This is a genomic window from Virgisporangium aurantiacum (genome assembly GCF_016863635.1).
In the GTDB taxonomy this organism is placed as follows: Bacteria; Actinomycetota; Actinomycetes; order Mycobacteriales; family Micromonosporaceae; genus Virgisporangium; species Virgisporangium aurantiacum.
Genome location: NZ_BOPG01000004.1, coordinates 1 through 57,671, shown reverse-complemented (window position 1 = coordinate 57,671; position 57,671 = coordinate 1). Strand labels below are relative to the sequence as shown.

Annotated in this window: 50 protein-coding genes (1 of these 50 running past the window's edge); 31 read left to right on the top strand and 19 right to left on the bottom strand. The window is 71.0% G+C overall.

Annotated features, from left to right (window positions below; translation table 11 throughout):
- On the bottom strand, nucleotides 1–1,568 hold the 5' portion of the coding sequence (locus Vau01_RS02740) for a hypothetical protein (protein WP_203986746.1). Its footprint begins 277 nt before the window's first position; only the first 1,568 of its 1,845 coding nucleotides appear in the window; the start codon lies at nucleotides 1,566–1,568; the stop codon falls past the left edge of the window.
- Between the two features lie 55 nt (nucleotides 1,569–1,623).
- On the opposite strand from Vau01_RS02740, the gene Vau01_RS02735 reads away from it, so the two are divergent.
- The gene (locus Vau01_RS02735) at nucleotides 1,624–3,567 is read left to right on the top strand and encodes an acetoacetate--CoA ligase (RefSeq protein WP_203986744.1); all 1,944 of its coding nucleotides are present in this window, start codon (nucleotides 1,624–1,626) and stop codon (nucleotides 3,565–3,567) included.
- Here the strand turns inward: Vau01_RS02735 and Vau01_RS02730 are convergent.
- Entirely contained in the window at nucleotides 3,554–4,255 is a 702-nt protein-coding gene (locus Vau01_RS02730; RefSeq protein ID WP_203986741.1) for a TIGR03089 family protein, read from the bottom strand. The two genes, Vau01_RS02735 and Vau01_RS02730, sit on opposite strands and share 14 nt — an antisense overlap.
- Before the next feature lie 80 nt (nucleotides 4,256–4,335).
- Here Vau01_RS02730 and Vau01_RS02725 point away from each other — a divergent pair, with 80 nt between their 5' ends.
- Both Vau01_RS02725 and Vau01_RS02720 read left to right on the top strand, forming a co-directional pair.
- Nucleotides 4,336–6,576 carry an N-acetylmuramoyl-L-alanine amidase gene (locus Vau01_RS02725; RefSeq protein WP_203986738.1) on the top strand — a complete coding sequence of 747 codons (2,241 nt, stop codon included), beginning with the start codon at nucleotides 4,336–4,338 and terminating at the stop codon, nucleotides 6,574–6,576.
- A gap of 161 nt (nucleotides 6,577–6,737) precedes the next feature.
- Entirely contained in the window at nucleotides 6,738–7,925 is a 1,188-nt protein-coding gene (locus Vau01_RS02720; protein WP_203986736.1) for a glycosyltransferase family 4 protein, read from the top strand.
- Nucleotides 7,926–8,125: 200 nt separating this feature from the next.
- Here the strand turns inward: Vau01_RS02720 and Vau01_RS02715 are convergent, their stop codons facing one another.
- Genes Vau01_RS02715 through cofD form a run of 4 tightly spaced genes read right to left on the bottom strand, consistent with a single transcriptional unit; the run spans nucleotide 8,126 to nucleotide 11,794 of the window.
- Complete coding sequence (locus Vau01_RS02715; RefSeq protein ID WP_203986734.1) at nucleotides 8,126–9,214, bottom strand: mannose-1-phosphate guanylyltransferase; 1,089 nt, start codon at nucleotides 9,212–9,214, stop codon at nucleotides 8,126–8,128.
- Between the two features lie 33 nt (nucleotides 9,215–9,247).
- Complete coding sequence (locus tag Vau01_RS02710) at nucleotides 9,248–9,775, bottom strand: NUDIX hydrolase (protein ID WP_203986732.1); 528 nt, start codon at nucleotides 9,773–9,775, stop codon at nucleotides 9,248–9,250.
- Entirely contained in the window at nucleotides 9,772–10,800 is a 1,029-nt protein-coding gene (locus Vau01_RS02705; RefSeq protein WP_203986730.1) for a coenzyme F420-0:L-glutamate ligase, read from the bottom strand. Before Vau01_RS02705 ends, Vau01_RS02710 begins: the two co-directional genes overlap by 4 nt.
- Nucleotides 10,793–11,794 (bottom strand): 2-phospho-L-lactate transferase, encoded by a 1,002-nt coding sequence (gene cofD / locus Vau01_RS02700; protein WP_203986728.1) that lies wholly within the window; start codon nucleotides 11,792–11,794, stop codon nucleotides 10,793–10,795. Before cofD ends, Vau01_RS02705 begins: the two co-directional genes overlap by 8 nt.
- A 120-nt stretch (nucleotides 11,795–11,914) precedes the next feature.
- Between cofD and Vau01_RS02695 the strand changes: the two genes are divergently transcribed.
- The 3 genes from Vau01_RS02695 (at nucleotide 11,915) to Vau01_RS02685 (ending at nucleotide 17,097) form a co-directional block, all read left to right on the top strand.
- On the top strand, nucleotides 11,915–13,912 hold the full coding sequence (locus Vau01_RS02695; RefSeq protein WP_203986726.1) for a hypothetical protein: 1,998 nt from the start codon (nucleotides 11,915–11,917) through the stop codon (nucleotides 13,910–13,912).
- 110 nt (nucleotides 13,913–14,022) lie between these two features.
- Nucleotides 14,023–16,536: a bifunctional FO biosynthesis protein CofGH gene (locus Vau01_RS02690; protein WP_239151253.1), complete on the top strand. Its 2,514-nt coding sequence runs from the start codon at nucleotides 14,023–14,025 to the stop codon at nucleotides 16,534–16,536.
- A 303-nt stretch (nucleotides 16,537–16,839) separates the two neighbouring features.
- A complete protein-coding gene (locus tag Vau01_RS02685) occupies nucleotides 16,840–17,097 on the top strand; it encodes a WhiB family transcriptional regulator (protein WP_203929289.1) in 258 nt (85 codons plus the stop codon).
- Nucleotides 17,098–17,130: 33 nt separating this feature from the next.
- On the opposite strand, the gene Vau01_RS02680 is transcribed toward Vau01_RS02685, so the two are convergent.
- Complete coding sequence (locus Vau01_RS02680) at nucleotides 17,131–17,580, bottom strand: metallopeptidase family protein (protein WP_203929290.1); 450 nt, start codon at nucleotides 17,578–17,580, stop codon at nucleotides 17,131–17,133.
- Between the two features lie 109 nt (nucleotides 17,581–17,689).
- Between Vau01_RS02680 and Vau01_RS02675 the strand changes: the two genes are divergently transcribed.
- Nucleotides 17,690–18,040 carry a DUF3499 domain-containing protein gene (locus tag Vau01_RS02675; protein WP_203986723.1) on the top strand — a complete coding sequence of 117 codons (351 nt, stop codon included), beginning with the start codon at nucleotides 17,690–17,692 and terminating at the stop codon, nucleotides 18,038–18,040.
- Here Vau01_RS02675 and Vau01_RS02670 read toward each other — a convergent pair whose 3' ends face one another.
- Genes Vau01_RS02670 through Vau01_RS02660 form a run of 3 tightly spaced genes read right to left on the bottom strand, consistent with a single transcriptional unit; the run spans nucleotide 18,041 to nucleotide 21,364 of the window.
- Nucleotides 18,041–19,387 carry an aspartate aminotransferase family protein gene (locus Vau01_RS02670; protein ID WP_203986721.1) on the bottom strand — a complete coding sequence of 449 codons (1,347 nt, stop codon included), beginning with the start codon at nucleotides 19,385–19,387 and terminating at the stop codon, nucleotides 18,041–18,043.
- On the bottom strand, nucleotides 19,384–19,842 hold the full coding sequence (locus Vau01_RS02665) for an Lrp/AsnC family transcriptional regulator (protein WP_203986719.1): 459 nt from the start codon (nucleotides 19,840–19,842) through the stop codon (nucleotides 19,384–19,386). Before Vau01_RS02665 ends, Vau01_RS02670 begins: the two co-directional genes overlap by 4 nt.
- Nucleotides 19,843–19,846: 4 nt before the next feature.
- Nucleotides 19,847–21,364, bottom strand: a complete 1,518-nt coding sequence (locus tag Vau01_RS02660; RefSeq protein WP_203986717.1) for an APC family permease — start codon at nucleotides 21,362–21,364, stop codon at nucleotides 19,847–19,849.
- 116 nt (nucleotides 21,365–21,480) lie between these two features.
- On the opposite strand from Vau01_RS02660, the gene Vau01_RS02655 reads away from it, so the two are divergent.
- From Vau01_RS02655 to Vau01_RS02645, 3 genes are all read left to right on the top strand, one after another.
- Nucleotides 21,481–22,680 (top strand): saccharopine dehydrogenase family protein, encoded by a 1,200-nt coding sequence (locus Vau01_RS02655; RefSeq protein ID WP_203986715.1) that lies wholly within the window; start codon nucleotides 21,481–21,483, stop codon nucleotides 22,678–22,680.
- Nucleotides 22,677–23,687, top strand: a complete 1,011-nt coding sequence (gene speB / locus Vau01_RS02650; RefSeq protein ID WP_203986713.1) for an agmatinase — start codon at nucleotides 22,677–22,679, stop codon at nucleotides 23,685–23,687. Before Vau01_RS02655 ends, speB begins: the two co-directional genes overlap by 4 nt.
- A 212-nt stretch (nucleotides 23,688–23,899) precedes the next feature.
- Entirely contained in the window at nucleotides 23,900–24,199 is a 300-nt protein-coding gene (locus Vau01_RS02645; RefSeq protein ID WP_203986711.1) for a hypothetical protein, read from the top strand.
- An 84-nt stretch (nucleotides 24,200–24,283) separates the two neighbouring features.
- Here the strand turns inward: Vau01_RS02645 and Vau01_RS02640 are convergent, their stop codons facing one another.
- Together Vau01_RS02640 and Vau01_RS02635 are read right to left on the bottom strand one after the other, a co-directional pair.
- Nucleotides 24,284–25,138, bottom strand: coding sequence for a type IV toxin-antitoxin system AbiEi family antitoxin (locus Vau01_RS02640; RefSeq protein WP_203986708.1), 855 nt, complete (start codon nucleotides 25,136–25,138; stop codon nucleotides 24,284–24,286).
- A gap of 196 nt (nucleotides 25,139–25,334) precedes the next feature.
- Nucleotides 25,335–26,765, bottom strand: coding sequence for a gamma-aminobutyraldehyde dehydrogenase (locus tag Vau01_RS02635; RefSeq protein WP_203986705.1), 1,431 nt, complete (start codon nucleotides 26,763–26,765; stop codon nucleotides 25,335–25,337).
- A 27-nt stretch (nucleotides 26,766–26,792) separates the two neighbouring features.
- On the opposite strand from Vau01_RS02635, the gene Vau01_RS02630 reads away from it, so the two are divergent.
- A complete protein-coding gene (locus tag Vau01_RS02630; protein ID WP_203986702.1) occupies nucleotides 26,793–28,202 on the top strand; it encodes an aldehyde dehydrogenase family protein in 1,410 nt (469 codons plus the stop codon).
- On the opposite strand, the gene Vau01_RS64500 is transcribed toward Vau01_RS02630, so the two are convergent.
- Nucleotides 28,203–28,337: a hypothetical protein gene (locus Vau01_RS64500; RefSeq protein WP_275423907.1), complete on the bottom strand. Its 135-nt coding sequence runs from the start codon at nucleotides 28,335–28,337 to the stop codon at nucleotides 28,203–28,205. It abuts the gene before it with no gap.
- Nucleotides 28,338–28,448: 111 nt separating this feature from the next.
- On the opposite strand from Vau01_RS64500, the gene Vau01_RS02625 reads away from it, so the two are divergent.
- From Vau01_RS02625 to Vau01_RS02560, 14 genes are all read left to right on the top strand, one after another.
- Nucleotides 28,449–29,816, top strand: coding sequence for a phosphomannomutase/phosphoglucomutase (locus Vau01_RS02625; protein WP_203986700.1), 1,368 nt, complete (start codon nucleotides 28,449–28,451; stop codon nucleotides 29,814–29,816).
- Nucleotides 29,817–29,837: 21 nt separating this feature from the next.
- Nucleotides 29,838–29,999, top strand: coding sequence for a Trm112 family protein (locus Vau01_RS02620; protein WP_203986698.1), 162 nt, complete (start codon nucleotides 29,838–29,840; stop codon nucleotides 29,997–29,999).
- A gap of 5 nt (nucleotides 30,000–30,004) precedes the next feature.
- Nucleotides 30,005–31,228: an SIS domain-containing protein gene (locus Vau01_RS02615; protein WP_239151263.1), complete on the top strand. Its 1,224-nt coding sequence runs from the start codon at nucleotides 30,005–30,007 to the stop codon at nucleotides 31,226–31,228.
- The gene (locus Vau01_RS02610; protein WP_203986696.1) at nucleotides 31,225–32,208 is read left to right on the top strand and encodes a cation diffusion facilitator family transporter; all 984 of its coding nucleotides are present in this window, start codon (nucleotides 31,225–31,227) and stop codon (nucleotides 32,206–32,208) included. Before Vau01_RS02615 ends, Vau01_RS02610 begins: the two co-directional genes overlap by 4 nt.
- A complete protein-coding gene (gene manA, locus Vau01_RS02605) occupies nucleotides 32,208–33,368 on the top strand; it encodes a mannose-6-phosphate isomerase, class I (protein WP_203986694.1) in 1,161 nt (386 codons plus the stop codon). Before Vau01_RS02610 ends, manA begins: the two co-directional genes overlap by 1 nt.
- Nucleotides 33,369–33,590: 222 nt before the next feature.
- Entirely contained in the window at nucleotides 33,591–35,069 is a 1,479-nt protein-coding gene (gene ahcY, locus Vau01_RS02600; protein WP_203986692.1) for an adenosylhomocysteinase, read from the top strand.
- 131 nt (nucleotides 35,070–35,200) lie between these two features.
- A complete protein-coding gene (efeU, locus tag Vau01_RS02595; protein ID WP_203986690.1) occupies nucleotides 35,201–36,079 on the top strand; it encodes an iron uptake transporter permease EfeU in 879 nt (292 codons plus the stop codon).
- Entirely contained in the window at nucleotides 36,079–37,209 is a 1,131-nt protein-coding gene (gene efeO, locus Vau01_RS02590; RefSeq protein WP_203986687.1) for an iron uptake system protein EfeO, read from the top strand. Before efeU ends, efeO begins: the two co-directional genes overlap by 1 nt.
- A 13-nt stretch (nucleotides 37,210–37,222) precedes the next feature.
- Complete coding sequence (efeB, locus tag Vau01_RS02585; RefSeq protein WP_203986684.1) at nucleotides 37,223–38,488, top strand: iron uptake transporter deferrochelatase/peroxidase subunit; 1,266 nt, start codon at nucleotides 37,223–37,225, stop codon at nucleotides 38,486–38,488.
- A 303-nt stretch (nucleotides 38,489–38,791) separates the two neighbouring features.
- A complete protein-coding gene (locus tag Vau01_RS02580; protein ID WP_203986680.1) occupies nucleotides 38,792–40,525 on the top strand; it encodes an ABC transporter family substrate-binding protein in 1,734 nt (577 codons plus the stop codon).
- 113 nt (nucleotides 40,526–40,638) lie between these two features.
- Nucleotides 40,639–41,625 carry an ABC transporter permease gene (locus tag Vau01_RS02575; RefSeq protein WP_203986678.1) on the top strand — a complete coding sequence of 329 codons (987 nt, stop codon included), beginning with the start codon at nucleotides 40,639–40,641 and terminating at the stop codon, nucleotides 41,623–41,625.
- A 60-nt stretch (nucleotides 41,626–41,685) separates the two neighbouring features.
- Nucleotides 41,686–42,621, top strand: coding sequence for an ABC transporter permease (locus tag Vau01_RS02570; protein WP_239151252.1), 936 nt, complete (start codon nucleotides 41,686–41,688; stop codon nucleotides 42,619–42,621).
- Nucleotides 42,618–43,790, top strand: coding sequence for an ABC transporter ATP-binding protein (locus Vau01_RS02565; protein WP_203986676.1), 1,173 nt, complete (start codon nucleotides 42,618–42,620; stop codon nucleotides 43,788–43,790). Before Vau01_RS02570 ends, Vau01_RS02565 begins: the two co-directional genes overlap by 4 nt.
- Complete coding sequence (locus Vau01_RS02560; RefSeq protein ID WP_203986674.1) at nucleotides 43,787–44,851, top strand: ABC transporter ATP-binding protein; 1,065 nt, start codon at nucleotides 43,787–43,789, stop codon at nucleotides 44,849–44,851. Before Vau01_RS02565 ends, Vau01_RS02560 begins: the two co-directional genes overlap by 4 nt.
- On the opposite strand, the gene Vau01_RS02555 is transcribed toward Vau01_RS02560, so the two are convergent.
- Nucleotides 44,844–45,767: an RDD family protein gene (locus tag Vau01_RS02555; protein WP_239151251.1), complete on the bottom strand. Its 924-nt coding sequence runs from the start codon at nucleotides 45,765–45,767 to the stop codon at nucleotides 44,844–44,846. The two genes, Vau01_RS02560 and Vau01_RS02555, sit on opposite strands and share 8 nt — an antisense overlap.
- Before the next feature lie 71 nt (nucleotides 45,768–45,838).
- Between Vau01_RS02555 and Vau01_RS02550 the strand changes: the two genes are divergently transcribed.
- The gene (locus Vau01_RS02550) at nucleotides 45,839–46,828 is read left to right on the top strand and encodes a stage II sporulation protein M (protein WP_203986672.1); all 990 of its coding nucleotides are present in this window, start codon (nucleotides 45,839–45,841) and stop codon (nucleotides 46,826–46,828) included.
- Here the strand turns inward: Vau01_RS02550 and Vau01_RS02545 are convergent.
- Genes Vau01_RS02545 through Vau01_RS02525 form a run of 5 tightly spaced genes read right to left on the bottom strand, consistent with a single transcriptional unit; the run spans nucleotide 46,825 to nucleotide 51,925 of the window.
- Nucleotides 46,825–48,162: a DUF58 domain-containing protein gene (locus tag Vau01_RS02545; protein ID WP_203986670.1), complete on the bottom strand. Its 1,338-nt coding sequence runs from the start codon at nucleotides 48,160–48,162 to the stop codon at nucleotides 46,825–46,827. The two genes, Vau01_RS02550 and Vau01_RS02545, sit on opposite strands and share 4 nt — an antisense overlap.
- A complete protein-coding gene (locus Vau01_RS02540; protein WP_203986668.1) occupies nucleotides 48,159–49,133 on the bottom strand; it encodes an AAA family ATPase in 975 nt (324 codons plus the stop codon). Before Vau01_RS02540 ends, Vau01_RS02545 begins: the two co-directional genes overlap by 4 nt.
- 11 nt (nucleotides 49,134–49,144) lie before the next feature.
- Complete coding sequence (locus Vau01_RS02535) at nucleotides 49,145–50,482, bottom strand: DUF4350 domain-containing protein (RefSeq protein WP_203986666.1); 1,338 nt, start codon at nucleotides 50,480–50,482, stop codon at nucleotides 49,145–49,147.
- Nucleotides 50,479–51,093, bottom strand: coding sequence for a DUF4129 domain-containing protein (locus tag Vau01_RS02530; RefSeq protein ID WP_239151250.1), 615 nt, complete (start codon nucleotides 51,091–51,093; stop codon nucleotides 50,479–50,481). The genes Vau01_RS02535 and Vau01_RS02530 overlap by 4 nt, the downstream gene beginning before the upstream one ends.
- Before the next feature lie 7 nt (nucleotides 51,094–51,100).
- On the bottom strand, nucleotides 51,101–51,925 hold the full coding sequence (locus Vau01_RS02525; RefSeq protein ID WP_239151248.1) for a hypothetical protein: 825 nt from the start codon (nucleotides 51,923–51,925) through the stop codon (nucleotides 51,101–51,103).
- A gap of 146 nt (nucleotides 51,926–52,071) precedes the next feature.
- Here Vau01_RS02525 and mtrA point away from each other — a divergent pair, with 146 nt between their 5' ends.
- The 5 genes from mtrA to hpf all read left to right on the top strand — a co-directional run.
- Nucleotides 52,072–52,761, top strand: a complete 690-nt coding sequence (gene mtrA, locus Vau01_RS02520; RefSeq protein ID WP_203986661.1) for an MtrAB system response regulator MtrA — start codon at nucleotides 52,072–52,074, stop codon at nucleotides 52,759–52,761.
- A 110-nt stretch (nucleotides 52,762–52,871) separates the two neighbouring features.
- Nucleotides 52,872–54,578 carry an MtrAB system histidine kinase MtrB gene (gene mtrB, locus Vau01_RS02515; protein WP_239151262.1) on the top strand — a complete coding sequence of 569 codons (1,707 nt, stop codon included), beginning with the start codon at nucleotides 52,872–52,874 and terminating at the stop codon, nucleotides 54,576–54,578.
- A complete protein-coding gene (locus Vau01_RS02510) occupies nucleotides 54,568–56,445 on the top strand; it encodes an LpqB family beta-propeller domain-containing protein (RefSeq protein ID WP_203986659.1) in 1,878 nt (625 codons plus the stop codon). Before mtrB ends, Vau01_RS02510 begins: the two co-directional genes overlap by 11 nt.
- Nucleotides 56,446–56,451: 6 nt before the next feature.
- Complete coding sequence (locus Vau01_RS02505) at nucleotides 56,452–57,156, top strand: ComF family protein (protein ID WP_203986657.1); 705 nt, start codon at nucleotides 56,452–56,454, stop codon at nucleotides 57,154–57,156.
- A 323-nt stretch (nucleotides 57,157–57,479) separates the two neighbouring features.
- The coding region (gene hpf / locus Vau01_RS02500) for a ribosome hibernation-promoting factor, HPF/YfiA family (RefSeq protein WP_203986655.1) at nucleotides 57,480–57,671 on the top strand (192 nt) is incomplete at its 3' end.

The window sequence follows — 57,671 nt, the reverse complement described above, 5'->3', positions numbered from 1 at the left end:
ACCGGACGCTGTGCCAACGGGTTGACCGGCCGTAGCGACGGCCCCGCCGGATCGGGGTTGCCGGCCGGGTCGGCCTGGTCCGGCTGGTTGGGCGAGCCCGACAGCCACGGTAGGTCGGCCGGCGAGGCCTGGCCTGGAACCGGGGCGGTGGGTTGGGCCGGTGCGCCCGCTCGGTGATCGACAGGTGGCACCGGGGGTGCTTGGTTCGACGGCGGGTTTTCCGGCGCCGACCGCGTGGAGGCCGGTGGCGCCGGGGGTTCGGGCCGGGCGGCGGCGGGCTGGGCAGGAGGCTGCTGGGCAGAAGGCTGCGGGGCCGGCGGCTGCGGAGCTAGCGGCTGCGGGGCCAGTGATTGCTGAGCTGGAGGCTGCTGGGCAGAAGGCTGCGGAGCTAGCGGCCGCGGGGCCAGTGGTTGCTGGGCCGGTGGCTGCTGGGCCGGCGGTTGCGGGGCCGGTGATTGCTGGGACGGCGATTGCGGGCTGGTCGGTCCCGCCGTGGGTTGGCCGGGTGGGGGTACCGGTTGGGTCAGGTCCGACGGTGGCACCGGCTGCGTGAGATCCGTTGCCGGCGGGATCTGATAGGTCGGCTCGATCGTGGGCTGATTGGTCGGGCGATCCGGAGAAGCCGTCGGCGGGCGATCCGGAGAAGCCGTGGGCGGGCGCTCGGGAGAGGCCGTCGGCGGGTGGTCGGGAGACGCGGCCGGCGGGCTGGTCGACCAGGTGTCCAGGGGCCAGCCTTCGGTGGGGGCGGCGTGCCTCGGGCTGGGAATCAGCGGCGTCGCCGGTGGGGTGCGTCCCGCGGCCGGGCCGGCGTCGGATCGGGGAGGTTCCGGTGGGGGCTGCTCGTTCGGCGTGGGGCGCTTCGGCGGGGTGCGTCTCGGCAGGTCCTCGGGGGTTCCCGGGGTCAGGCCGGCGTACATCGACTCGCGGGTCAACGACGAGTCAAATTCGGCGTACGGGGTTGACGGCCACAACGGGTCGTCGCCCACGGCCGGGGGTGGGCCGGGCGCCACCTCGTTCGGCGTGAAGGCGGCCACACCGGCCAGAGCGCCGGCCGGAGCGCCGGCCAGGGCGCCGGCGGGAGCGGGAGACTCCGGCACGGGCGTCGGCTCCTCGGTCCCAACGGCGGCGGAGGGAGCAACGGCGGCGGCGGGCCATTTCTGCCACCTGCGCCGGCTCAGCGCCGCCGTCACCAGGATTGCCCCGGCCAGGGCGATCGTCCCGTTGGTGAACGGCGGCACCGTGTCGATGCGGTAGCCGTTGATCGAGAACTGTGGCAGCTTGTCGACCACCCAGACCGGTTCCCGGATCGCATAGCCGTAGACGCCCAGGTAGAAGACGCCGGCCACGACCGGACCCACGGGCGACACGCGGAGAGCGGCGATCAGCCCCAGCAGCAGGCCGGCACCGACGACCAGGCCGAGCGGCCCCAGCACGTCGCCGGTGTAGATGGAGTCGGTGGTGGCCCACCGCGCGAACGTCTGCTCAGTGCGGGGCTGGCCGGCCGCGATCAGCACCCACGCGAGGGGCGCGACCACGAGACCGGCCAACAAGCTGCCGATATGGCGCATGTCAGCAAAGTACCGTCCCCGGTCACCCGCGGGCCGCCCGGGCAGAATGACAACCATGACCGCTGGTGACGTGCTTTGGACCCCACCCGCCGACGTCCGCTCGACCAGCCGGATCGGCCACTACCTCGACTGGCTCCGGTCTGAGCTCGGTCGCGACTTCACCCAGGCCGCCTACCAGGAACTCTGGCAGTGGTCGGTGCGTGAACCCGCCGAGTTCTGGCGGTCCATCTGGGACTACTTCCAGGTCAGCTCGACGACCCCGCCCGGAGCGACCCTCGACCGGGCACAGATGCCCGGCGCCCGCTGGTTCCCCGGCGCCACGCTGAACTACGCCGAGCACGTCCTGCGCGCACCCGGAAGGGCAGAGGACGACGTCATCGTCAGCGCCTACTCCCAGAGCCGCGAGCCGGTGCACCGCACAAAGGCCGAGCTGCGTGAACGCGTCCGCAGGGCGGCAGCGGCGCTCAGGCGGATGGGCGTCAGCAAGGGCGACCGGATTGCCGCCTACGCCCCGAATATCCCCGAAACGTATGAACTGATGCTCGCGACAGCCAGCATCGGCGCCGTCTTCAGCAGCTGCGCACCCGAGTTCGGCCTGCGCAGCGTCGTCGACCGGTGGCTGCAGATCGAGCCGACCGTGCTCCTGGCCGTCGACGGCTACGTGTACGGCACCAAGAAGATCGACCGCAGGAACGAAGTAAAAGCCATCCGGGACGCGCTGCCGAGCCTCAGGCACGTCATCGAACTCGCATATCTCAACGAAACCCAACAAAACGAGCTCGAGAAAGAAACCGACGACGAGCTCACCTTCGAGGCCGTCCCGTTCGACCACCCGCTCTACGTCCTCTATTCCTCGGGCACCACCGGCCTGCCGAAGCCGATCGTCCACGGCCACGGCGGCATCCTGCTCGAACACCTGAAGATGCTCGCCCTCCACCACGATCTCGGCCCGAAGGACAGGTTCTTCTGGTTCAGCACCACCGGCTGGATGATGTGGAACTACCTCGCGTCCGCACCGGCCGTCGGCGCGAGCATCGTGATGTTCGACGGCGACCCCGCCCACCCGGGCCTCGACGCGCTCTGGCGGCTGGCCGAGGAAGCCGGGATCACCTACTTCGGTACCTCGGCCCCATTCCTGCTGTCATGCCGAAAAAACCAAATAAATCCGGGCAATCTCACCAAGATCCGTGGCCTAGGCTCAACGGGCGCACCGCTGCCGCCCGAAGGATTCGAGTGGGTCTACGAGAAGATCAACAAGGATCTCATCCTCTCCAGTGCCAGCGGCGGCACCGACGTGTGCACGGCGTTCGTCGGCGGCGTGCCGCTGCTGCCGGTCTACTCGGGCGAGATCACCTGCCGGGCCCTCGGCGCGGCCGTCGACTCGTTCCGCCCCGACGGCACCCCGGCGCCCACCGGCGAACTCGGTGAGCTGGTGATCACCGGACCGATGCCGAGCATGCCGGTCGGCTTCTGGAACGACGACGACGGCAGCCGCTACCGCGAGGCCTACTTCGACACCTACCCGGGCGTCTGGCGGCACGGCGACTGGCTCACGATCACCGAGCGCGGCACGCTCGTGATCACCGGCCGCTCCGACGCGACGCTCAACCGCGGCGGCGTCCGGCTGGGCACGTCGGAGTTCTACTCGGTGGTCGAGGGCTTCGCCGAGGTCGCCGACTCGCTCGTCATCCACCTGGAGGACCCCGACGGCGGTCCGGGCGAGCTGATCCTGTTCGTGGTGCCCGCGTCCGGCGTCACCGTCGACGACGAGCTGATCAGGAAGATCGCGAAGGAACTGCGCAGCGGCCTCTCGCCGCGCCACGTCCCCGACACCGTCCACAGCGTCAGCGCCGTGCCGCGCACGCTGAGCGGCAAGAAGCTCGAGGTGCCGGTCAAGCGCATCCTCACCGGCACACCCGCCGACAAGGCCGCCGCGAAGGGCGCGCTGGCCAACCCGGAGTCGCTGTCTGAATACGAGGCGCTGGCTAAGAGAGAGTGAGGCCCGCCCGCTCGGTCTCCGCGCGCCGCTGCAGCGTCGTCGCGTCGACATCCTTGCAGAGGACGATCGAAGCAGCGGACGCCCACGGCGCCAGCAGATGATCGACGGGGTCCGGGTACCGGGAGACGTCGACGAGCACCCGCCCGTTGGCCGGTATCCCGAGTTCCCCGGCACGGGCGGTGGCCCGGGCGAGCACGGCGGCGTGCGTCTCCCCGCCCAGCGCGAGGTCGTCCGGGCGCACCGGGGTGACCGGCCGGAAGTGGTCGCCGTGCGGCCGCACCTCGGCGATGTAGTCCACCCAGCCGGTGGGCAGGTCGCCGCGGTACGGCATGCCCATCGCGGCGAGCCCGAGGAAGAACCGGTCGCCCGCCGAGGTGTCCACCGCCGACGAGGCGAACGCGACGTCGGCACCGGCGTCCGGGTCGGTCTCCACGGCGACGCCGGCCGCCCAGCAACCGACGAGAATCGCCGCGGTCTGCCAGTGCGGGGTGACGGCGACCAGCGCGGTGTCGCCCGGGCCGAGCCCACACCCGTCCACCAGGAGGTTCGCGGTCTTCGACACCCAGTTCGCGAACGTGTTCCCCGACAGTTCGACCCACTCGCCGGTGCCGTCGTCGTAGAACGTCAGCAACGGGCGGGCCGGGTCGGCGGCCGCGGTCCGGGCAGGCAGGTCGGCAAGTGTCGTCACGGCATCTCCAAAAGCAGCGGCCACGCGTTAGCCCCCGGGAGGGGTGGTGATCGAGCGTGTCGCGGCGACCATATCGGCAGGTGCGGCGCCGGCTGTGGGCGGCCGGTGCGGCGATGACGGTGCTGGTGTCGCTGCTGCTCGTCACCGACCACGATCGCGACCAGGCCGGCGTCGATCCGGCCCCGCTGGGTCCCGCCGTCGCGGCGTCCGGCCGGCCGTCGACCGGCGGGTCGGCCGCTGCCTCGGTGACGCCGGTCGTGCCGCGGCCGGAGTCCGTGGCGGTACCGGCGGACACCGCGGTCGCCGCCCGGCCGGGTCCGGCCGAGGCAGCCCAGGCCAAGCGCGGCCGCTCCGGGCCGCTGTTCCGGCCGGCCGCCGAACCGGCGGTGGCCGGAGCGGTGACGCCCGAGGTGGCCCACTTGCGGCTGGGCGACGCCGACCAGCCGGCCGCCGGCGTGCAGGTGCGGGCCGGGATGCCCCGTGGCCTGCCGATCGCCGCCGGCGCGGGCGGCCTGCGCGGGGACCGGGAGACCCGCACGCTCGGCCTGCGGCAGGCCGACACCCACGTGTTCAGCGCGGTCGGCGTCACGTGGACCGGCGATCCGGCCGCGCGGGTCAGCGTGGCCGTGCGGTCGCGCGTCCCCGGTCAGGGCTGGACCGGATGGCGGGCGGTGGGTGCCGCGACCGCGGACCGCGACCCCGACGACCGCCCGGCGGACGAACCCGCGCACCAGCCGACGGACAGAGCGGCGCGTGACCCGGTGGCGGCCGACCGGCAGGAGGCCGCGCCGGCCTGGCGGCAGGGCGCGGACCTGCTGTGGCTCGGTGCCGCCGACGCGATCGAGGTGCAGGTGAGCGCGTCGCGCAAGGCCGGCCTCGCCGACTTCGCGGTGGACCTCATCGACCCGCGCAGCGCGCCCGGAGACGCGGCGGCCGGCCGGCCCGCGACCGGCGCCACCCCCGGATCCGGCGCGGTGCCGATGCCGCCGATCGCCCGGCGCGCCGACTGGGGCGCCGACGAACGCCTGATGGACTGGACGCCCGGATACGGCCGACCGGTGCAGGCCGTGGTGCTCCACCACACCGCGACCGCCACCGACTACCAACCGGCCGACGTACCCCGGATGCTGCGGACGATCTACTACTTCCAGGCGGTGTCGCGGGGCTGGGGCGACATCGGGTACCCGGTGCTGGTCGACCGGTTCGGGCGGTTGTGGGAGGGGCGCTACGGCGGGCTCGCCCGGCCGGTGGTGGGCGCGCATGCGAGCGGCTTCAACCGGGTGGCGACCGGGATCGCGCTGCTCGGTGACTTCGACCGGACCGCGGTGCCGCCGGCGGCCGTCGACGCGATCGGCCGGTACGCCGGCTGGAAACTGTCGCTCGCGCCGACCGCGGTGCATCCGTGGAGCAGCGTCAAGGTGACCAGCGAGGGCGGCACGTCCCGGTTCCGCGCGGGCACCGCCGTCACGCTGCCGCGCGTCCTCCCGCACCGGCAGACCAGCGACACCGGGAGCCCCGGCGACCGCGGCGTGGCGGCGCTCGGCGCGATCCGGGACGCCGCGCGAAAGTACATGGGCGACCGGACGGAGCCGTCGACGATGCGGCCGCGACTGGGCGTGTGGCGGCCGTCGGACGCGACCTGGCGGGTGCGGGGCTCCGCCGATCCGGTGCTGCACGGATGGGTGGGCGACCTGCCGGTGGCCGCCGACTTCGACGGCGACGGCAGCGGCGACCCCGGCACGTGGACGGCGTCGACCGGCCGGTGGCGGATCGCCAACTCCGGCGGCGGAACGCTGGAGCAGTACACGCTGGGACGGCCTGGTGACCGTCCGATACCGGCCGACTACAACGGTGACGGACGCGCGGAGCCCGCGGTGTGGCGGGAATCCGACGGAACATGGTGGCTCGGTGTGGGTCCACCGACGCAGTGGGGCGTTGCCGGCGACGTCCCCGTTCCGGGTGACTACGACGGCGACGGGCGCGCGGACATCGCCGTGTACCGACCCGGCGAGGGAATGTGGCACATCCGCGGCGGACGCACCATTCGGTTGGGAGAAGCGAACTTTCTTCCGTTACCGGCCGACTACGACGGCGACGGAACCACCGACCCGGCCGCCTGGTCGCCGGTGACCGGACGGTGGTTTCTACCCGGACGGGTGCCGTCGAAGTACGGCGAACCGGGCGACACACCCGTTCCGGCACAGTACGACGGCGACGGGCGCGCCGACACCGCCGTGTGGCGGAACGGCGACTGGAACATCCGCAAGCACGGATCCGTCACGTTCGGCCAACCAGGTGACGTTCCCATTGTGCTGGCCTGAATATTGCCTCAACGGAGGCGGCACGGTCGGCTGGGTGTCGCACGGTCGGCGTAGTGTTGGGCAGACGGGGCAGTGACGTAAGGTTTTCTAACCCATCCCTACGGGCACTGTTCCGCCGTCCAAATCGGGCGGATGATCAACCAGTGCGGAGGAGCCGTCACGTGACCCCCGGTCGCCCACCCCGCGTGCTAGTCGACGCCACGAGTGTCCCTGCAGACAGGGGCGGTGTCGGGCGCTACGTCGATGGGCTGCTGGGCGCTCTGGCCGGGGTGGCCGGGGTGAGTGCCGACATCGCGGTGGTGTGCCAGCGCACCGACGCGGAGCGTTATGCCCGTCAGCTTCCCGCCGCCCGGGTCGTGGCCGCGCCGGCCGCCGCCGCACACCGTCCGGCCCGCCTCGCGTGGGAGCAGACCGGCCTGCCGCTGCTCGCCCAGCAGATCGGCGCCGAGGTGCTGCACTCGCCGTTCTACACGTGCCCGCTGCGCATCAGCTGCCCGGTCACCGTCACGGTGCACGACGCCACGTTCTTCACCGAGCCGGAGCACTACGACAAGTCCCGTCGCACGTTCTTCCGCTCCGCGATCAAGACCTCGCTGCGCCGGGCCGCCCGGGTGATCGTCCCCTCGAAGGCCACCCGCGACGAGCTGATCCGCCTCCTCGAAGCCGACCCCACCCGCATCGACGTCGCCTACCACGGCGTCGACCCGGCCGCCTTCCACGTGCCGGCCGAGGAGGAGAAGGCCCGCGTCCGGGCCCGCCTCGGGCTGGGCGCCACCGGCTACATCGCGTTCCTCGGCGCGAAGGAGCCGCGCAAGAACGTCCCCAGCCTCATCCGCGGCTGGGTCGCCGCCGTGCGCGACCGGCCGAACCCGCCCGCCCTCGTGATCGCCGGCGGCTCGGGCCACGACGACGAGATCGACCAGGCCGTCTCCCAGGTGCCGGCCCACCTCCGCCTGCTCCGGCCCGGCTACCTCCGCTACGCCGACCTCCCCGGCTTCCTCGGCGGCGCGATGATCGCCGCCTACCCGTCCTTCGGCGAGGGCTTCGGCCTTCCCATCCTCGAGGCGATGGCCTGCGGCACCCCGGTGCTCACCACGCCCCGGCTGTCGCTGCCCGAGGTCGGCGGCGAGGCGGTCGCCTACACGGGCCCCGACCCGGAGGAGATCGGCCGCGACCTGGCTGCTCTGCTCGACGACGAACCCCGCCGGAAGTCGTTGGCCGCGGCTGGGCTGACACGGGCGCTGGAGTTCACGTGGGCCAGTAGTGCCGATGTGCACCTGGCCGCTTGGACCCGTGCGGCTCGGGAAGCTGCGGTTCTCGGGGATGCTGCGCGCGGCGCTCTTCGCTGAGATGGGTTTTCGGGCCGGAGCGACCCACGAAAGCAGATTTTTAAAGCGTTTATGCTTTCGTGGGTCGCTCCGACCCGAAAACCTTACGTGGTACAGGTGATTCCGCCGCCCACCCTTTTTAAAGCAATGTAGGGGCTGGTCTGCGTACCAAGCTCCTTAAAGGTTGCGGGCCGCGACTGCCGCAACCCCCGAAAACCCACCTACAGATAGTCAGTGGCACCCCGGGAACGGAGTGCATCGACGACTGCCTTCACTTCCTGGGCCCGCCCACGGGAACACACCAGAAGGGCGTCCTCGGTGTCCACGATGACGATGTCGGTCAATCCGACGGCCGCCACCAGGCGATGGGTGCGGGGGACGACCACCACGTCGGCCGAGTCGTGGAGGATGACCTCGCCCTTGGCGTCGTCGAGGACGACGTTGCCTCTCGCGTCGCCGGGGAGGACGTCGCCCAGGGTGTGGAAGTCGCCGACGTCGTTCCAGCCGAACGTGCCGGGCACCGTTGCCACCAGGCCTTCGGCGGCCGCGCCCTCCATCACCGCGTAATCGACGGAGATCTTCTTCAGTGTGGGCCAGATCTCGGTGAGGCGGTCCTCGCGGCGCGGGCCGTGCCACGCGGCAGCGATGCGACGCAGGCCGGAGTGGAGTTCGGGCTGCTGGCGGGCGAGTTCGTTGAGGAAGACGTCGACCCGCCAGAGGAACATGCTCGCGTTCCACAGGTACTCGCGTGACCGCACGTAGGATTCCGCGCGCTCCGCGTCGGGCTTCTCGGCGAACTCCTCGACCGCCCGGATCTGGCTGCCGGCGGTGACGGCGCCGCACTTCAGGTAGCCGTAGCCGGTTTCGGCCCGGGTCGGCGTGATGCCGATCGTCATCAGCTTGCCGGCCTGCGCGCCCACTGCGGCGGCGCGCACCACGGACTGGAACGCGGCCACGTCGGCCACCAGGTGGTCGGACGCGAACGAGCCCATCAGCGCGGTGGGCTCACGCTCCGCGATGATGGCGGCGGCGAGGCCGATCGCGGCGCACGAGTCGCGGGGGGCCGGCTCGACCAGGATGTTGTCGTCGGGCAGGTCGGGGAGTTGGCGGGCCACCGCGGCCGCGTGCGCCACCCCGGTGACCACCATCGTCGTGTCGGCGGTGGCCAGGCCGTCGAGGCGCTCGGCCGTGGCCTGCAGCAGCGTCGACGACGTTCCGGTCAGCGGATGCAGGAACTTGGGGTGGCCGGCACGTGACAGCGGCCACAGCCGCGTGCCACTGCCTCCGGCGAGAATGACCGCATACAGCACCAGCCCATCATGCCGGATGAACCTCCGTCACGTTCAGTGAGACCGGCGGGCCCAGGTCAGAGCGGGTTCGATCAACGGAAGCACGCCGTCGGCGAGTGGGGCCGGCAGCGCGTCGGGCGCGAACCACGCGACGTCCTTCGACTCCGTACTGCACACCGGTTCGGCGCCGGGCGGTGCGAGCACGGCGTACCGCACGTCGTAGTGCGCGCTCGGGCCGAACCGGCAGGTCACCGGGTGCACGTCGAGGCCGATGGGGTCCGGGCCGATCGTCAGGCCGTCGATGCCGGACTCCTCGCGCGCCTCGCGCAGCGCCGCCGCACCGAGCGTCGGGTCGCCCGGTTCGCAGTGGCCGCCCATCTGCATCCACATTCCGACCCGGCCGTGCAGGCACAGCAGCACGCGGCCGTCGACACCCACGACGAGCGCGCTCGCCGTCAGGTGCGGCCCGGCCGCGGTCGGCAGCACCGACTGCGGGCCGGTGGCGAGCAGGTCGCGGAACCGGCCGGCGTCTGATGTGGACAGTCCACTGAGGACACCGGTGGCGTCGGAGTAGAGCGTCATGATGCGGGCATCCCCACGGTGATTGTCCCGAACGGTGAATCGTCGGAGTCGGTCCAGGTCGAGGCGAGGCCGGCCGCCGCGAGGGCGGCGCGGAGCCGATGGATGTCGGCGCCCGCGCGGGCCGGGCGCCGCGGATCGCCGCCGGGCCTCAGCGTCACCCTGTTTTGTGACGCGGTGAGCACGTCGACCTTCGTGTCCACGGTGGACAGTGCGTGCTCCACCGCACCGGGCGGCAGGTCGGCGTCGCCCAGCGGACCGTCGTCCGGAAGCCCGGCGGCCAGCCGGAGGCCGTCGGCGCGGGCCTCGGCCGTGCCGAGCGCGAACATGTCCTCGGGACCGGTCCGCACCAGCGCCCGGGCCCCACCTCCGGTGGCCGGCGCGTACCGGAACCCGCGCACCACGGCGACCGGAACCTGTTCGGCCTTGCCCTTCACCAGATCCGCGGCCGCCGCGAGTTCGTCGGCGACCGCCACCTGCGTGACGTCGAGGATGTTGCCGTAGGCGTCGGGCTCCCCGCGGTAGTCGCGCACCGTGCCGATGCCGGCCGCGCCGATGGCGACGTCGGTCTGGCCGATCCGCCACGGGCGTCCCATGGTGTCGGAGACGATGACGGCGACGCTCACTCCGAGGCGTTTCCGGATCCGGGTGCGCAGCGCGGCGGCCGACATGTCCGGATCGGCCGGCAGCAGCACGAGGTGCGAACGGTCCACATTGGACTCGTCGATACCGGCGGCCGCCAGTACCAGGCCGTGATGGGTCTGCACGATGCGCATCGGGCCGCGCCGGGCCACCACGCGCACCGTCTCCGCGTCGATGGCGCGGTCGCGGGCGGCGTCGCGCTCGGGGCCCGGTTCCGGTGGCACCGGCACCAGGCGGCCCTCCGCCTTGCTGACCACCTTGCTGGTGACGACGACGACGTCCCCGTCGGCCAGCCACGGCGCCGCCGCGGCGATGAGTGCGGCGAGGTCGGCGCCCGGTGTCACGTCACCGATTCCGGTGACGGGCCGCACGGTCAGCTCAGACATCGAGACCGGCCGCCGTGAGTGCCGCGCGGACCATCGCCGCCGTGGCGTCCACATCGGACATCCACAAGGGACAGTCGACCACCCGGACCCCGTCGACCTCGGTGCCCGCGTCGGCGGTGTCGACCAGCCACGCGTCGAGGATCCCGCCCGCCGACCGGGCACCGTACAGTCCGCCGACCCCGGCCGCCGTGCACTCGACGCCGACGGTGGCGAGGCACCGGTCGGCCATGCCACGCACGGGCGCCCCGCCGATGATCGGGCTCAGCCCCACCACGGGGGCGGCGAGCGCGTCCTTGAGTCCGGGGACCGCGAGGATCGGCGCGATGCTCACCACCGGGTTGCTCGGCGCGAGCAGCACGACGTCGGCGGCGGCGAGCGCGTCGAGCACACCGGGCGCCGGCTTGGCGGCCTCCGCGCCGACGAACACGAACCGCTTCGCGGGCAACGCGCCCCGGTGCCGGACCCACCACTCCTGGAAGTGGAGTGCCTCGGTCTCGGTCACCACATGCGTCTCCACCCGGTCGTCGGTGGCCGGCAGCACCCGGACGCCGGGCTGCCAGCGGGCGCACAGCGCCTCGATGACCGCCGACAGCGGGTAACCGGCGTCGAGCATCCGGGTGCGCACGAGGTGGGTGGCGATGTCGCGGTCGCCGAGGCCGAACCAGGTCGGTTCGGCGCCGTAGGCGGCCAGTTCCTCTTTCACCACCCAGGACTCGTCGCGCCGGCCCCACCCCCGGTCGGCGGCTTGCGCGGGCCGCAACGCGGAGCTTCGCGGGCCGGGCTTGCCGTTGGCGGCCGCGCCGCCCAGGGTGTACACGACGGTGTCGAGATCGGGGCAGATCCGTAGGCCGTGCAGCGTCACGTCGTCACCGACATTGACGACGGCCGTGACCTCGGCCGGCGTGCCCCGCCCCGCGAGTTGCCGGGCCACCTCCCGCACTCCCACCAGGAAACGGGCGCCGCCGATGCCGCCGGCCAGAACCACGATGCGCATGGGAAGCAATACTCCCGCAGGTCCGGATGCCCGGGTTCGGGGGGTGTTCGGTGTGCCGGTCGGCGCCGGCACGCACTAGGCTCGCACCGTCCGAATGTGTGTCAGCCCTTTGGGGGATCCGTGAGTACCCAGCCCACCGGTCCGGCGGCACCGGCCCCGCCGTCGGCCGCTGAGCAGACGAAGCCATTCCGTCAGGTGATCGCGTTCGTGCTGCTCGGTGGCACCGGCGTTCTCCTGCTGGTCACCTTCGCACGTCTGCTGCTCGAGTTCGACGACTTCAGCGGGTCGTTCACGTCGCGTGCCAACTCGCTCGCAGGCGATTTCCTCGCCACGCCGATCACCGTCGCGCTGGCGGTGGCGGTGCTGATCGCCACGCACGTGCGTCCACCCGTGCCGATGGCCCGGATCATCACGATCGTCACGCTGGCCGAGGTCGGCTTCGCGGCGTTCTTCGGGCTGATCAGCATCTTCTCCGGTTTCGCGTACACGGCGGGCGACGGCGGGTTCGAGGGCACCGGCGACGTCCGGCGGGCGTTCGAAGACCTGCTCGTGCGGCTGGTCATGCTGGCCTTCCTCGGCCTCGTCGGATTCGTGGCCTTCCGGTCGCTGCGGGGGCTACCGGCGGCGCAGCCGTTCCCGTACGCGGGTGGCTACCAGCCCGGCCAGACCGGCCAGCAGCAGGCGGTCTACGGGTACGGCGCCGGTCAGGCCGGCTACCAGCAGCAGACCGGGTACGTGCCCACCGGCGGCGCCGGTGCGACCCAGGCCTACCAGCCCGGCCAGCCGTACGCGGCGGCCGGTGCCACGCAGTACGGGCAGCAGCCGGCCGGTTACCAGGGCACGCCGCCGAGTGGATACCCGGCCCAGGCCGCCGGTCAGCAGCAGCCGGGTGCCGCCCAGGCCGCGCACCAGCAGGGGACGCCGGCGGGCGGGTTCGCCGCGGCCGGCTGGCCCGGTGGCGCCACCGCCGCGGGTGGTGCGGCCGCGGGCGCGCAGGGTTACGGCGCGCAGCCCGGCTACGCGACGCCCGAGGCCCCCAAGCCGGAGACCACCGGCGCCCAGGCCGCGGCCGCCGGCGGCTCGGCAGCGCCGGACGCACAGTCGGCACCCACCTCCGGCGCCGGCGACCTGACCTCCCCGTTCGGCGCGGTGCCGACGAGCACTCCGGCATCCTCGTCCGCCGACCCCACCGCAACCGGCACGCCGGCCGCCGCCTCGCCGTACGGCTCGCCATCGGCGGGTGCATCGGCGGGTGCATCGCCGTACGCGGCGCCCACCGCGGGTTCGTCGCCGTACGCCACGCCGCCGAGCGCCCCGACCAGCGGCCCGTCCGCGGGTTCGTCGCCGTACGCCGCGCCGTCCAGCGCGCCCACGTCGGGCTCGTCGCCGTACGCCGCGCCGACCGGCGGTTCGTCGCCGTACGCGGCACCGACCAGCGGCCCCGCGGCCGGTGCGACGCCGTCGAGCGCGCCCACGTCGGGTTCGTCGCCGTACGCGGCGCCGCCAAGCGCGCAGACCAGCGGTCCCGCCGCCGGGTCGTCGCCGTACGGCACGCCGCCGTCCAGCGGTTGGCCGCAGATCGGGCAGTCGGACGGTGCGGAGGCGGCCACGTCGCCGTTCGCGGCGCCGTACACGCCGCAGGGCGGGGCTTCGGCACCGGCCGCGCCGGCCTCGGGGCCGCCGGCGGCGCCGACGCCGGGATCGGCGTTCCCGCCGGCCTCGCCGTACTCGGCGCCGTCGACGCAGCCGTACTCGGCGCCATCGGGGCCGTCGGGCCCGTCCGCGCCGGCTGGGCCGTCGACACCCTCGACGCCGCCGGCTTCGCCGTTCGGGACGCCGCCGGGCCAGTCGCCGGCGGGGCCGGGTGGCCAGCCGTCGACCGTGTCGGGGCCGGCGAACTCGGGTGAGCCCGGCCTGGAGGGCGAGAGCACCACGGTGCTGCGTCCGGGCAACGGAGCGGGCAACGACAACGAGCCGACGCAGGCGGTCAGCGGCGAGGAGCCGACCGCGTCGGTGGAGCAGCCCGACGAGGAAGGCCAGCGTACGCAGGTCATCCGGCCCGGAAACCAGGGCAACCAGACCAACCAGAACGACCAGCCGACCGAGCGCTGGCACTGACGTAAACCCGGAGCGGCCGTGGACCCGACAGGGTCCGCGGCCGCTTCCGCGTCTCCTGGGGTGATGCGCGTCGCATAGTGGCACCCGGCTTGCGTCGTAGGCTGCAAGACGTGCCAGAAGATCGCGCTGCCGCCATCCCGACCGGCCAGCCCAGTTCCGCCGTGCGGCGGGCGCTGCGCAGAGCCCGTGACGGGAGCCCGCTCGACGTCACCGAGGCGACCGTCCTCCTGGCCGCCCGCGGAGAGGCGCTCGACGACCTGCTCGCCGCCGCCGGTGCCGTGCGCGACGCGGGCCTGGCCGACGCCGGCCGGCCGGGCGTGGTCACCTACTCGAAGAAGGTCTTCATCCCGCTGACGCGGTTGTGCCGCGACCGCTGCCACTACTGCACGTTCGCCACCGTGCCGCACAAGGTGCCGTCGGCGTTCCTCGACCGCGACGAGGTGCTCGCCATCGCCAAGGAGGGCGCCGCGCAGGGCTGCAAGGAGGCCCTGTTCACGCTCGGCGACCGGCCCGAGGACCGGTGGCCGCAGGCGAAGGAGTGGCTCGACGCCCGCGGCTACGACTCCACGCTCGACTACGTGCGCGCGATGGCCATCGCCGTGCTGGAGGAGACCGGCCTCCTGCCGCACCTCAACCCCGGCGTCATGAGCTGGGCCGACCTGCAGCGGCTCAAGCCGGTGGCGCCGAGCATGGGCATGATGCTGGAGACCACCGCCACCCGGCTGTGGTCGGAGAAGGGCGGCCCGCACTACGGCTCGCCCGACAAGGATCCCGCCGTGCGGCTGCGGGTGCTGGCGGACGCCGGCCGGGTCAACGTCCCGTTCACCACCGGCATCCTGATCGGCATCGGCGAGAACCTCACCGAGCGGGCCGAGTCGCTGTTCGCGATCCGCCAGCTGGCCCGCGAGTACGGGCACATCCAGGAGGTCATCGTCCAGAACTTCCGGGCGAAGCCCGACACGGCCATGCGCGGCATGCCCGACGCCGAGTTGGACGACCTCGCGGCCACCGTCGCGGTCGGCCGGCTCGTGCTCGGCCCGGGTGCGCGCATCCAGGCCCCGCCGAACCTCATCGGTGACGAGTACGCGCTGCTCCTGCGGGCCGGCATCGACGACTGGGGCGGCGTGTCGCCGGTGACGCCCGACCACGTCAACCCCGAGCGCCCCTGGCCGCAGATCGACGAGCTTGCGAAGAGGTCGGCGGAGGCCGGCTTCGAACTCCGCGAGCGGCTCACGATCTACCCGCGCTACGCGAAGCAGGGCGACCCGTGGCTCGACCCGCGCCTCGGCGCGCACGTCGCCGCGCTGATCGACGTCACCACCGGGCTGGCGAACGAGAAGGCGTATCCGACCGGCCTGCCGTGGCAGGAGCCCGACGGCGGCTTCGAGTCGATCGGCCGCACCGACCTGCACGTCGACATCGACGTGGCCGGGCGTACCGGCGACCGGCGCGGTGACTTCGACTCGGTGTACGGCGACTGGGCCGAGGTGAAGAACGCGGTGCAGCCGGTCGAGCGCATCGAGGGCGACGCGATGGCCGCCCTGCGGCTGGCGGAGAAGGACCCGGGAGCGCTGCTCACCGCGTCACATGAAGATCTTGCCCTGGCTCTTTTCACCGCGACCGGCCCGGCGCTCGAAGCGCTGGCGGGCCTTGCCGACGGGCTGCGCCGCGACACCGTCGGCGACGACGTCACCTACGTGGTGAACCGCAACATCAACTTCTCGAACGTCTGCTACGTGGGCTGCCGGTTCTGTGCGTTCGCCCAGCGCGAGCGCGACGCCGACGCCTACCGCCTGTCGGTCGACGAGGTCGCCGACCGGGCCGAGGAGGCGTGGCAGGCCGGCGCCACCGAGGTGTGCCTGCAGGGCGGCATCGACCCGAAGCTGCCCGTCACGATCTACGCGAACATCGTGCGGGCGATCAAGGAGCGGGTGCCCGGCATGCACGTGCACGCGTTCAGCCCGATGGAGATCGCGACGGCGTCGGCGAAGGCGGGCGTGTCGGTGCGCGAGTGGCTGGTGGGGTTGAAGGAGGCGGGCCTCGACACCATCCCCGGCACCGCGGCCGAGATCCTCGACGACGAGGTGCGCTGGATCCTCACCAAGGGCAAGCTGCCGGCGGCCACCTGGGTCGAGGTGGTCGGCACCGCGCACGAGGTGGGGCTGCGGTCGAGCGCCACGATGATGTACGGGCACGTCGACTCGCCGCGGCACTGGCTCACCCATTTCCGGGTGCTCGCCGACCTGCAGGACCGCACCGGCGGCTTCACCGAGTTCGTGGCGCTGCCGTTCGTCCACCACAATGCCCCGATCTACCTGGCCGGCGTCGCGCGGCCCGGGCCGACGATGCGCGACAACCGGGCCGTGCACGCGATGGCCCGGGTGCTGCTGCACGGCCGGATCCCGAACATCCAGTGCTCCTGGGTGAAGCTGGGCGACGAGGGCACCGCGACGATGCTCCGCGGCGGCGCCAACGACCTCGGCGGCACGCTGATGGAGGAGACGATCTCGCGGATGGCGGGGTCGGGCCACGGCTCGTTGCGGACGGTGCAGGAGTTGCACGCGATGGCCGCGCTGGCCGGGCGCCCCGCCCGGGAGCGGACCACCACATATGCCCGCGCGTAGGCGGGTGACTACACGCTGTGGAGCGTTACCTGGGGCCGTGCTGGGTCGATAACAGTGCGGCGTGGCAGTCTGGCAACCCTGTGAATTCAATGCTCAACCGGGCCTAATTATCAGGTTCGGCTTGACGATGCACGCATTACACGCGTGTAATTTCACGGGGGAGGTTCGTTCGGTTCGGCCCAAAACCGTACCGATCGGACCTGTAGGACACACGTCACCGCGAGAGAAAGACCAGAACAAGCGCCTTCCGCGTGGGGGGTTGCGCCGGTGTCCAACCGGCGCGCGCAGTAAGGAGGCACGCTGATGGACGGCCAGGTCGTAGTGGCCGATCTGCTTGGTAACGCTCCGGAGTGGCAGGAGCGCGCTCTGTGCGCGCAGACGGACCCGGAGGCGTTCTTCCCCGAGAAGGGCGGCTCCACCCGTGAGGCCAAGCGGATCTGCACCCGGTGTGAAGTTCGCGCCGAGTGCCTCGAGTACGCACTCGGCTCAGACGAGCGGTTCGGAATCTGGGGTGGGCTTTCGGAACGCGAGCGGCGGAAGCTGAAGCGCCGCGCCGCCTGATGGAACGCCCGCCCCTCGTGGCGGGCGTTCTTTCTATGTATCGAGATCGTCCGGGCTCACGCCGAGCAGGTTGGCCACCTGTTCGACGATCACGTCGTGGATGAGGTCGGCGAGATCGTCGCGGTCGCTGGCACGCAGTTCCAGGGGACGCCGGTAGAGCACGATCCGGGGCGGCAGACCCTGCCGGCCGGGCCGGCCCGGTAGCAGGCGGGCCAGCGGCACCTCGCCGTCTTCCAGCACGTCGGAGTCGTACACGTTGAGCTCGGGTGGGACGTCTTCCACCGCGAACTCGACGCCGGCCAGTTCGCCGGCGAACCGGCCCTCCAACGCCTCGACGGCGTCGAGCACCAGATCGTCGAAGATCTCGGCGCGGGTGCGCGCCAACGGCACCGAAGCGGGCACCAGGCGGCCCCGCAGGCCACGGCCGTGCCGATCGCGCCCGCGGCGCCCCGGCCCGCGGCTGCGTCGATCAGGTGAACTCACATCGCCAGCGTACCGACGCCCCGCCGCCTGCGGCTGGCCGCACGCCGACCGACGGCGTGTCGCGGGCCATTCGGCCTTTCGTGGGACCCGGGAGAGATAACGTTCCGCCGTGAGGTCACCACGGCGCTGCTCCCGCAACGGCTGCCCCAGGCTGCCGGTCGCGACGCTGACGTACGTGTATGCGGAGTCGACCGCGGTCGTGGGGCCACTGGCTTCGTACGCCGAACCCCATTCCTACGACCTGTGCGAGCCGCACGCCCGCAGCCTCACCACGCCCCGCGGCTGGGAGCTGGTCCGCCACGACGGCGAGTTCGAGCCACCACCGCCGACCAGCGACGATCTGGTCGCGCTCGCCGACGCGGTGCGCGAGGCGGCCCGGCCGGTGCAGCGGCAGGGCGACTATCCGGAGGCGGCCGGGCTCGGTCGTCGGGCCCACCTCCGGGTCATTCCGCCCGCCTAGCTACAAGCGGGCCCAGGCCTCGGTCAGGACCGAGCGCAGGATCTGTTCCATCTCGGCGAAGTGCGACTCCTCGCAGATCAGGGGCGGGGCGAGCTGCACCACGGGGTCGCCACGGTCGTCGGCCCGGCAGTAGAGGCCGGCGTCGAACAACGCCTTCGACAGGAAGCCGCGCAGCAGGCGTTCGGACTCCTCGGCGGTGAAGGTCTCCTTGGTCTCCTTGTCCTTGACCAGCTCGATGCCGTAGAAGTAGCCGTCGCCGCGGACGTCGCCGACGATCGGGAGGTCGTAGAGGCGTTCGAGGTAGGAGCGGAACAGGTCGCGGTTGCGTCGCACGTGGCCGTTGAGGTCTTCGCGTTCGAAGAGGTCGAGATTGGCCATCGCGACCGCGGCGCCCACCGGGTGGCCGCCGAACGTGATGCCGTGTGCGAACGTCGACGTGCCCTCCAGGAACGGCTGGGCGATGCGGTCGCTCACGATCATGGCGCCGAGCGGGATGTATCCGCTGGTGAGGCCCTTGGCACAGGTGATGATGTCGGGCTGGTAGCCGAACCTCGTGGCGCCGAAGTACTCGCCCAGCCGGCCGAACGCGCAGATCACCTCGTCCGACACCAGGAGCACGTCGTAGCGGTCGCAGATCTCCCGGACGCGTTCGAAGTAGCCGGGCGGCGGCGGGTAGCAGCCGCCCGCGTTCTGCACCGGCTCCAGGTACACGGCCGCCACCGTGTCGGGGCCCTCCAGCTCGATGGCCTCGGCGATGCGGTCGGCGGCCCAGCGGCCGAACTCCTCGGGCGTGTCGCCCGAACCAGAAGGGCGCCGGTAGTAGTTCGTGTTCGGCACCCGGAACGTCGACGGCACGAGCGGCTCGAAGTCCTGCTTCAGGGCCGGGATGCCGGTGATCGACAGGGCGCCCATCGTGGTGCCGTGGTAGGCGATCTGCCGCGAGATCACCTTGTGCTTTCCGGGCTTGCCGACCTTCCGGTAGTACGACCGGGCGAGCTTCCACGCGCTCTCGACCGCCTCGGAACCGCCGGCCGTGAAGAAGACCCGGTTCAGGTCGCCGGGTGCCAGCGTGGCCAGCCGTTCGGCAAGGGCGATAGCGGACGGGTGTGCGTACGACCAGATGGGAAAGTACGCGAGTTCGCCAGCCTGCTTGGCCATCGCGTCCGCGAGCTCCTGCCGCCCGTGGCCGACCTGCACCACGAACAGCCCGGCCAGGCCGTCGAGGTAGCGCTTGCCGTGCGCGTCCCAGATGTAGGCGCCCTCACCGCGCACGATCACCGGCGGCGGGGTGTCCTTGTAGGCCGCCAGCCGGCTGAAGTGCATCCACAGGTGATCGTGTGCGCTCATCGGGTCCCCCAGGAGTAGGTCTGTTTCGCGAGTTTCAGGTACACGAATGTCTCGGTCGCGGTGACGCCCGGGATCATCCGTACGGTGTCGTTGAGCAGTTTGAGCAGGTGGTCGTCGTCGGTGCAGACCATTTCGGCAAGCAGGTCGTACCCGCCGGCGCACATGACGACATAGTCGATCTCCGGAACGGCGGCCAGCGCGTCGGCGACGCTGCGCAGGTCGCCGGTCACCTTGATGCCGATCATCACCTGGCGGGTGAACCCGAGCGTCAGCGGATCGGTGACCGCGACGATCTGCATGACGTTGCCGTCGAGCAGCCGCTGCACCCGCTGCCGCACCGCCGCCTCGGAGAGGCCGACCACCTTCGCCAGGGCGGCGTACGACATCCGACCGTCGCGCTGCAGTTGCTCGATGATGAGTTTGTTGGTCTCGTCGAGCACGGACTCCGTAGTCATGGGTTCAGGATGCCGCCTCGTCCGTTCCGACAAATTCCCCGGTCTCCGTGACAACCGTGTCGGATCGGAGCGTTTCGCCCCGGAAGAACGCCGGCGCCATGACGTTCCAGACGATCATGAAGACGACGCCGAGCAGCATCGACCCCACGCCGAGCACGAACGCGCCGCCGATGCCCAGGATCGTCGTCTCGCTGTTCTCCGGATCGAGCAGGTCGATGCCGGTGCGGATCATCGCGGCGAACAGGATCAATCCGCCGAGCAGCGGCAGGATCACCTTCTGCAGGGCGGGTTTCACCCCGGTGCCGATCTCCGAGCGGAACCGCCACGCGGAGGTGAAGCCGGTCAGGCCGTAGTAGAACGCGATCAGCAGGCCGATCGAGAGGATCAGGTCGTACATGGCCGCGGTGCTGATGAAGTACAACCCGCCGTAGAACACGGCCGACACGATGCCCATCGCCCACGTCGACACCGACGGCGTCTGGAACCTCGGGTTCATCCTCCCGAACGTGGCCGGCAGCGCCTTGTACGCGGCCATCGCCAGGGTGCCGCGCGCGGTGGGCAGGATCGTCGTCTGGGTCGACGCGGCGGCCGAGGTGAGCACCGCGATGATCAGCAGCTTGACGCCCCAGGAGCCCATCGCCGCCTCGCCCGTGACGCCGAGCACGTCGTCGGTGTGCTCCGGGTTGGCCAGGCCGATGCCCTCGGTGCCGACGCCCGCGAAGGCCTGCGCCGCCACCGTCACCACGACGTACGTGAGCACCAGCACGACCGTCGACAGCACGGCCGCCCGACCGGGGTTCACGTGCGGGTCGGTCGTCTCCTCGTTGGCCGCGACCGCCGAGTCCCAGCCCCAGTAGATGAAGACGGCCAGGAGGAAGCCCGCGGACAGCGCGCTGAACGACAGCCCGACCGGGTTGAACCACGACAGCGACGGCGTGATCGCCTGGTCGCCGGCGGTGCCCGCGTACACCTGCCACAGCGCGACGACCGAGAAGATCGCCAGGATCGCCAGCTCGGCCGCCAGCAGGAAGTACTGCGTGCGGGCCGACAGTTCGATGCCGCGCCACGCGATGAACGTCATCCCGATGATCCACACGATGCCGAGCGCCACCACGGCGCCGTCGCTCGCCTCGATGCCGAACAGCGAGTACGTGTAGAGCGCGGCGATCTCGGCCAGCGACGCCATCACGATGATGTCGGCCATGATCAACGCCCAGCCGCTGAGCCAGCCGGCGTGGGGTCCGAACACCTTCGCGGTCCAGGTGAAGTTGGTGCCGCAGTCGGGCGTCTCGGCGTTCAGCGACTTGTAGGCGTACGAGATGAAGAGGATCGGGACGAAGGCGATCAACATGATGATCGGCGCCTTGTCGCCGACCTCCGCGGAGATGCCACCGAGGACGGCGGCCAGGCTGTAGCCGGGCGCGGTCGACGCGACACCGATGACGATGCTGGAAAGCAGGCCGATCGCGCCGAGTTTGAGACCTTTGCCGGCGACGGCGGGAGCAGGCGAGGTAGTAGTCATGGGTACCGTCCTCCAGGCCGAGGGGGGAGCCTGCTGCGTTTATCGCAGGTTGAGCGCGTCTTGACAAGTGTTTCCGTGGCGGGAAACCTGATCGAAACAGGAATCGGAGGTGTTAAATGCGGATTTTGCTCGTCGGTGCCGGTGGCGTGGGCTCGGCCGCCGTGGCCATCGCCGCCCGGCGTCCGTTCTTCGACGCGATGGTCGTGGCCGACTACGACCTCGCCCGGGCACAGCGGGCGATCGCGTCGAAGGACCACCGGTTCACCGCGGCCCGCCTCGACGCGTCGAACCCCGCCGAGGTCGCGGAGCTGTGCCGGGCCGAGCGGATCACACACGTGTTCAACGCGGTCGACCCCCGGTTCGTCATGCCGATCTTCACCGGTGCGTTCGAGGCCGGTGCCGACTACCTCGACATGGCGATGTCGTTGTCGCGGCCGCACCCGTCGAAACCCTTCGAGGAGACGGGCGTGAAGCTCGGCGACGAGCAGTTCGCCCGTGCGGACGAGTGGGCCGACCGGGGCCGGCTGGCGCTGGTCGGCATCGGCGTGGAGCCCGGACTGAGCGACGTGTTCGCGCGGTACGCCGCCGACGAACTGTTCGACACCGTCGACGAGATCGGCGTCCGCGACGGCGCCGACCTGGTCGTCGACGGCTACGACTTCGCGCCGTCGTTCTCGATCTGGACCACGATCGAGGAGTGCCTGAACCCGCCCGTCATCTACGAGGACGGCCGCGGCTGGTACACCACCGAGCCGTTCTCCGAGCCCGAGGTGTTCGACTTCCCGCACGGCATCGGCCCGGTGGAGTGCGTCAACGTCGAGCACGAGGAGGTGCTGCTGATCCCGCGCTGGGTGAAGGCGGGCCGGGTCACGTTCAAGTACGGGCTCGGCGAGGAGTTCATCGGCGTGCTGCGCACGCTGCACAAGCTGGGCCTCGACTCGGTTGCGCCGGTGCGCGTCGGCGGCGTCGAGGTGTCGCCGCGCGACGTGGTCGCGGCCTGCCTGCCCGATCCCGCGGGTCTCGGCGATCGCATGCACGGAAAGACCTGCGCGGGGACGTGGGTGCGCGGCTCGGTCCACGGGTCCCCCCGCGAGGTGTACCTGTACCACGTCGTCGACAACGACTGGTCGATGAGTCGGGACGGCTCGCAGGCGGTGGTGTGGCAGACGGCCGTGAACCCGGTGGTCGCCCTCGAACTGCTGGCGAACGGGGGATGGAGCGGCGTCGGCGTCCTCGGTCCGGAAGCGCTCACGCCGTCACCTTTCCTTGAGCTCTTGAACGAGCACGGCGCACCATGGGAGATCCGCGAGCAATGACCGAGCGCTACGGGCCGATGTACGGCCCCGACATCACGTTCCTCGGGGTCGACCGCTGCTCCTGGGAGGCGGTGCCGGCCGACGCCGACGTGGTGATCGTCGGCGCGCCGTTCGACGGTGGCACCTCGCACCGGCCGGGCACCCGGTTCGGTCCGATGGCGATGCGCCAGGCGTGCTACCTCGCCCACGACGGCTCGCGGCCGTCGTTGGCCCTGCGCGTCGACGCGCTGCGCGACCTCCGCGTGTACGACGCCGGCGACGTCGAGATGTTCGGCGGCGACATCGAGCGCTCGCTGCGGGCGCTGGAGGAGGCGGTAACGGCGGTCTCCGCGGCCGGTGCGATCCCGGTGGTGCTCGGCGGCGACCACTCGATCGCGCTGCCCGACGCCACCGGCGTGGCCCGGCACGTCGGCTGGGGACGCGTGTCGCTGGTGCACTTCGACGCGCACGCCGACACGGGGGACATCGAGTTCGGCTCGCTGTACGGGCACGGGCAGCCGATGCGGCGGCTGATCGAGTCGGGGGCGGTCCGGGGAGACCGGTTCCTGCAGATCGGGTTGCGCGGCTACTGGCCGGGGCCGGAGGTGCTGTCGTGGATGGCCGATCGGGCAATGCGCTCATTCGAGATGACGGAGATAGTCGCGCGCGGTCTCGACGAGTGTCTGTCGGAAGCTTTCACCATTGCCACCGATTCTTGCGATGGCGTCTTTCTATCGGTTGACGTCGATGTCGTAGACCCGGGAATGGCGCCCGGAACCGGCACGCCCGAACCCGGCGGCCTCACCGGTCGGCAACTGCTCGACGCGGTACGGAGGTGCTGCTACGAGCTCCCTGTGGTGGGAGTGGACGTGGTGGAAGTCGCACCCCCGTATGACGTGTCGGATGTGACGGCATATCTCGGAAATCGGGTGGTCCTCGAAGCACTCTCGGCAATCGCCCGGCGACGCCGCGACGATGCTTCCGGTGAAACCTGGGATCCACGCCAACCATTGCTTGACGGCCGGTAACGATTTGCGGCGACGTGGAAAACTCGGTGGTTCACGCGCTGCATTATGGGAAGGTAGCGGCGCTGCCGCGGCGGGGGTGCGGTACGTAATGGTCGAGGGGGGAACAGACCGTGGGGTACGTCAAACCCGACAGCGCGCTCGTGCGCGCTGCCACTGATCTCATTAGTCGGCACACGGCGCAGCCTGGGGGAGTCTGCGCGGCGTGTGGCGAGTTGAGCCCGTGCGCATCGGCACGGCACGCGATCGAGGTCCGGCGGGCGGCCGGCCTGCCCGACGCGATCTCCGCTTCCGACCCGCTGGCCGGCCCGCCGGGCCCCGGCGCGGAGCTGCTCGGCGGGGGGCCGCTGGGTGGGGGCGGTCCGTCGTACGGAGCCGGGTTCGGGGGGAACTCGAGCTACGGCTCCGGCGGTGCACCGTCCGAAACCGCCGCACCGGCCCTGGCCGGCGCCAACTCCGGCTCCTTCGCATCCCGCCCGGTAGGCCTGACGAAGGCAGCCGCCACCGAATCCTGACCTCCGCGTCGATCTTGCAGTTGTGGTGCCGGGTACGGCCGCGTTTGGGCTGTTTGTGGGGCACCACAACTGCAAGATCGACGGCTATTCCAGTGCGGCGCGGACTTCGGCGGCTGTTATGGCGGGGTGCTGGTACAGGTCTCTGGCGGTGAAATGGCGCATGGTCCAGCCCCGGTTGCCCAGCCAGTTCATGCGGGAGCGATCCGCGGTGAGGCGGTCCGGTGTGAGGTGTGAGCGGCCGTCGTACTCCAGTCCGACCCGGCGTTCGCGGTAGGCGAGGTCGATCCGGTAGACGGGCCGGCCGCTGCTGTCGTGCACCCACACCTGTGGCTCGGGTGCCTGGAGGCCGGCGTCGATGATCAGGAGTCGCAGGTGGCTCTCCTGGGCACACTCCGCTCGGCCGTCGGCGAGTCGTACGAGTTCGCGCACGCGGCAGACGCCGCGCAGGCCGTCGTGCAGCAGGACCTCGTCGGCCAGGTCGTCGGCGGTACAGGTGCCGCTGCGCAGCGCCGCGTCGAGCACGGCGATGCCGCCGAACCTGGTTGCATGCCGAGCCAGATCGACGGCGCAGCGCGCGGGCGGGGCACACGGAATCCCGTCGATCAGGATCGGCGCGGCCACCGGCAGCACGGCTTCGTGGCACGCCACACCGCGGATCCGCGGTCGTACCGTGCCGGCCGGCACGATCACATGCACCGGGTCGTCGATCGGACCCGGCCCGCCGAAACCGTAGACGCGGGCCGCCGACTCGTGCCCCAGCACGATGCCCTCGGGTAGCCGGACGAACAGCGCACGGAGTCTCGACGGACGCTGGTCGCCGGATGTGTAGACACCTCGACTGAGGCGCGTGACGACGTCCTTGTCCACAGCAGTGCGGAGGCGTTCCCGGGAGACATTCGCGGTCACGATGTCCCGGTAGAGGTAGAGCTTCCCCGTCATGGCCCGGAGCGTGCCCGACCAAACCCTCGCGTCGCACCCCCGACGCCGCGCCTGTGGATATCGAACCCGGCCTGTGGAAAACCGCGGCCCCGCCGCTCTGATGTGCTACAGACCCGCGTCGATCTTGCAGTTGTGGTGCCTCATAAAACGGGTTAAGCACGGGCGAACCCGGCACCACAACTGCAAGATCGACGGGTTAGAGGGCGTGCATGACGTGCTTCAGCCGGGTGTAGTCGTCCAGGGAGTAGGTGCTCAGGTCTTTGCCGTGGCCGCTCTTGCGGAAGCCGCCATGAGGCATCTCGGCCACCAGCGGGATGTGGCAGTTGACCCATACGCAGCCGAAACTCAGGCGGGTAGTCATGCGCATGGCCCTCGCGTGGTCCCGCGTGAACACCGAGCTGGCCAGGCCGTACTGGACGCCGTTGGCCCAGCGGACGGCCTCGTCCTCGTCGGTGAAGCGTTGGACGGTGATCACCGGGCCGAAGATCTCCTCCTGCACCGCCTCGTCGTCCTGCCGTAGCCCGGACACCACCGTCGGCGCGTAGAAGAAGCCCTTCGAGCCGACGCGTGCGCCACCGGTCGCCACCGAGGCGTGGTCGGGGAGGCGGTCGACGAAGCCGGTGACGCGCTCCAACTGCGCCGCGTTGTTCAGCGGGCCGTAGGCGACGTCGTCGTCGGAGGGCGGGCCCACCTTCGTCCCCTTGGCCTGTTCGACCAGGGCCGCGACCACGTCGTCGTAGACGCCCGGCGCGGCCAGCACGCGGGTGGCGGCCGTGCAGTCCTGGCCGGCGTTGAAGTAGCCGCCGACGGCGATCGCCTCGGCGGCGGCATCCAGGTCGGCGTCGTCGAAGACCACGACCGGGGCCTTGCCGCCCAGTTCCAGGTGCGTGCGCTTGAGGTCGGCGGCGGCCGCGGCGGCGACCTCCAGGCCGGCGCGGGTCGACCCGGTGATCGACACGAGTTCGGGCGTGGGGTGGGAGACCAGCGCGCGGCCGGTGTCGCGGTCGCCGCAGACGACGTTCAGCACGCCCGGCGGCAGGAACTCGGCGGCCAGTTCGGCGAGGAACAGCGTCGACGCCGGGGTGGTGTCGCTGGGCTTGAGCACCACCGTGTTGCCGGCGGCCAGGGCCGGGCCGAACTTCCAGACGGCCATCATGAACGGGTAGTTCCACGGCGTCACCTGGCCGACCACGCCGATCGGCTCCCGGCGCACGTAGCTCTCGAAGCCCTGCATGTACTGCCCCGCCGAGCGGCCCTCCAGCAGCCGGGCCGCGCCGGCGAAGAACCGCACCTGGTCGACGGCCGGCGGCACCTCCTCGCTCATGGTCAGCGCGATCGGCTTGCCGGTGTTCTGGGACTCGATGGCGACCAGTTCGTCGGCCCGGGCCTCCATCGCGTCCGCCAGCTTGAGCAGCGCCTTCTGCCGGTCGGAGGGAGTGGCGTCGCGCCAGGACGGGAACGCGTCGGCGGCGGCCCGCATCGCGCGGTCGACGTCGGCCGGACCGGAGACGGGCGCAGACGCGAACACCTCACCGGTGCTCGGATCGACGAGGTCGGCGTACCCGCCATCGGACGGCTCGACGTGCTCGCCACCGATGAAGTTCCGCAAGACACGTTTGTCTGGCATGACCACGCCCTCCCTTAGGCTCGCCCCATGGCGCCCACCCCGTTCTACGTCGCCGGACGTCCCGAGTCCAGCGATGATGTGCTGCCCGTGACCCACCCCGGCGACGGCGAAACCGTCGGAGCGACGACATATGCCACGAGAGAACAGGTGGAGGAGGCGGTGGCGAAGGCGGCCACGGCCCGCACGGAGACGGCCCACCAGCGGGCGGCGGCGCTGGATCACGTCAGCCGGCGGCTCTCCGAGAATGCCCAGGAGGTCGCCCGGCTCATCACCGGCGAGAACGGCAAGCCGCTGAAGTGGGCCCGCCTGGAGGTCGGCCGGGCCGTGTCGACGTTCCGCTGGGCGGCCGAGGAGGCCCGCCGGTTCACCGGCGAGATGCAGCGCCTCGACACCGATCCGAGCGCGCAGGGGCGGTTGGCGCTCGTCACGCGGCGGCCGAAGGGACCCGTGCTCGGGATCAGCCCGTTCAACTTCCCGCTGAACCTGGTGGCCCACAAGGTGGCGCCGGCGATCGCGGTCGGCGCCCCGATCGTGCTCAAGCCGGCGCCGAAGACGCCGCTGTCGGCGCTCAAGCTCGGCGAGTTCCTGGCGGAGACCGACCTTCCCGAGGGCATGTGGAGCGTCCTGCCGGTCCCCAACGAACGAGCGGGAGAGCTGGTGAAGGACCCGCGGCTCCCGGTGGTGAGCTTCACCGGCTCCGGCCCGGTGGGCTGGCAGATCCGGGACGCGGTGCCGCGCAAGCACGTCACCCTCGAGCTCGGCGGCAACGCGGCGGCCGTGGTCTGCCACGACTGGGACGACCTCGACTGGGCGGCCACCCGCATCGCCACGTTCTCGAACTACCAGGCCGGCCAGAGCTGCATCGCCGTGCAGCGGGTGATCGTCCACGAGCGGCACTACGAGGAGCTGAAAGAGAAGATCGTCGCGAACGTCGAGAAGCTCACGAACGGTGACCCGTACGACGAGACCACCGATGTCGGCCCCATGATCGACGAGGCGGCCGCGCGACGGGTCGAGCAATGGGTGCACGAGGCGAAGGCGACGGTCCTCACCGGCGGCGAGCGCCAGGGAGCGTTCTTCGCGCCCACGGTGCTGGAAGGCGTCGCACCCGATGCCAGGGTCGCCGCCGAAGAGGTGTTCGGCCCGGTGCTCGTCCTGGTCAAGGTCAAGACCGACGAAGAGGCGTTCGCAAGCGTCAACCGCAGCGAGTACGGCCTGCAGGCCGGCGTCTTCACCCGCGACCTGAAGACCGCGTTCGCGGCGGGCAGAAATCTAGACGTCGGCGGGGTGATCGTCGGCGACGTGCCCAGCTTCCGGGCCGACCAGATGCCGTACGGCGGCGTGAAGGGCAGCGGCATCGGCCGGGAGGGGCTGCGGTCGGCGATGGACGACTACACCGAGGAGCGTGTACTCGTCCTCACCGGCCTCGACCTGTAGCTACTTCTTCTTCTTTTTGGACGACTTCTTCTTCTTGGACGAGCTCGACTTTCCGCAGGCGGCCAGGGTGGCGGCGGCACCACCGCCGAGGAAGAGGGCGAGGGCGGCCCGGCGAGTCACATTTGGCGTATCCACGGAACTGTTGTAACAGACAGGTACAACGCCGCAGTGTGCCGCCGCGTCTGCCCGCGGATACCGCACTAGGCTGCTCAGGGTCAGTCAAACCGATCACAGGAGCGCATAACGGTGTCCGACCTCAGCCTGATCGTCAAGGCCTACGACGTGCGGGGCACTGTTCCCGACCAGCTCAACGAGACGGTCGCGGAGGCGCTCGGAACGGCCTTCGCCGAGAACGTCGGTGGCGACCGCATCGTCGTTGCCCGCGACATGCGGGAGTCGGGCGTCGGACTGGTCGCCGCGTTCATCCGGGGCGCCAACGCCGCCGGCACCGACGTGATCGACACCGGGCTCGGCTCCACCGACCTGCTCTACTACGCGTCGGGCTCGCTGAACCTGCCCGGCGCCATGTTCACCGCGAGTCATAACCCGGCGCGCTACAACGGCCTCAAGCTCTGCCGCGCCGGCGCGCGGCCGATCGGCCAGGACAGCGGTCTCGTCGAGATCAGAGACCGGGCGCAGGCGATTCTCGACGGTTCCGCGCCATCGCCCGCTTCAAAGCGGGGTGACGTGCAGCAGCGCGACATGTTGGCCGACTACGCCGCCCACCTGCGGACGCTGGTCGACCTGTCGGGCATCCGCCCGCTGAAGGTGGTGGTCGACGCCGGCAACGGCATGGCCGGCTACACGGTTCCGGCCGTGCTCGACCCCGCGATCCTGCCGCTCACGATCGTCCCCCTGTATTTCGAGCTCGACGGCAGCTTCCCGAACCACGAGGCCAACCCGCTCGAACCCGCGAACCTGGTCGACCTCCAGGCGGCTGTCCGCGAGCACGGCGCCGACCTCGGCCTGGCCTTCGACGGCGACGCCGACCGCTGCTTCGCCGTCGACGAGCGCGGCGACGCGGTGTCGCCGTCGGCGATCACGGCGCTGGTCGCGACCCGGGAGTTGGCCAAGCACCCGGGTTCGACGATCATCCACAACGTGATCACGTCGCGGGCGGTGCCGGAGATCATCGCCGAGCACGGCGGCACGGCGGTGCGCACCCGCGTCGGCCACTCGATCATCAAGGCCGAGATGGCCCGCACCGGGGCGATCTTCGGCGGCGAGCACTCGGCGCACTACTACTTCCGTGATTTCTGGTTCGCCGACACCGGCATGCTGGCCGCGATGCACCTGCTGGCCGCGCTGGGTGGGCAGCCGACGCCGCTGTCGGAGTTCGCGGCGGAGTACGAGCGGTACGTGGCGTCCGGCGAGATCAACTCGACCGTCGACGACCAGGCCGCCCGCATCGCCGACGTGGAGAAGGCCTTCGCCGACCGCGACGGCGTGACGCTCGACCACCTCGACGGACTCACCCTGATGTTCGCCGACGGCAGTTGGGCGAACCTGCGTCCGTCGAACACCGAGCCGCTGCTGCGGTTGAACGTGGAAGCGGCCACCTCCGCGGGTATGGCGCAGCTACGCGACGAGATCCTCGAGATCGTGCGGGCCTGATCGATGAAGGAGAACACCCCAATGGACCTGACGGACCTGTTCGAGCAGCTGCGCTGCCCCGACGAGCACCACGCCGAACTGGCCTACGACGCGGCCGCGCAGACGCTGACCTGCACCGTCTGCCAGCGCGTCTTCCGGATCGAGGACAACGTTCCGGTGCTGCTCCTGGACGAAGCCAAGTGAACCCATTGGACGGTTCCGCCGGCGTGCGCGGGTTGCGCGTCGCCGATCATGCCCTGCTCGACGACCAGGCGGCGATGGAAGCGGCCGACCCCGGCCAGATGTTGCGGGCCACCGCCTCGGCCGGTGCGCAGGTGCGGGAGTCCGCGGCGCTGGCGGCCGAGGCCGACTTCCGTCCGCTGATCGACGAGGGCCGTCCGCGCGCGGTCGTCGTCGCCGGCGTCGGCACCGCCGCCCGCACCGGTGACGTGCTGGAGACCGTGGCCGGGCCGCGCTGCCCGGTGCCGGTGCTCTCGCACCGCAGCGCCGGCATCCCCGGCTGGGTGGGCGCCGCCGATGTGGTGATCGCGGTCTCGGCGTCCGGACGGTCGCCGGAGGCGCTCGCGGCCGCCGAGGCGGCGGCCCGGCGCGGCGCGCGGCTGGTGGCGATCGGCGCGCCCGACACCGAACTGCAGGCGATGGCCGAGCGGGCCCGGGCGACGTTCGTTCCGGTGCCCCGGCGCGCCCCCGCCCGGGCCAGCTTCTGGGCGCTCACCATCCCGGTGCTGCTGGCCGCGCGTCACCTCGGTCTGGTCAAGATCACCGAAACGGACTTCGCCGAGACCGCGATCCGGCTCGACGCCGAGGCCGAGCGGTGCCGGCCGGCGCTGGAGTCGTTCGTCAACCCCGGCAAGACGCTCGCCCTCGACCTCGCCGGCTCGATCCCGGTGCTGTGGGGGTCGTCGCCGCTGGCCACGGTCGCCGCTCGGCGGTTCGCCGACACCCTCGCCGCGAACGCCCGGTACCCGGCCGTCGCGGGTGGGCTGGGCGAGGCCGGCCGGGGCCGGGTCGGCCTGCTCGACGGCGTGTACGGCGCGCTCAGCGAGGCCGAGCGCGACATCTTCGCCGATCCGGGCGACGACGACGGACCCGACGTCCGCCTGCGCCTGGTGCTGCTGCGCGACGGTGGCCTCCGCGAGGAGCATCCGACGGCCGACGGCGTGGCCGCCAACGACGACGGTGACGAGCCGGCCAGCGTCGAGGAACGGCGCGCCGACGCCGTTCAGCAGATCGCGGAGCAGCGCGGGGTGCGGATCAGCGTGGTGGAGGCCGAGGGTGGCTCAGCATTGGAACGCCTGGCGTCGCTGCTCGCCATCCCCGATTTCGCCTCGATCTACCTCGGCCTCGCGCACGGCCTCGACCCGATGGCGGTTCCGGCGATCTCCGAGCTGAAGGAGCTGACCAACTCATGAGTGCTGGCGGGGAGGGCGGGACCAAGGCCGTTGTCGCGGCGTTGGCGGCGAACCTCGGCATCGCGGTCACGAAGTTCATCGCGTTCTTCCTGACCCAGTCGTCGTCGATGCTGGCCGAGGCGATCCACTCGGTGGCCGACTCCGGCAACCAGGCCCTGCTGCTGCTCGGCGGCAAGACGTCGAAGCGCCAGGCCACCCCCCAGCACCCGTTCGGCTACGGCCGCGACCGGTACATCTACGCGTTCATCGTGGCCGTGGTGCTGTTCTTCGTCGGCGGCATCTTCGCCCTGTACGAGGCGTGGCACAAGTTCGCCGACCCGCACGGGATCGACAGCTGGCACTGGGTACCGGTGGTGGTGCTGGGCACGGCGATCGTCCTGGAGAGCTTCTCGTTCCGCACGGCGATCATCGAGACGAACAAGATCCGCGGCGACGCGACCTGGGTGCAGTTCATCCGGCATGCCCGGGTCCCCGAACTGCCGGTGATCCTGCTGGAGGACCTGGCCGCCCTGCTGGGGCTCGTCTTCGCGTTCATCGGCATCGTGCTCACCCTGGTGACGCACGACGGCATGTGGGACGCGATGGGCAGCGCCGCCATCGGCCTCCTGCTCATCGTCGTGTCGGCGATCCTGGCGATCGAGATGAAGAGCCTGCTCGTCGGCGAGGGGGCCACCCCGGAGCAGACGCGGGCGATCGAGGCCGCGATCAAGGACAGCGACGAGGTGGCCGGCCTCATCCACATGCGCACCATGTACCTCGGCCCGGAGGAACTGCTGGTCGCCGCGAAGTTCGCGGTGAAGACGTCCGACTCCGCGGCCGAGGTGGCCGCCGGCATCAACGCGGTCGAGGAGCGCATCCGGGCGGCGGTACCGATCGCGCGGGTGATCTACCTGGAGCCCGACATCCCCCGGGCCGACGGCGCGGCGCCCGGCACAGCGGCCGGTGAGGCGGCCGGACCCTCGGCGCAGGCGGCGCACTGATGCGGCGGCTCGACGCCCCGATCCGCGGCTACGCGTGGGGTTCCCGGACGGCGATCGCGGCACTGCAGGGTCGCCCGGTGCCGTCCGACGGTCCCGAGGCGGAGCTGTGGATGGGCGCGCACCCGGGCGCGCCGGCGGTGCTCGCCGACGCGGGGGTCGGGCTCGACGCGGCGGTCACCGCCGACCCGGCCGGGCTCCTCGGCGCCGAGACCGTCGAGGAGTTCGGGCCGCGGCTGCCGTTCCTGCTGAAGGTGCTCGCGGCGGCCGCGCCGCTGTCGTTGCAGGCGCATCCGACGACGGCGCAGGCCGAGGCGGGTTTCGACGCCGAGGACGCGGCCGGCGTCCCCCGCGACGCGCCCCACCGCACCTACGTCGACCGCCACCACAAGCCCGAACTGCTGGTGGCGGTGGAGGAGTTCGACGCGCTGTGCGGGTTCCGGCCGCCCCGCGAGTCGGCCGACCTGCTGGCCGCGCTCGACGTGCGGCACCTGCACCCGGTCATCGCCGAACTGCACAACCCCGACCAGGCCGCCGCCCTCCGTGGCGCGGTGACCGCGCTGTTGACGATGCCGGTGCCCGGCCCGCTGGTCGCGGCGACCGTGAAGGCGGCGGCCGGGCGGCCGGGCTACGAGCTGGTGGGCGAACTGGCGGCGATGTACGCCGGTGACGCGGGCGTGGTGCTCGCGCTGCTGCTCAACCGCGTGCGGCTGGCACCGGGCGAGGCGGTGTGGATGCCGGCCGGCAACCTGCACGCCTACCTGAAGGGCGTCGGCGTGGAGATCATGGCCGCGTCCGACAACGTGCTGCGCGGCGGCCTGACCCCGAAGCACATCAACGTGCCGGAACTGCTGCGCGTCCTGCGGTTCGAGGTCCTGGCCGACCCGGTGGTCCGGCCCGTCGACCTGGCGCCCGGCGTGTGCACCTGGCCCGTGCCGGTCCCCGATTTCGCCCTGTTCCGCGCCACGCTCAGCGGCGGTTCGGCGGAGCTGCCCGGCACCGGCCCGCGGATCGCCCTGTGCCTGACCGGCGAGGTGACGGTCGACGACGGTACCCAGCCCCTGACCCTGCGCGGCGGTGAGGTCGCCTTCGCGGCGGCGGGCACGAAGGCGCTGACGGTCACCGGCACCGGCGATCTCTACATGGCCACGCCGGGCCGATAAATCGGGCATTTCGCTTGACATCCCCTGTGCGAAGAGTAAGTTCTTAACCACGCAGTGTCATCGCGACGCGAGTCCGAAGCCACGCGCGGGGGAACCAAACCGGGGGGAAGCACGGGGCGACGGCCGGCAGCGATGCCGACCGGCGCCCCGTGCGTTATGCGCGTCCGGGACGCCGCGTAGGGTTGATAGCCGTCCACTGCAGCCGCAGATCCTGGAGAATCAATGACCAGTACCCTTCCGCGTACCGACGCGCCCGGTTCCCTGGCCGAGGGCGACTTCCGCGTGGCCGACCTCGCGCTCGCGGCGTTCGGGCGCAAGGAGATCCAGCTCGCCGAGCACGAGATGCCGGGGCTGATGGCCATCCGGCGGGAGTACGCCGAGGCGCAGCCGCTGCGTGGTGCCCGCATCACCGGCTCGCTGCACATGACCATTCAGACCGCGGTGCTCATCGAGACCCTCGTCGCGCTCGGCGCGGAGGTGCGCTGGGCCAGCTGCAACATCTTCTCGACGCAGGATCACGCCGCGGCGGCCATCGTGGTCGGCCCCACCGGCACGCCGGAGAAGCCCGCGGGTGTTCCGGTGTACGCCTGGAAGGGCGAGACGCTCGAAGAGTACTGGTGGTGCACCGAGCAGGTGCTGCTCTGGCCCGACGGTCACGGCCCGAACATGATCCTCGACGACGGCGGCGACGCAACGCTGCTCGTGCACAAGGGTGCCGAGTTCGAGGCGGCCGGCGCGGTTCCGTCGCCCGACACGGCCGACAACGAGGAGTACGCGATCATCCTCGGTGTCCTGCAGCGCTCGCTGAAGGCCGACACCCAGCGGTGGACCCGCGTGGCCGCCGCCATCAAGGGCGTCACCGAGGAGACCACCACCGGCGTGCACCGGCTGTACGAGATGATGCAGCGCGGCTCCCTGCTGTTCCCGGCGATCAACGTCAACGACTCGGTCACCAAGAGCAAGTTCGACAACAAGTACGGCTGCCGCCACTCGCTCATCGACGGCATCAACCGGGCCACCGACGTGCTCATCGGCGGCAAGGTCGCGGTGGTCGTCGGCTACGGCGACGTGGGCAAGGGCTGCGCCGAGTCGCTGCGCGGCCAGGGTGCGCGGGTCATCATCGCGGAGATCGACCCGATCTGCGCGCTGCAGGCGGCGATGGACGGGTACCAGGTCACCACGATCGACGACGTGGTCGGCACGGCCGACATCTTCGTCACGGCCACCGGCTGCTTCGACGTGATCACGGCCGACCACATGAGCCGGATGAAGCACCAGGCGATCGTCGGCAACATCGGTCACTTCGACAACGAGATCGACATGGCCGGGCTGGCGAAGCTACCGGGCGTCGAGCGGGTCACCATCAAGCCGCAGGTCGACGAGTGGCGGTTCGCCGACGGTCACTCGATCATCGTGCTGTCGGAGGGCCGGCTGCTGAACCTGGGCAACGCCACCGGTCACCCGAGCTTTGTGATGTCGAACTCGTTCACCAACCAGGTGATCGCCCAGATCGAGCTGTTCACCAAGACCGAGCAGTACCCGCTGGGCGTCTACGTGCTGCCCAAGCACCTCGACGAGAAGGTCGCCCGGCTGCACCTCGCCGCCCTGGGCGTCAAGCTCACCGAGCTCACCAAGGCGCAGGCCGAGTACCTCGGCGTCCCGGTGGAGGGCCCGTTCAAGCCCGACCACTACCGCTACTGAGTCAAGCCGCATCACCCGAATAGGCGGGGCGGGCCACGATGGCCCGCTCCGCCTATTTGACGCCCGTGGTTCGGTAGCTAAGGTATGGCTGGCCTAAGTTTTATTCCCAGTTAGAACTCGGATCAACAGCCGTGACTGCCAGCTACCTGATCGGACTGCGCGAGGGCCTCGAAGCCACACTCGTCGTCAGCATCCTGGTGGCGTTCCTCGTGAAGAGCGAGCAACGCCGCTACCTGCGCTTCGTGTGGGCCGGAGTGGCCGCCGCCGTCGCCCTCTCGGTCGGCTTCGGCGCCCTGCTCACCTACACCAGCGCGAACCTGACGTTCGAGCAGAGCGAACTGTTCGAGGCGATCGCGTCGACGGTGGCCGTCGTGTTCGTCACGTGGATGATCTTCTGGATGCGCCGGATGGCCCGCCGGATCAGCGGTGAGCTGCGGGAGAAGCTCGCCGAGGCGATCCGGATGGGCGCGGTGGCCGTGGTGGTGATGGCGTTCCTCTCGGTGGCTCGCGAGGGCCTGGAGACGGCGCTGCTGTTCTTCGCCGCCGTGCAGGGCGCCACCACCTCGGCGGGGCCGCTGCTGGCGATCCTCGGCGGCATCCTCACCGCCGTGGCGATCGGCTTCGTGATGTACGCGGGCGCGGTGCGCGTCAACCTCGGGCGGTTCTTCTTCTGGACGGGGCTCCTGCTCGTCCTGGTGGCCGCCGGCATCCTCAAGTACGGCGTCCACGACTTCCAGGAGGCCGGCGTGCTGCCCGGCCTGAACACGCTCGCGTACGACGTCAGCGGCGTGCTCGCCCCCGACGCGTGGTACTCGGCGCTGCTGGCCGGCATGTTCAACGTCACGCCGACGGCCAGCGTCCTGGAGGTCGTCGCCTGGGTGGCGTACGCCGTCCCCGTCCTCGTGCTCTTCCTCCTGCCGCAAAAGCCGCCGCGGCCGCAAGCCGCGCCGCGCACCCCGACCACGGCGCGGGCCGCGCCGGACCCCGAACCTGCCCCTGAAGGAGCATGATGCGCACCACCCGACTTCTCGCGATCGGCGCCGTCGCGGCGCTCGCCGCCGGCGCGCTGGCGGCCTGCGGCGACGACGAGAACAAAGGCGACGCGAGCGGCAAGATCGAAGTGACGGCCACCGACACCGACTGCAAGGTCAGCAAGACCGAGGCGGCCGCCGGCACGGTGAGGTTCGCGGTGACCAACAAGGGCGCGAAGGTCACCGAGTTCTACGTGTACGCCGCCGGCGACCGGGTGATGAGCGAGGTCGAGAACATCGTGCCCGGCCTCAGCCGCGAGATGATCGTGGAACTGCCGGCCGGCACGTACGAGACGGCGTGCAAGCCGGGCATGAGCGGCAAGGGCATCCGCGGCGCCTTCAAGGTGACCGGCGAGTCGAAGCCGCTCACCGAGGACGCGAAGCTCGCCGCCGCCGCCGAGAACTACCAGCGGTACGTCAAGAGCCAGACCGAGGTCCTGATCGTGAAGACGAAGGAGTTCGTCGACGCGGTGAAGGCCGGCGACAAGGAGAAGGCCAAGGCGCTGTTCCCGGTCGCCCGCACGTACTGGGAGCGGATCGAGCCGGTCGCCGAGATCTTCGGTGACCTCGACCCGCTGATCGACGGCCGCGAGGCCGACCTGGAGGCGGGCACCGAGTTCACCGGCTTCCACAAGCTCGAGAAGGACCTCTGGGTCACCAACGACGTGTCGCAGAGCGGCCCGATCGCCGACAAGCTGCTCGCCGACGTGCAGAAGATCGTCGACCTGGCCAACAGCGAGAAGCTCTCCCCGCTGCAGCTGGCCAACGGCGCCAAGGAACTGCTCGACGAGGTCGCCAGCGGCAAGATCACCGGCGAGGAGGACATCTTCTCGCACACCGATCTGTGGGACTTCCGGGCAAACCTGGAGGGCTCCAAGGCCGCCGTCGCCGCGCTCCGTCCGGTGCTCGACGACCGTGACCCCGCACTCGCCACGACGCTCGACGAGAAGTTCGCCGCGGCCGAGGCCGCGCTCGACAAGCACCGCAAGGGCGAGGGCTGGAAGCTCTACCCCGAGCTCACCGAGGCCGACCTGAAGGAACTCACCGACACGATCAACGCGCTGGGCGAGCCGATCAGCAAGGTCGCCGCGGTCGTGGCACAGAAGTAGAGCGGAGGGTCTGATGGACCGTCGTAAGGCCATCGGCCTCGCCGGGGCGGGCGCGCTCAGCGCGGCCGCCCTCGGCGCCGTGGCCGGCAGCGCGTTGAACGCTCCGAAGAGCCGGGACGTCCCCGCGGGCGAACACCCGGCCGACCCCGTGACCTTCTACGGCCGGCACCAGGCCGGCATCGTCACCCCGATGCAGGACCACCTGCACTTCGTGGCGTTCGACGTCATCACGTCGAAGCGTTCCGCGTTGGTGGAAATGCTGCAGAACTGGACCGCCGCCACCGCGCGCATGACCGCCGGCAAGGACGCGGGCGCGCTCGGTGCGCTCGGCGGGCCGGCCTACGCGCCGCCGGAGGACACCGGTGAGGCGCTCGACCTGCCGGCGGCCGGCCTCACGGTGACGGTCGGCTTCGGCGCCTCGCTGTTCCGGGACGCGCTGGGCCGCGACCGGTTCGGCCTCGCGGCGCGCTCGCCCGCCGCGCTGGCCGAGCTTCCCAAATTCCCGGGTGACACGATCGAGCCCGCGATCTCCGGTGGTGACCTGTGCGTTCAGGCGTGCGCCAACGATCCCCAGGTGGCGGTGCACGCGGTACGAAACCTTGCCCGATTGGGCATGGGTGTCGTCAGCGTACGGTGGTCGCAACTGGGATTCGGGCGGACATCGGTAACGTCGAGGTCACAAGCGACGCCGCGCAACCTCTTCGGGTTCAAGGACGGCACCAACAACCTGAAGGCCGAAGACGGCGCGGTGCTCGACGAGCAGTTGTGGGTCCGGCCCGGCGACGGTCCCGACTGGATGGTCGGCGGGTCGTACCTGGTCAGCAGAAAGATCAGGATGCTGATCGAGACCTGGGACCGGACCTCGCTCGCCGAGCAGGAGGCGATTGTGGGACGGTCGAAGGGCGTCGGCGCGCCGCTGGGACGGTCCGACGAGCACGACGAACCCGATTTCGAGGTCAAGGGCGACGACGGCGAGCCGATGATCCTGGAGACGGCGCACGTGCGGCTCGCCCATCACACCCACAACGGCGGGGCCCGTCTGCTACGGCGGGGTTACAACTTTGTCGACGGTTCCGACGGGCTCGGCCGCCTCAATGCGGGGCTGTTCTTCATTTCCTATCAGCGCGACCCGCACCGCCAGTTCGTTCCGATCCAGCAGCAGCTGGCCCGCCAGGACACTATGAATGAATACATTCGGCACGTGTCGAGCGGATTGTTCGCGGTGCCGCCCGGCGTAACCGCGGCCGACGACCATTGGGGTCGGTCACTTTTCGCTTGACCGAGCGTGGCAGGCGGTACGCTGCCGTTTTGGCCGGACATGTCCGGCCAAACTGCCCAGACACTGTTAATCGTCGATCCCATTCTTCCCCCATTCGGCGGTTCCATCTCCACCGTTTGTATGAGGCTCATAACTCCCTTGACGCGTCCGCATAACGGGACAGTCACGAATCTCCGTCGGCACTTGGCGACTGGCGTCAACCGTCGTTTCCTTTAGGCACTACAGCGCAACTGGTCGGCCGCGGTCCCTGGCGTGGGCGCGGGCCGTTTCCATGACTGGCTGCGGTAGCTGACTGGAGGGGAAATGCGTACTCGAACCACCCGGCTCCGGGGGCTCGTGGCCATAGCCGCGGTCTCTGTGCTGGCCCTGAGCGCCTGCGGCGAAAGTGGCGGCGGCGGCGAGAAGGGCCCGGAGAGCTCACCGGGCTTCGCGGAATGTGAGCAGAAGCCGAACGAATGCAACAGCGGGCCCACGAAGGAGGGCGGCTCGATCACGGTCATGTCCGAGAAGCAGGTCCAGGACTGGAACACCATCAGTTCGGACGGCAACACGGCCGACACCACCGTGATCACCAACCTCATGTACCCGACGCCGTTCTTCTCCAAGCCGAACGGCGAGATCGGGTGGAACGAGGATCTGCTGGTCGAGGAGCCCAAGCTCGTCAAGAACGACCCGCAGACGTTCCAGTACAAGATCAAGCCGGCAGCCGTGTGGAACGACGGCACCCAGATCACCGTGAAGGACTTCCAGTACCACTGGAAGGCCGCCAACGGCAAGGACTGCGCCGAGTGTGACGTGGCCAGCAGCACCGGCTACGACATGATCGAGAAGATCGAGGGCGCCGACAGCGACAAGACCGTCACCGTCACCCTCAAGGCCGGCGAGACCTACCCGGACTGGAAGGGCCTGTTCACGCTGTTCCCGTCGCACATCGCGGCGCAGCAGGGCGACCTGAACACCCCCGAGGGTCTCAAGAAGGCGTTCGAGTACTTCCGTGGCGCGCCGAACTGGTCCGGTGGCCCGTTCATCATGGAGAAGTACGACAAGGACGTCTCCGCGGTCCTCACCCGTAACCCGAAGTGGTTCGGCAAGAAGACGCCGCTCGACAAGGTGACCTTCCGGTTCATCACCGACCAGGCCCAGCACATCCCCGCCCTGCGGAACCAGGAAGTGCAGGTCCTGAACTCGCAGCCGAGCGCCGACCTCGTTCAGCAGGTCAGCACGCTGCCGGGCGTGAACTACAACCTGTCGGCCGGCTACGCGTGGGAGCACTTCGACTTCAACCTGAAGAACAAGTACCTGGCCGAGAAGGAACTCCGTCGGGCGATCTTCACCGCGACCAACCGTCAGGAGATCATCGACAAGACCGTCGGTATCTTCTACAAGAAGGCCGCGCCGCTGAACAACCACAACCTGATGCCGGGTGGTCCGGGCTACAAGGACTACATCACGTCCACCGGGCAGGGTGCGGGCAACGTCGAGGCGGCCAAGAAGATCCTCACCGACGCCGGTTACAAGATCGAGAACAACAAGCTGATCGGCAAGGACGGCCAGCCGATTCCGCCGTTCCGGTTCAAGTACACGACCGGTAACACCCTGCGTCAGCAGACCGGTGAACTGTGGCAGGCCCAGCTGCGCCAGATCGGTGTCGAGCTCACGATCGAGCCGATCACCAGCCTCGGTGGCACGCTGTCCAGCGGTGACTACGACGTGATCATCTTCGCGTGGATCGGTTCGTCGTTCATCGCCGACAACCGCGCCCTGTGGCGGACCGGCGAGGAGAGCAACTACGGGTCGTACTCGAACCCGGAGGTCGACAAGCTCCTCGACGCCGCCGCCCGCGAACTGGACCCGACCAAGATGCGGGACCTGTTCAACCAGGCCGGTGAGCTCATGGCCAAGGACGCGTACGTGCTGCCCTTGTTCCAGAAGCCGACCTTCCTGGCGGCGTACTCCCAGTTCCTGTTCATCCGTAACAACCCGAACAACTCGGGTATCACGTACAACGTCCAGGAATGGGGCGAAAAGCTCTCCTGACGCTGGCCTGTAACACGTCTCACCTAATCTCGCTGTAACCGTGTCGAAGGGCCCCGGACGCTGCCGGCGTCCGGGGTTCTTCGGCTAAGCGGCGAGTCTTCGCGGAGGAACCAATGCTCGCCTACGCCATCCGGCGCCTTCTCATCGCCATCCCGGTTCTGCTCGTCGCGTCGATGATCGTCTTCGCCCTGACACAGTTCACCGGAGACCCGGTGGAGGAGAAGTACGCGGCCCGAAATCCTCCGGTCCCGCAGCAGACGATCGACATCGAACGCAAGCGCCTGCACCTCGACGACCCGGTGGTGGTGCAGTACGGCAACTGGATCAAGAACCTGGTCACCAAGGGCGACTGGGGGCCCTCGATCAACGCCGCCGGCAACATCGGCGACGAGCTGAGCCGCCGGGTCGTGGTGACCCTGCGCCTGGTGATCTTCGCGATGCTCCTGGCGCTCGTGCTGGCGGTCATCTCCGGGGTACTGAGCGCGACAAAACAATATTCGTGGCTCGACTACATATTCACGTTCTTCGGGTTCCTGTTCCTCGCCATGCCCGCGTTCTGGGTGGCGGTGCTGCTGAAACAGGGGGCGTTGTCGTACAACGAGGCCACCGGAACCCGGACCTTCTACACGATCGGCGCGCGTTCCGTCGAGACCGAACCCGGGCTCTGGAACACCATCGCCGACATCTTCGGGCACTCCATCCTGCCCACCCTCTCGCTGGCCCTGATCACCTACGCGGCCTGGAGCCGCTTCCAGCGGTCGTCGATGCTCGAGGTGCTCAACAGCGACTACGTGCGGCTGGCCCGGGCCAAGGGCCTCTCGCAGCGCAAGGTGCTCACCCGGCACGCGCTGCGCACCGCGCTGATCCCGATGACCACCGTGAGCGCGTTGGGCATCGCCACCGTCATCGGCGGCGCGGTCATCACCGAGACCGTGTTCGAGTGGCAGGGCATGGGCCGCTACCTGATCGACTCGATCGCCACGCGCGACCGGTACGCGATCATGGGCTGGCTGCTCATCGCCGGCATCTTCGTGGTGGTCGGCAACCTGGTGGCCGACATCCTCTACGGCGTACTCGACCCGCGGATCCGCTATGAGTGACCGGTCCCAGAGGTTCACAATGAACATCGATCTCAGCGCGGGTAACGACGAGGTGGCGTCATGACGGTTCCCCAGGCGATGCCGACGTCGGAGGTGGCTCCGCCACCCTCCGGCGGCGAGAAGGTGGATCGCGAGTTCACCATCAAGGAACGCAGGCAGTGGCAGATCATCCTGACCCGCTTCATGCGGCACCGGTTGGCGGTCGGCAGCCTGATCGTGTTCATCCTGCTGGTGCTCATCGCCTACGTCGGCCCGCTGGTGTGGAAGTACGACTACACCGACCTCAGCTCGCCGTCGAGCGTCCGGTTCTCGCCGAGCAACCCGATGGGCACCGACAGTCTCGGGCACGACCTGTTCGCCCAGGTGCAGCGCGGCATGCAGCAGTCGCTGTTCGTCGCGTTCGTCACCACGCTGCTGTCGACCGGCATCGGTGCGCCGTACGGCGCGATCGCCGGCTACTTCGGCGGCCGCATCGACTCGATCATGATGCGCATCTGTGACGTCCTGCTGACCCTGCCGCTGCTGCTCGTCGCCGGCGCGCTGGTCACCGGCCGCGGCGGCAGCGTGCTGATGGTGGGCCTGGTGCTCGGTCTGCTCGGCTGGGTGGTCGACGCGCGGGTCGTGCGCGGCGTCGTCCTCTCGCTGCGCGAGCAGGAGTTCATCGAGGCGGCCAAGGCGCTCGGCGCCGGGCCGGTGCGCATCGTGTTCCGGCACCTGCTGCCCAACGCCACGGGCGCGATCATCGTTCAGGCGACGCTCAACATCGCCGCCGCGATCCTGGCCGAGTCGGCGCTCTCGTTCGTCGGCCTCGGCGTGCAGGCGCCCGACACGTCGCTGGGCGTGCTGGTGAACGCCGCGCGGCTGGCGGTCGAGACCCGGCCGTGGCTGTTCTACTGGCCAGGCGTCATGATCATTCTGATCGCACTCTCGATCAGTTTCATCGGCGACGGCCTGCGCGACGCATTCGACCCCCGACAGACGAGGCAACGCCGATGACCGAATCGACCCCGATCTCGCTCGACAACGGTGGGCGTCCCACCGATGTGGTGCTCGACGTCGACAACCTGACGGTCGAGTTCCCCACCGACGACGGCGTGGTCCAAGCCGTCCGTGGGGTCAGCTACCAGCTGCGCCGGGGCGACTCCATGGGCATCGTCGGCGAGTCGGGCTCCGGCAAGTCGGTGACGTCCATGGCGATCATGGGTCTGCTGCCGAAGACGGCGCGGATCAAGGGCTCGGTGAAGCTGCACGGCCAGGAACTGGTCGGACGCAGCGAGAAGGCGTACACCGACCTGCGCGGCAACAAGATCGCGATGATCTTCCAGGACCCGCTGACGTCGCTGAACCCGGTCTACACGGTGGGCGTCCAGATCGGCGAGGCGATCCAGGCGCACCACGACGTCTCGAAGAAGGCGGCCCGCGACCGGTCGATCGAGCTGCTCAAGATGGTCGGCATCCCGTACCCGGAGCAGCGCGTCGACAACTACCCGCACGAGATGTCGGGCGGTATGCGTCAGCGCGTCGTGATCGCGATCGCGATGGCCAACAACCCCGACGTGATCATCGCCGACGAGCCGACGACGGCCCTCGACGTCACGGTGCAGGCCCAGGTGCTCGAGGCGCTGGAGGCCGCCCGCGAGGAGACCGGTGCCGCGATGGTGCTGATCACCCACGACCTGGGTGTGATCGCCGGGCACGCCGACCGCGTCTGCGTGATGTACGCCGGCAAGCTGGTCGAGAAGGGCACCATCGACGACGTCTTCTACCAGCCCCGCATGCCGTACTCGCTGGGCCTGCTGGGCAGCCTGCCCCGGCTCGACGAGACCGGGCGGGAACGGCTCACCCCGATCGTCGGCTCGCCGCCGTCGCTGCTGAACCTGCCCGCCGGGTGCCCGTTCGTCCCGCGGTGCCCGCTCGCGCAGGACATCTGCGAGCACGAGGAGCCCGACCTGATCGTCACCGACGGCGCGTCGCACGTGGCCGCGTGCCACTTCCACGAGCGGCTCGTCGGCATCTCGTCGGCCGACCTGTTCGGCACCACCTCGATCGACACCGAAGACCTGACGGTCGCCGAGATCGACCCCGATCTCATCGGGCCGGCGGCGGTGGTTCACGAGGGTGACGGCACGCAAGCGCCGGATCTGGCGAAGAAGGAGATCTCATGACCAGCGCGGTGACCCCGGTGGAGGAGGCCGACACCACGTCCGGGCGGCAGCCCGTGCTGTCGGTGCGGAACCTGGTCAAGCACTTCCCGGTGCGCTCGCGCGGGCTGATCCGGCGCCGGATCGGCGACGTGCACGCCGTCTGCGACATCTCGTTCGACCTGAACACGCACGAGACGCTCGGCCTGGTGGGCGAGTCCGGCTGCGGCAAGACCACCACCGGCCGGCTGCTGCTGAACCTGGTGCGGGCCACGTCCGGCCAGGTCTGGTACGACGGCAAGGACCTCACCAAGCTGTCGGCGGCCGACATGCGCCCGCTGCGGCGCGACCTGCAGATCGTGTTCCAGGACCCGTTCGCCTCGCTCGACCCGCGCATGACCGTCAACGAGATCATCGCGGAGCCGTTGCGCATCCACGGCCGCTACCACGGCGACGACGACGGCCGGAAGGTCGTCCGTGACCTGCTGCGGACCGTCGGCCTCAACCCGGAGCACGGCAACCGGTACGCGCACGAGTTCTCCGGTGGCCAGCGGCAGCGCATCGGCGTGGCCCGGGCCCTGGCGCTGAAGCCGAAGGTGCTGATCCTCGACGAGCCGGTGTCGGCCCTCGACGTGTCGATCCAGGCCGGCGTGATCAACCTGCTGGAGGACCTGCAGGAGGAGTTCGGCCTGTCGTACCTGTTCATCTCGCACGACCTGTCGGTGATCCGGCACATCGCCGACCATGTCGCGGTGATGTACCTGGGTCGCATCGTCGAGACCGCACGGGTCGAGCAGCTGTTCCGGCAGGCGGCCCACCCGTACACGCAGGCGCTGATCTCGGCGATCCCGCTGCCCGACCCCCGCAAGGAGCGCACCCGCAAGCGCATCCTGCTCCAGGGCGACGTGCCGAGCCCGGTCAACCCGCCCAGCGGCTGCCGCTTCCGCTCACGGTGCCCGAAGTTCGCCGGCGAGTTGAGCGAGCCCGAGCGTCAGCGCTGCATCAACGAGGTGCCCGCGCTGATCGACCGGGGCGAGGGCCACCGGAGCGCGTGCCACTACGCCGAGGCCATGAAGCTCATCTAGAGCGCCAGCGCCGTTTCGGGCGGACCGCGGGGGGTGGGGGGCCAACCGCGGTCCAGACGCTCGAGCTGAGCTGGCGGGCCGCCGCCAGGCGAAGGGCGGCCCGGCGGTGCCGTTCGGCCAGGACAGCGGCCAGGTACGCCCAGCCGGGGACCCCCGGTGGTGGGGGCGGGGTGATGCAGGCCGCCACCTCGGCGGCGAGCGCGTGGCCGAGGCGGCTGCGGGCGGGTTCCTTGATCTCCCGGTTGCGGGCCAGGAAGTGGCGCACGGCCAGGGCCAGGTCGTCGCTGAGGCCGGTGAGGTCGAGCAGCGGCGCCCAGTGCATCAGCGGCGGCGGCATGGTCGGCACCCAGCCCCAGGCGGCCGGGGTGCGGTCGTGGATCACCATCGTGCCCGCCGCCAGGTCGCCGATGCGGCGGCCCTGCGGCTGGGCGAGCATCGTGCCCAGGCTGAAGGCCCAGGTGAGCGGCGCGAGGATCAGGCCGGGCCACTCCAGCGTCACGCTGATCAGTGACCGCGTGAGCGCGTGCCGGAACTGGATCGGCCCACCGTCGACCCGCACCACGCGGAGGCCGATCGCCAGCTTGCCGAGCGTGCGTCCCCGGAACAGGGTCTCGCTGAGCGTCGGGTAGCCGATCAGCACGATCACGACGATGATGATCATCACCGCGATCACGAGCGCCTCGTCGGTGACCCCGCCGATCAGCAGCAGCCCCACGCTGGCCACGAACACCATCGTGTACAGCAGGATCACCTGCAGGATGATGTCGAGCAGCAGCGCCAGCGCGCGGGAACCGAGCCGGGCCACCCGCACCTCGACCTCGACGGCCTCGCCGCTGACCAGCAGGTCGCCGCCCGACACCGGAGGCGTCGACGGCTCGACCGGAACCGGCGCCGGGAACGACTGGAGAACCGCCACGTCGAACAGTCAACACCATGCGGTCATCCAGGGTCAGCCCGTGCAAGCGCCCAGCCGATAGGCTCACCGCCGTGGACCTCGACGCGTACGTCGCCGAGCACGCGGGGGAGTGGCGCCGCCTCGACCAGCTCTCCCGCCGTCGGCGGCTGTCGGCGCCCGAGGCCGACGAGCTGGTGATCCTCTACCAGCGCACCGCCACCCACCTGTCCGCGGTACGCAGCCGCTCGCCCGATCCGGCGCTGGTCGCCCGGCTCTCCCGCCTCGTGCTCCAGGCGCGGGCGGCGCTCACCGGTGGCCCGGGGTTCTCGTGGCGGTCGGTCGGCCGGTTCCTCACGGTCGGGTTCCCGCTCGCCGTCTACCGGGCGGCGCCGTGGTGGCTCGGGGTCACCGCGGCGTTCGTGACCCTGTCGGGCGTGCTCATGTGGTACGTGGCCAGCCATCCCGAGGTCCCGTCGATGCTGCTCAGCGACGAGCAGATCGACGAGCTGGTCAACTCCAGCTTCGCCGGCTACTACACCGAGTACCAGCCGCAGAACTTCGCGCTGCACGTGTGGACCAACAACGCGTTCCTCGCCGCCCAGTGTCTCGCCGGCGGCGTGCTGGTGCTGCCGGTGGTGTACGTGCTGGCCACCAACGCGCTGAGCCTCGGCCTGGTCGGCGGCATCATGATCGGCAACGGGCGGTCCGACGTGTTCTTCGGGCTGATCACGCCGCACGGGCTGCTGGAGCTCACGGCGGTGTTCGTCGCGGCCGGGTTCGGGCTGCGGATCGGCTGGGCGTGGATCGCGCCCGGCCCCTTGCGTACCCGGGGACGGGCGCTGGCGCAGACCGCCCGGGAGGGGATGCTGGTCGCGGTCGGCCTGGTGCCGGTGCTGTTCATCAGCGGCCTGATCGAGGCGTTCGTGACGCCCGCGCCGGTGCCGACCGTGCTGCGCGTCGGCATCGGCGCGACGGCGTGGCTGGGCTTTCTCGGCTACGTCTTCGTCCTGGGCGCCCGCGCGGCGCAGGACGGCGAGAGCGCCGACGTGGAGGACGCCGAACCGCTCGTGCCGACGGCTTAGAGGCGGCCGATCCGCTTCAGAGCCAGGTACGTGTCGGCGACCTTCGACGCGAACTGCTCCACCGGCGCGTCGATCACGTCGACGCCGTAACGGGTCAGCGCCTGCCGCACCCGGTCCCGCTCGACCAGTGCGCGGTGCGCCGCCGCGGCCCGGTACACGGCGCCGGTCGACGTGCGCGGGGCGGCCGCCAGCGTGTCCAGGGCCGGGTCGTGCACGGCCGCGACCACCACCCGGTGCCGGGCCGCCAGCCGCGGCAGCACCGGCAGCAGGCCCTCGGCGAGCGCACCCGGTTCGAGCGCGGTGAACAGCACCACCAGCGCCCGCTTCCGCTCGCGGCGGAGCACCTCGCTGGCCACCAGCCCGAAGTCGGTCTCGACCAGCGCCGGCGACAGCGGCGCCATCGCGGTGACCAGTTGCCACAGCAGCGTCCGCTTGCCCGGGTTGGCCACGGCCGCCCGCACCGCCGTGTCGACGGCGAGCAGGTCGACCCGGTCGCCGGCGCGGGCGGCCAGCATCGCCAGCAGCAGCGCGGCGTCGATCCCGGCGTCGAGGCGGGGTTCGTCGCCGATGCGGGCCGCCGAGGTGCGGCCGGTGTCGAGGACGCACAGCACCCGCCGGTCGCGCTCCGGACGCCAACTGCGCACCACCACGTCGGAGCGGCGGGCACTGGCCCGCCAGTCGATCGAGCGGACGTCGTCGCCGATCACGTACTCGCGCAGCGCGTCGAACTCGGTGCCCTGGCCGCGGCCCCGGGTGACCACGGCGCCGTCGAGCACCCGCAGCCGGGACATCTTCTCCGGCAGCAGCCGGCGCGCCTCGAACCGCGGGTAGACGCGCAGCGTCCAGGCCGGCGTGCGGGCCGCGGCGGTCCGGGCGCGGTGCTGCCGGTAGGCGAACCCGAGCGGCCCGTACGAGCGCAGCGTGACGCACACCGCCGGCCGGTCGCCCCGCCGCGTCGGCGTCAACCGTGTCTCCAGCACGGACACCGCGCCCGGGTCCAGGTCGACGAGGTGCTCGTACGGCGACGGACCCGCCGACGGCACCCACGCGTCGCGCACCCGCGCCCGCAGCAACCGGGGCGAGTCGTTGTGCACCGTCAACGCCACCGACGTGCTCTCGCCCAGCCAGCACGACCGCTCACCGTCGCGCGAGAGCCGCACGTCGCCCAGCGGCGCCGCGACCGCGAAGTCGAATGCGCACAGAGCTAACAAAACGACAAATAGGGCAAGGGCCACCACCCACGGCCAGGCTCCGGACGGGTCACCGAGCAGGCCCGCCACGGCGAGCCCGAAGGCGCCGAGGGCGAGCAGCGCGGCCGGCCGTCCGGTGATCATCGTGGCGTCGGGACGGTTGCCAGCACCGCGTCGAGCACGGCGTCGGTGCTCACGCCCTCCAGTTCCGCCTCCGGCCGCAGCCGCACCCGGTGCCGCAGCGTCGGCCGGGCCAGCGCCTTGACGTCGTCGGGCGTCACGTAGTCGCGACCGGTGAGCCAGGCCCACGCCTTCGCGGCGGCGAGCAGGGCGGTGGCGCCGCGGGGCGAGGCGCCCAGTTCCAGCGACGGTGACACGCGGGTGGCGCGGCACAGGTCGACCACGTACGCCAGCACCGGATCAGTCACCGCCACCCGCATGCAGGCCGCCCGCCCGGCGGCGAGGTCGGCCCGGGTGGCGACCGGCTGGACGCCGGCGGCCTTCAGGTCGCGCGGATCGAAGCCGTGGTGGTGCGCCCGGAGGACGCCGAGTTCCTCGTCGCGGCTCGGCAACGGCACGTTGATCTTCAGCAGGAACCGGTCGAGTTGCGCCTCCGGCAACGGGTACGTGCCCTCGTACTCCACCGGGTTCTGGGTGGCGATCACGATGAACGGCTCGGGCAGCCGGCGCGGGCTGCCCTCCACGGACACCTGCCGCTCCTCCATGACCTCCAGCAGCGATGCCTGCGTCTTCGGCGGGGTGCGGTTGATCTCGTCGGCGAGCAGCAGGTTCGTGAAGACCGGACCCTCGCGGAACTCGAACGCGGCGGTGCGGGCGTCGAAGATCAGCGAGCCGGTGACGTCGCCGGGCATCAGATCGGGCGTGAACTGCAGCCGCTTGGTGTCGAGGTCGAGGGCGGCGGCCAGCGTGCGGACGAGGAGCGTCTTGGCCACGCCCGGCACGCCTTCGAGCAGCACGTGCCCGCGGCACAGCAGCGCGATCACCAGCCCGGTGACGACCGCCTCCTGCCCGATGACGGCCTTGCCGACCTCGGCCCGCAGCCGGCCGAGCGCGGCTCTGCTGGTGGCGTCGGGCGGCGCAACGGTCTCAGTCACAAGTTTCTCCTTCACCGAATGCGGGTCACCGTCTCGACCAGGATCTCCAGCGCCGCCGCCAGGTGGACCAGATCCTCGTTGGTCTCCGGGTCCGGGCCGAACAGGAGCGTGTCGACCTGGCCGGGGTCGAAGCCGGTCTGCGCGACGACGGCGGGCACCAGCGTGGCGCGCTCCGCGTCGGGCGGCAGGTCGAGAGCGTGCGTGATGCGGTCGCGGGCGGCCCGGCGCAGCACGGCGAGCGCCGCACCCCGGTCGCGGGAGCGCTCGTAGAGGCGGCCGCGCCCGGTGACGGTCTCCGTGGTGGGCACCAGCACCGGCAGCGGCTCCGGCACCGGTGCGCCGAGCCGGCGGGCCCGAGCGGCCGCGGCGAGCAGGGCGGCGACGCAGAGCAGCGCCAGCACGGTCCACGCGGCGGCCGGGAACAGGTCGAACACCGACGGCCCGCTGGACCCGGCCTGCTCCCGCTCGTCCTCGTCCGGCTGGTCCGCCTCGCCCTCCTGCGTGCCGTCCGGGTCGGGCACCGGGAAGTCGGGGTCGGGTGAGCCGGGGCCGAGGTCGGCCGGGGCCGGGCTCTCGTCGAGGCCCTGCGCGTTCTTGTCGTGGACCTTCGGGCCGGGCTCGTCGCCGTGCAGGTCCAGCCAGACCACGCGCGGTGCACCGGCCAGCAGGCCGACGGCGAGCCGCGCGTTGCCGTGCTCGCCGATGCGGTCGTTGCGGAACGGGTCGGCCGAGCCCACGAACGTCATCGTCGTGTCGTGGTGGGCCACCCGGACCAGCGAATCGGCGTAGCAGCGGTCGAGCGGCAACGCCGACTGGTAGGTGGTCCGCCGCACCCCGGCGACGCCGGCCTCGCGCGCCGGGCCGTAGCCGCAGCCCGGTGCGGCGGCGGTGCCCGCCCAGCGGTTGCCGGTGACCCGGCCCGGCAGGCCGCCCCGCCCCATCGACTTGTTGTCGGGGCGGACCAGGACCACGGTGGTGCTCGCCGGCATCAGCTTCAGCATCCGCAGGTACAACGAGTGCACGAGGCCGGGTGTGGTGACGAACAGGGTGGCGCCGCCGCGGTGGGCCGACCGCAGGGCCGCCGCGGTGCTCGTCTGCCGCTCGATGGTGATCCCGCGCTGGCGCAGCCGCCCGGCCAGTTCGCTGGAGCCGATGTCGGCGGTGCTCACGGGGGAGAGGTAGTCGGTGTTCTCGGGGTCGGGCTCCTCGATGACGTAGGCGACCACCGAGACCAGGAGCAGGACCACCACGATCGCGTACGGCACGACGAGCCGCAGCCAGCGCTTACTGCGTCTCCGCGGAGCCGGACGCGGCGCGGAAGCCGCCGGAGCCTCGACCACCGTGGTCATCGCGGCACCCCGATCGGCTCACGTACCGACAAAGCGGCGGTCTGGGCGGCGACGTGCGCGCGCATGCTGTTGTCCTGTTCGGCGCCGGCCGGGCGGTCGCCGTACCAGATGTCGGAGAAGAGCTGGCCGGCCGCGTTCAGCGGACCGGACACCTGCGGCCGCCGGGCCGCCGCGACCGCCGCCAGTTCCGTGACCGTCCACCCTGGACGGTGCTCCAGCACCCCGCGTTCGATCAGCTGGCGCACCATGCCCCGCAGGCGTTCCCGGATCGCCTCGGCGAACCGTCCCTCGGCCGCGAGCCGGTCGGCCAGGTCGGCGAACATCGCCGCCGGAAGCTCGGGAACCTCGTCACCCTCCACCGGCTCGGCCGGTGCCTCCGCGGCGGCCTTGGCGGACCGGCGCCACACCGGCTTGCGCCACCGCCACCGCCAGGTCGGCAGCCGGAACCGCCAGCGCGGCATCCGCAGGCGCGGCCAGCGGCGCGGGATCCAGGCCGGGAAGAAGTACCAGAGCAGGGCGACGACCGTGGCGGCGACGAACAGCAGCAGCACCACCGCCGGCAACGGAAGCACCGTCTCGACGCCCGCGACGAACTCGTTCCACCAGCGCATCAGTGGCTCACCGCGGGAGGGCCAGGTTCGCGGCCGGTGGCCGACCGGTGGCGTAGGCGCGGGAGAGCACGATGTCGAGCCCCTCGGTGCGCATGCGGGTCTCCAGGTGCAGCACGGCGTCGAGGCACGCGAGCGCCGGGTAGGCCACCGTGTTCACGAGGGCCCACGCGATGCCCGCGATCAGCCACCGGGTGCCGTCGTCGAGGCTGTCGACCGCGAGGCTGATCAGCGCCAGCGTGCCGACGCCCAACGCGATCCGCACCGCGCCCCAGGCGACGTACCCGGCGATGCGCACCGCCGCGCCACGCAGGCCGCCCCGGCACGACAGCACCAGCGACCGCCCGACGGCCCGCAGCGGGTTCACCCGGTCGATCACGAGCGCGGGCACGACCAGGCCGACCACCGCGTAGAGCAGGAACCACGGCAGGAGACAGGAGATCGCCGCCAGGAAGCCGGCGATTCCGGCGACGCCGGCGATCAGCGCCACCGCGCCGAACCGGCCGTTCCGCGGCCGGATCCGCACCCGTTCGCCGAGCAACGCCGGACCGGCCGCCTGTGCCGTCAGCCCGCCCAGCGCGGTGATGATCGCGAGTTCGGTGGCGAAACCGACCGCCAGCGCCAGCCAGTAGATGTCCAGCCGGTCGTCGTAGGGCAGGAGGTACGGCGGGCGGGCGGTGCCGACGCGGAGGCCGTAGAGCGCGGCCTGTTCGATCACCGCGAGCACGAAGCCGGCGCCCAGCAGCACCTTGGCCTGCCCGCGCAGCAGTGCGACGGCAGCGTCGAGGAGCTCACCGAGGGTGAGCGGACGCAGCGGAAGCACGCCGGTCTGCACGCCGTCCCCCAGTCTTTTCGCCCGATTCGCAAGCCATCCTGGCATGCGGTTGCCAGGCGCGTGTCCCCAGATGGATTTGACCGTATTGGGCCAACGCGGGTGGGCGGGCCGCGGAAACGGGCCGGGAGGTGCAAGTATTGGGTCGCATGAGGGCCCGAATCTTGGTTGTCGACGACGATCCCGCGCTCGCCGAGATGCTCGGCATCGTCCTGCGCAGCGAGGGATTCCTGCCATCCTTCGTGGCCGACGGCGAGCGGGCGCTGAACGCGTTCCGCGAGGCGCGGCCCGACATCGTCCTGCTTGACCTGATGCTGCCCGGTATGAGCGGCATTGACGTGTGCCGGGCGATCCGCGGCGAATCCGGCGTACCGATCGTCATGCTCACCGCGAAGAGCGACACCGTCGACGTCGTTCTCGGCCTGGAGTCCGGTGCCGACGACTACGTCGTCAAGCCGTTCAAGCCGAAGGAACTCGTCGCGCGCATGCGCGCCCGGCTCCGCCGCGGCGAAGACGTGGCGCCGGAGGTGCTCACGATCGGGCCAGTCGGCAACCAGATCACCATCGACGTGCCGGCGCACACCGTGAACCGCAACGGCGAAGAGGTCAAGCTGACCCCGCTGGAGTTCGACCTCCTGGTGGCGCTGGCCCGCAAACCGCGCCAGGTGTTCACCCGCGAGGTGCTGCTCGAGCAGGTGTGGGGCTACCGGCACGCGGCCGACACCAGACTGGTGAACGTGCACGTCCAGCGCCTGCGGGCGAAGATCGAGCCCGACCCGGAGCGGCCGGAGATCATCCTCACCGTGCGCGGCGTCGGCTACAAGGCGGGCACGGCGTAGTGCTCACGATCGACCCGCTCACCCCACCGGAGCGGCCGCGGTCGCTCTGGTCGCGGGTGCGCGGGTCGCCCGTCCTCACCGCCCGGTGGTGGCGGCTGCACTGGCGGCGGGTGCGCCGTCGCGGGCCGGGCCGCTGGCTCTACCAGGGCTGGCTGGCCGGGCGCAAGACCTGGCGACGGTCGCTGCAGGTGCGCGTCGTGTCGATCACGCTGGTGCTCTCCAGCGTGCTGATCGCGGCGTTCGGCGTGCTGGTCACCAACCGGATCACCACCGGCCAGCTGGGGCAGAAGTTCGAGCGCACCAACAACATCGTCAACCGGGGCGGCCAGTACGCCGTCAACCAGTTGCGGGTCGACTCGCCGACCGACGCGGCGCTCCCCGCCACCGTGCCGCAACTGCTGTTGCAGCTCCTCAACGACGCCGGCGGGGCGGCCGGCGCCAGTTCGGAGTCGGGCACCGGTGTGCAGGTGGCGATCGTCCCGGTGGAGGACCGCCGGGAGATCCTCGCGCCGCAGGCGCAACCCGATGGCGAGCAGGCCCTGCGGGTTCTCCGGAGCACCGAACTCGACGGGCTGCGCCGGTACGTGCGCGAGGGCCGGGTCGCCCGGCAGTACATCACCGCCGACCCCGACGGCGACGGCGCCCGCCCGTTCCTGGTCTACGGCACGCTCGTGCGCACGCAGGCCGGCGAGCTCGGGCTCTACTACATGTTTCCGCTCGACGACGAGGTCGACAACGCCGAGCTCGTCGGCACCAGCGTCTCGTTGACCGGCATCACGCTGGTGATCCTGCTGGCACTGCTGGCCGCGATAGTGACCCGCATGGTGGTGAGCCCGGTGCGGCTGGCCGCCCGCACCGCCCAACGGCTGTCGGCCGGCCTGCTCGACCAGCGCATGGAGGTGCGCGGGGAAGACGATCTGGCCAGCCTCGCCGCCGCGTTCAACCAGATGGCGGCGAACCTGCAGCGCCAGATCCTGCGGCTGGAGGAGATGTCGCGGTTGCAGCGGCGGTTCACGTCCGACGTGTCACACGAGCTGCGCACACCGCTCACCACGGTGCGGATGGCCGCCGATCTGATCTTCGCCGAGCGCGAGGACTTCGACCCCGCGGTCGCCCGCAGCGCCGAGCTGCTGCACGCCGAGCTCGACCGGTTCGAGGAACTGCTCACCGACCTGTTGGAGATCTCCCGCTTCGACGCGGGCTTCGCGAGCCTCGACGCCGAACCCGCCGACCTGACGCCGGTGGTGCGCCGGGTCGCCGATCGCCTGGAGTCGCTGGCCGAGCGGGTCGGCTCGCCGATCGTCCTCGACGTGCCCGACGATCCGGTGATCGCCGAGGTCGACCAGCGTCGCGTCGAGCGGGTGCTGCGCAACCTCATGGGCAACGCGGTCGAGCACGGTGAGCACCGTCCGGTACGGGTCGCGCTGGCCGCCGACGACCATTCGGTCGCGATCACCGTGCGCGACGCGGGCATCGGGCTCAAGCCGGGCGAGGAGAAGCTGGTGTTCAACCGCTTCTGGCGGGCCGACCCGTCGCGCGCCCGGCAGACCGGCGGCACCGGCCTCGGCCTGTCGATCAGCCTCGAGGACGCCCGGCTGCACGGCGGCTGGCTGGAGGCGTGGGGCGCGCCGGGGCAGGGCGCCCAGTTCCGGCTCGTGCTGCCGTTGCGCGCCGGCGACCGGCTGGTGTCGGCGCCGCTTCCGCTGGTTCCGGAGGGCGCGGCCCCCGCGGTGGCCGAGCGCCCGAACGGATCGGCCGCCATCGTGGGCGACGCGGTGGCCGATGTGGTCGAGATCGGTGGCGGCCGTGCGGAGTAAAAGCAGGGGAGACGGGCGCAGGCTGCTCCGGGCGGCGCTGGCGCTCATGTGCGTGGTGGTGGCGGCGGCCGGGTGCGGCGTCCCCGGTTCGGGCGAGCCGGAACCCCTCGACGACGCCCCCCGGGTGGGTCGGCCGGTCGGGCCGGCCGGCTCGGTCGGGCTGCCCGAGCCGGCCACCGACATCTCGCCGGTCGAACTCGTGCAGCGGTTCCTGAAGACCGGCGCCGCCGCCGACTGGGATCCGGCCCTGAGTCCGGGGGAACGGATCCCGGCCGCGGTCCGCCAGGCGCAGCGCTTCCTCGACCCGATGGCGACCTGGAAGCCCGGTAACTCGATCACCGTCGTCCAGGTGATCGGCGAGCTGACAGTGGGGGTCGACAATTCGGTCCCCGTCACGCTGCGCCAGATCGGTGTGCTCGACCCCGCCGGATTCCTCATCCCGGCCGGCCGTGCCCCGGCGACGTACACCCTCAGGGTCGATCCCAAGTCGAAGCTGCTCCTCAACGCCCCCGACAACATGCTGCCGCTGTCGCTGGAGGGGCTCGGCACCCTGTTCGAGGTGCGCCCGGTCTACTACTGGGACCTGACCGGTCGGTTCCTGGTGCCCGACCGCCGCTACATCAGCGCCGGCATCTCCGACGAGAAGCGGGCGAAGACGATCGTGGCGCGGGTGCTCGCCGGCCCGTCGCTGTTCCTTTCCCAGCCGACGCCGGTGGTGCAGCGTCCGCCGTTCGAAAAGCCGCTCGACAACGCGACGCTGAACGGGGACAACGTCGTGGTCAACCTGCCGCCGGCGGTGCCGGAGACCGATCTCGAGAAGTCGATGGACCACCTCGCCACGCAACTGCGATGGTCGCTGCATCCGGAGCGGTACACGGTCGAACTGCGGATCGGCGGCCGGGACGGGCGCACCTATTCCGGTACGGACTACCTTCGCGCCAACCCGTCCCAGCCGCTCAACGACCGCAACGAACGGCGGCTGTTCGGAGCGGTGAGCGGGAAGCTGGTACCGATCGACCCGGAGGTGTCGCCGCCGTCGATCCTCGGCCGGCCGGAGAACTCGAATGTCGTCGCGGCCGCGGTCAACACGAAGCAGAACTCGGCCGCGCTGGTGCGCCAGGATGGCGGCGGTCCACGGCAGTTGTGGGTCGGCCGGACCCCGGCCGACCGGAGCGCGGCGACGTTCACCCACGTCGTCGGCCTCGACGGGCGGATCGGACCGTACAGCCGGCCGTCGTACCTGCCGGGCGTGGGCGACCAGGTGCTGATCGTCGCCGACGGCAACCTGTACGACGTCAACCTCGGCACGGGCGAGGTGACCGCGGTGAACCTGCCGTTGCCGTCTGCGGATCCCCTCGTCGCCGTGTCGGTGGCACCGGACGGCGCGCGCATCGCGATGGTCACCGCCAGCAAGGTGTACGTCGCGACGATCGACTCGACCAAGCTTCCGGTGACGATCGGCGTGAACTCCGCGCAGGAGCTCCGCGAGCTCTACGTCGGCAACCTCGTCGACCTGCGCGGCGTGGCGTGGAACTTCGAACACCAGATCATCGTCGGCGGCCGGTCGGGGCTGATGATCGCCGCGATCGACGGTGGCGCCCTGACCTCCACCGGCCCGAACGGACTGCAGGGTGCGCAACTGACGCAGTTGTCGGCGGTGCCGTGGGACCCGATCAACAACCTGGGCGGCGGCGACGTGGTGATCGAGGCGTCCGCGGGGGGAACCCGGAGTTCGTACTTCCCGTACTCGCCCATCATGCGGGCGGTCAAGGCACCGGAGTCGCAGAGCCCGTCCCCGTCCCCGTCCGCATCCGCCACGGTTTCCGATCCACGGGTGACCGCGGTGTTCTACGCCGACGTGATCTGAGGCCTGATGTTCGCGACGCTCGTCGACCTGGTGCTGCCGACGTCCTGCGCCGGGTGCGGCACGGCCGGAGTCGCCTGGTGCGACCGGTGTGCGGACCGCATCGCGGGCGGGCCGGTGCGGGTGCCGCCCGCGCGGTGGCTGTCCGGCCTGCCGCCGGTGGTGGCCGGCGGCGTGTACGAGGGCCCGTTGCGGGAGGCCGTCAACGCGTACAAGGAGCACGGGCGGCACGGTCTGGCGGCGGTGCTGGGCGACCGGTTGGCCGTCGCGGTCCGGGCCTGTGTACCGGCCGGCCGCGCCGGGGTGCTGCTGGTGCCCGTCCCGGCGACGCCCGCCGCGGCCCGGCGCCGGTTCGGCGACCACGTGACGCGGCTGGCCCGGCGCGCCGGGGCCGGCCTCACCCGGGCCGGTGTTCCCGGCGCGGTGGGGTTCCCGTTGCGCGCGCTCCCGCGTCCCGATTCCGTGGGCCTGACGGCGGCCCAGCGCGTCGCGGCGGCCCGGGCCGGCCTCCGCCTGCGCCCGGGCCGGCTGGGCGACGTGCGGGCCGCGGTGGCCGCCGGGGTGAGCCTGATTCTCGTCGACGACGTGATCACGTCGGGCGCGACGCTCGACGCGGCGGCCGGTCTCCTGCGCTCGGCCGGTCTCCCGGTGACGGCGGCCGCCACGGTCGCGTACACGCCCCGCCGCCCTGACTCTCCGGAGTCAGAGAGCTGACAAAACTGCCAGAGTCGACCCGTTTGGGGCTGTTCGAACGTTCCGGACCGTCCCATTGGTCGGGTGAGTTTTCAAACGGGGGATGACGGGGGAGTGTCTGCGGGTTAGCGTCGAATCACCACCCTCTCACCGCGAAGGGAGGCGAGGCCGAAGTTCCTGGCCCCGGTCCACCGGCGCGGTTGCACTCCGTGCATGTTCGCCGGGGCATTCCGATCACTTCATCGGCACTTATCGATCCCGGTCCAGTCGGACCGGCATCTAGCTAAGACAGTCGAGCTTCCGGACTGCTCATCCTGACGAAAACAGCCAGGGGAGGTCACAGCGTGGACATCGTTGTCAAGGGCCGCAACGTGGAGGTGCCCGACCACTACCGGCAGCATGTCGCCGACAAGCTTGCCAAGGTGGAACGGTACGACCACAAGATCATCAGTGTTGACGTGGAGCTGTTCCACGAGAAGAACCGGCGGCAGTCCGACAACTGCCAACGCGTCGAGATCACCTGCTTCTCGCGCGGG

What these genes read in the sequence shown, in the direction of transcription:
- Vau01_RS02735 (WP_203986744.1), top strand. Translation starts at nt 1,624, where the DNA reads ATGACCGCTGGTGACGTGCTTTGGACCCCACCCGCCGACGTCCGCTCG.
- Vau01_RS02710 (WP_203986732.1), bottom strand. Translation starts at nt 9,775, where the DNA reads ATGACGCTCTACTCCGACGCCACCGGTGTCCTCAGTGGACTGTCCACA.
- Vau01_RS02705 (WP_203986730.1), bottom strand. Translation starts at nt 10,800, where the DNA reads ATGTCTGAGCTGACCGTGCGGCCCGTCACCGGAATCGGTGACGTGACA.
- cofD (WP_203986728.1), bottom strand. Translation starts at nt 11,794, where the DNA reads ATGCGCATCGTGGTTCTGGCCGGCGGCATCGGCGGCGCCCGTTTCCTG.
- Vau01_RS02685 (WP_203929289.1), top strand. Translation starts at nt 16,840, where the DNA reads ATGGACGGCCAGGTCGTAGTGGCCGATCTGCTTGGTAACGCTCCGGAG.
- Vau01_RS02670 (WP_203986721.1), bottom strand. Translation starts at nt 19,387, where the DNA reads ATGAGCGCACACGATCACCTGTGGATGCACTTCAGCCGGCTGGCGGCC.
- Vau01_RS02665 (WP_203986719.1), bottom strand. Translation starts at nt 19,842, where the DNA reads ATGACTACGGAGTCCGTGCTCGACGAGACCAACAAACTCATCATCGAG.
- Vau01_RS02660 (WP_203986717.1), bottom strand. Translation starts at nt 21,364, where the DNA reads ATGACTACTACCTCGCCTGCTCCCGCCGTCGCCGGCAAAGGTCTCAAA.
- Vau01_RS02655 (WP_203986715.1), top strand. Translation starts at nt 21,481, where the DNA reads ATGCGGATTTTGCTCGTCGGTGCCGGTGGCGTGGGCTCGGCCGCCGTG.
- speB (WP_203986713.1), top strand. Translation starts at nt 22,677, where the DNA reads ATGACCGAGCGCTACGGGCCGATGTACGGCCCCGACATCACGTTCCTC.
- Vau01_RS02640 (WP_203986708.1), bottom strand. Translation starts at nt 25,138, where the DNA reads ATGACGGGGAAGCTCTACCTCTACCGGGACATCGTGACCGCGAATGTC.
- Vau01_RS02635 (WP_203986705.1), bottom strand. Translation starts at nt 26,765, where the DNA reads ATGCCAGACAAACGTGTCTTGCGGAACTTCATCGGTGGCGAGCACGTC.
- Vau01_RS02630 (WP_203986702.1), top strand. Translation starts at nt 26,793, where the DNA reads ATGGCGCCCACCCCGTTCTACGTCGCCGGACGTCCCGAGTCCAGCGAT.
- Vau01_RS02620 (WP_203986698.1), top strand. Translation starts at nt 29,838, where the DNA reads ATGGACCTGACGGACCTGTTCGAGCAGCTGCGCTGCCCCGACGAGCAC.
- Vau01_RS02610 (WP_203986696.1), top strand. Translation starts at nt 31,225, where the DNA reads ATGAGTGCTGGCGGGGAGGGCGGGACCAAGGCCGTTGTCGCGGCGTTG.
- manA (WP_203986694.1), top strand. Translation starts at nt 32,208, where the DNA reads ATGCGGCGGCTCGACGCCCCGATCCGCGGCTACGCGTGGGGTTCCCGG.
- ahcY (WP_203986692.1), top strand. Translation starts at nt 33,591, where the DNA reads ATGACCAGTACCCTTCCGCGTACCGACGCGCCCGGTTCCCTGGCCGAG.
- efeO (WP_203986687.1), top strand. Translation starts at nt 36,079, where the DNA reads ATGCGCACCACCCGACTTCTCGCGATCGGCGCCGTCGCGGCGCTCGCC.
- efeB (WP_203986684.1), top strand. Translation starts at nt 37,223, where the DNA reads ATGGACCGTCGTAAGGCCATCGGCCTCGCCGGGGCGGGCGCGCTCAGC.
- Vau01_RS02580 (WP_203986680.1), top strand. Translation starts at nt 38,792, where the DNA reads ATGCGTACTCGAACCACCCGGCTCCGGGGGCTCGTGGCCATAGCCGCG.
- Vau01_RS02575 (WP_203986678.1), top strand. Translation starts at nt 40,639, where the DNA reads ATGCTCGCCTACGCCATCCGGCGCCTTCTCATCGCCATCCCGGTTCTG.
- Vau01_RS02570 (WP_239151252.1), top strand. Translation starts at nt 41,686, where the DNA reads ATGACGGTTCCCCAGGCGATGCCGACGTCGGAGGTGGCTCCGCCACCC.
- Vau01_RS02565 (WP_203986676.1), top strand. Translation starts at nt 42,618, where the DNA reads ATGACCGAATCGACCCCGATCTCGCTCGACAACGGTGGGCGTCCCACC.
- Vau01_RS02560 (WP_203986674.1), top strand. Translation starts at nt 43,787, where the DNA reads ATGACCAGCGCGGTGACCCCGGTGGAGGAGGCCGACACCACGTCCGGG.
- Vau01_RS02545 (WP_203986670.1), bottom strand. Translation starts at nt 48,162, where the DNA reads ATGATCACCGGACGGCCGGCCGCGCTGCTCGCCCTCGGCGCCTTCGGG.
- Vau01_RS02535 (WP_203986666.1), bottom strand. Translation starts at nt 50,482, where the DNA reads ATGACCACGGTGGTCGAGGCTCCGGCGGCTTCCGCGCCGCGTCCGGCT.
- Vau01_RS02530 (WP_239151250.1), bottom strand. Translation starts at nt 51,093, where the DNA reads ATGCGCTGGTGGAACGAGTTCGTCGCGGGCGTCGAGACGGTGCTTCCG.
- mtrA (WP_203986661.1), top strand. Translation starts at nt 52,072, where the DNA reads ATGAGGGCCCGAATCTTGGTTGTCGACGACGATCCCGCGCTCGCCGAG.
- Vau01_RS02505 (WP_203986657.1), top strand. Translation starts at nt 56,452, where the DNA reads ATGTTCGCGACGCTCGTCGACCTGGTGCTGCCGACGTCCTGCGCCGGG.